Genomic DNA, 57,671 nt, shown 5'->3' with positions numbered 1-57,671 from the left:
CAGAAAAATGTTTTACTCTGGTTGAATGGCTTCCTTGCGGAAGTACCATTTTTAGTGCATCAACACTTGACTTTGGTGTTGGAGAACATGAGAACCAAGTATCATAACCTCCGTAGATATATAAAATTTTATCTCCTTTATTCTCAACATATTTGCGCACTTTTTTAATGTATTTTGGATTATATTTTATCACAACATCTTTAGGCGCAAATCGCGCATTAGAACTGCTTTTTACAATAGTCAACAAATCGGCAACCGGTTCAAGATCAAAACCATAATACCCCAATTCGCTTAAATGCTGGTAATAAGAAGGCAAATACACAAACGACATTTTATCATTGTAAGTTCCTACTCCAACAATTTTATTCAAATAATCGAAAAGCTCTTTTGCAGAGGCGTTTACTGGCGGAATTTCATCGCATTTTCCTCCCCATTGCCAAAACGAAAAAGGAAATTCTAAAACAGCATATTCCAATGCTTCCGCGAATGGAACTTCTGTAAATTGCATCTTTTTCTCAGCTGAATACTCTTTAAAAACCTCTAAGACAGCTTCTCTATTTTGCAGAACAGCTCTTTGGAAAGCTGTTATTTTTGCTCTGCATTCTTCCGTTCCAACTGTTCTGGTGTGAGTTATAGTTCTCGGATCTTCGCAAGTATTAATTAACGGAGCAACATACGGCATTGCCACATCAATATCGTTTGGATAGATTAATTTATAAATTAGGGATGTTTCTCCTCCTTTGCTGATTCCTGTTGAAATCCATTTTCCTGAATATATTTTTTTCAGTTTAGTAACAATGTTATGATAATCTTCAATCGCCTGATCATTGGTCAGATATTCCCATTGAATCGGGTTTGGTCTTGATTTTCCGTAAAAACGATATTCAACCGCAACCTGATTGGCCTGTAGCAAACTGCTGACTTCACTTTTTATATTTTCTGTATTGTAACCATGAGTCTCAATTACGGTTGGTCTGTCATAACCTAAATGCGACAGATAAATATAATGCTGAAAAGTTCCTTTTTCTGGGTGTTTGTGATCTAGAGGCTCGTCTAAAATTATTTGATACGATTCGGTATAGTTTTCTAAATTATCAATTCGCGTTATGATAGCTTTTGGGAATAATTCAGTCAATTTTTGCTGTAGATTTGCTGAAGATTCCTGTGCAGAAACTGCAAAAATGTTCAGGAAAAGAAAGAACAGCGTAATAATAAAGGATTTTCGATTCATTTTTAATCTTGTTATTTTAAAATTTTAAAAGTAAGTGCAATATCCAGCAAAAACTGATATTATATTACCCTTAAAATGTAATATTTTATCTAGTTTGCATCAACATAGGACAAAATAAAAATAATCCTTTAATTTTATTGAAAAATTGAACTTTGCGTCAATTTTATAATTTACACTATAATTAAATACTAACCTAAAAAATAAAAAATGGCAATTGGAGTTGGCGGATCAACTATAGATATCGAATTAGGAAAAATACAAAACATGACACTTGATGTCGTGCCAATAGCGCTTCTAGAATACAAACAGCGTATCAAAAAAGCAGTTTCTTTAATGAAAGAACAAAATTGCAAAGCGCTTTATGTAAATGCTGGAACAAATCTGTATTATTTTACAGGAACAAAATGGAATCCGTCTGAGCGTATGGTTGGCGCCATAATTCTTGAAGATGAAACGGTTGAATATATTGTTCCAAAATTTGAAGAAGGAACTTTTAAGACTTTCATGAAAATTGAAGGAAATTTAAACTTTTGGGAAGAACACGAGAGTCCTTCTGAATTATTTGGCAATATTCTAAAAAGTAAAAATATCACTGATGGTACTATTGCCTTGGATGAATCGGCTGCTTTTTTTCTAATTGACGCGATCTCAAAAGCGAATTCAAACTTTAGTTTTGTAAATGCTCAGCCAATAACAGCAGGGTGCAGAATGCATAAATCGGCGAATGAAATTGCTATTATTCAAAAAGCGAAAGATATTACTATGGTGGTTCAAAAAGCAGCTGCTAGTATATTATATCCAGGCATTCCAGTAAGTACAGTTGTAGATTTCATTCATAGAGCACATATTAAGGCTGGTATTCCATCTGGTTCTTATTTCTGTATTGTTCTTTTCGGAGAAGATTCTCAGTATCCGCATGGAGTTACTGCTCCTCAAAATTTAGTTAATAATGATGTTGTTTTGATTGATACAGGATGTCGCTTAGAAGGCTATTTATCTGATATTACCAGAACTTATGTATATGGAACTCCAAGTGACGAGCACAGAAAAATATGGAATCTTGAAAAAGCAACTCAAAAAGCAGCTTTTGATGCCGCTCAAATTGGAGCAACATGTGGTTCTGTAGATGATGCCGCTCGTAAAGTTTTGACAGAAGCTGGTTTAAGCGGAGATTATGAAATTCCAGGATTGCCACACCGAGTGGGTCATGGAACAGGTTTAGATATTCATGAATATCCTTATTTAGTAAGAGGCAATCAAACTATTTTAAAAGAAGGAATGGTAGTTAGTAATGAGCCTATGATCTGTATGCCGGGTCAATTTGGTATTCGCCATGAAGATCATTTTTATATGACGGCTGAAGGTCCAAAATGGTTTACAGAACCAATGCAGAGCATTGATAATCCGTTTGGTTTATAAGCTTTAAATAATTTTGATTTAATATTTTCAAAAGAGCCATCTATTAAGATGGCTCTTTTTTTATTAGATATATGTCGCTCCTCTGGAGCTTTTTGATCTTTAATGATGTTTTATTCTATAAATATTATGCTTCTCTGAAGCTTTTTAACATCTGGTGATTCTCTTTGTGTTCCAATGGTTGAAACCATTGGCTATGTTTAAATTTAAATTTGATTTTTATTAAATATCCACTCCACTAAAGTTTTTTCTAATATTTTAAATGCTTCGGAGAAGTAGAATATTTATAGAAAAAATACAATTTCCAAATATAAAAAAGCCTCAGTGGGGCTATATCTTTATAGAAATAAATTTTATGAATCCAGAGAAAGCTCCGTAGGAGTGAAATATTTCTACGTCAATAGAATTAAAAAAAATAAGGCTGCCCATTTTCGTAGACAGCCCTTTTTCATTTTTAACTAAATTAACTTATTACTCAACCAATAATTTTTTCTTTTCTACAAATTTTCCATCTGTAGCCACAACAATATAAACTCCTTTATTTAAATATTTAAGAGAATAAACGGTTGTATTATGTAACGTATCTACCAAGTGACCTGTGCTGTTATAAATTGACACTTTAACTTTATTGATATCAATGTTTTCAAAAGTAAAGTTTACAACATCTGAAGCTGGGTTTGGATACATTGTAAATGCTTTTGCAGTATTTGTATTTATGCCTGGCAAACCAGCACTTCCAGATTGTAGATCAATTGTATGAGAAGCGCTCCATTCGCTAAAAGCCGTTCCATTTATTGCTCTTACTCTAAATTCATATACGGTTTGAGTTCCTTGTTTCGGAATCCATAAATAATATGTTGTAGAAGTTCCTGCAGATGTCCATCCTGATGAAGTATTCAATTGCACTTCATAAGATGCAGCATCTGTAGATGTTGCCCAAGAAGCATAAAATCCTGATGAATACACTCCTGCATTTCCAAGATTAGCAGGAATTGTCAATGTTGCAGGATTTGGTGGAACAGAAGTTCCTGCTTGAACCGTATAATCTTCGATTTCACCATCTCCTAGATTTCCACAAGTTGAAGACGGATTGGCATTATACTTCATTACAACTCTCATTTTAGTAGTACCTGTAAATGATGCAGGTGTAAAACTTGTAATTACTGCAGCGTTTGATGAAACATTATTAATTACTCTTTCAGATGCTTCAAACTGATTGTTTTTATTGTAGTCAATCCAAACTCCCCAATATTCTGTGTAGGCAGAACCACTAAAACCTGGAGTTAAAGTAACGCTTGTATTTGCATTCGGATTTAAAGTAATCACTTTTGAAGTATAATCTGCATAACCGTTTGTTTCTTTTCCTGATGCATTTACAAAACTTCCTACTGCAACAGAACTTATAAATTCGTAACCGTTTGTTCCTTGCGCACTGCATAATGGAGCCGCAGGAATTGTCACAGTAGCCACATTTGAATAAGCAGAATAATCAGCCCCTGATTTTGCTCTAGCTCTATATTTATAAGTGCTGTCCGCAGTTAAACCTGTATTAGTATAAGTAGCTACATTGTTAGCTAGTGTCGCAATTTCAGCATAAACATCATCTGAACCTGCTCTTTCGATAATTACATTTGTAGCATTTGTAGCATTATTAGTCCAGTTAAGCACAGCTTGTAAATTAGTCACCGTTGCTGTTAAATTTGTTGGAGCCAATACTGTATTTGTTGTTTGTACACCTGCTAAAATTGGTTCATTTGGTTTGGTGTTATAAGCATAATCCAACACAGTATACCCTACTCCGCCACCTTCTACTTTTACATGCATCCATCCGTAGCAAACACGTCCTCTGCTTGTATATTCAAAACCAACATATCCTGTTTTATTATCCCAATTTGTATAAGTAGCTGTTCTCAAATCTAATTGATTTGGATATGCTCCAGGTGCGGCAAAATTACTAGAAGCTCCAATAGAAGTACCTTGTGATAAGAAAGATATATTTCTTGTTCCCGCTTCAGAAACCAGTCTTTTTCCGTAAGTTTCTATTTTTAAAGCTGCCGCCGCATATTGCCATGCTCCATACTCCGTATTGTCTCCAATACCCATATCAAAATACTGCCAAGTTGATGCTGCATTGGCCGTATAATCTGGATTGTTTACATAAAATACTCCATAAGGCGCATCGAATTTTAAATTGATTGTTTTAGTAGCGGTATCCAAAGTCGATATTCCGCCTGTAATGGCAGCATCTTTAAACGTAACTGTAATAACAGCATCGTTTGTTGTATTGTGTGCAGTTGCTTTTCCTGTAAAAGAAAGTACCGTTTTAGAATTGCTTTCAAGAGTTAAAACTGCAGTTAAACCAGCAGGTACGCCTGTAATTGTATAATCGGTTCCTGCTGTAAAAGTGCCACTGCTTTTTGTAAATGTGCCATTATTAGTGCTCAAAGCAATTATTGCCGTTGAAGTTACACTTCCATCATTTACTTCAGCTTCATACAATGTTTCTGGTGATAAAGTTGTTGCCGTTTTATCGGTCATTCCTGTATAAATTGGAGTGTTCGGTTTTGTATTATAAGCATACTCCAAAATTGTATATCCATCACCATCAGCGTTTACTTTTACTTTAAACCATCCATAACAGGTAAGACCATCCATTAAATAATCAAATCCTACATAACCAGTTTTTCCATCCCAAGCCGTGTAACTCGCTGTTCTTAAATCTAACTGATTTGGATAAGCACCTGGAGCAGTCATATTGCTTGTTGGACCAACTGCTGTGTTTGCATTCAATAATGAAATATTTCTAGTACCCGTTTCGCAAACTAGTTTCTTTGCATACGTTTCAATTTTTAAAGCATTCGCTGCATAACGCCAGCCTCCAAATGCACGATCATCTCCTTTTGCGATTTCAAAATATTTCCATGTCAATGCTGACGAAACCGTAACATCTGGCATGTCAACAAAGAAGATTCCGTATGGGTCTGAGAATTTAAAATTAAAGTATAAAGAAGTACAAGATAAATCAGCTGTTCCGCCTGCAAAAGCTGCTGGCAAAAAACTAATTCCACCCGATGCATTGTTGCTTAATGCATGATTTGTTGCTTTCCCAGTTAATGTAACTGTAATTTGATTGTTGGAGTTTACAGTAAGGACAGGTGTAATTCCTGCTGGAAAAGTATGTGTAAAATGAGTTCCTGCTGTCATTGTTCCAGAAGAAACCGCAAAAGTTTTAGTTCCGTTTAATTTGATTATGGATGAAGTATCAAAAGAACCGTCATTTACAATCGCTTCTTTAAAAGCTACAGCCGAAGCAGTAAGTGTACTTCCTGTAGAATTTACACCTGTATCAATTAAGTTTTGTGCTTGCCACAGCGATTTTCTCGCAGGGTGTTCCAGAGCCGCCAACATTCTATCAATCTGACCTTGTGTATACATTTTGTAGCACCCTTGTGCTCCATTGTATCCCATGTAATTTTCAAAATTTACTTTATCGCCACTGCAATTTGTTCCAGGAGTACATCCTAAAGTATGCTTTCCGTCTTCCGCAGGAGTATCAGCAACTTCATCAGTTCCTGTACAACCTCCTTCAAAAGTATGAATCAGATTAAGAAAGTGCCCGAATTCGTGAGTAAGCGTTGCTGAGAATTCTTTACTATAGGAGTTATCATATAAATAAGCTCCGTTAAAAACAACACGAGCTGTATTGTTTGCTGTCATGTCTGAACTTGGATACCAAGCCACACCTGAATTATTCGTAGCGCCATCATTATACAAATCATTCTGTATATAGACATTCATATATTTGGTGTTGTCCCAAGCATCAGCTGCAATCTGGTCATCGTAGCCTCCACCGTTTCCGTAACCGTTTTTAGTTGGATGAAAAACAACACCTGTCGTACAACCACCATTAGGATCTTTTTTCGCAAGCTTAAATTCAATATTCAGCGTTCCGCGGCGTGCTTGAAAAAATGATTCAACAGTTTGATAATCTGCATTACGTCCATTAAAATCATCATTAAGCTGAGCTAAGTGGTTTACAATCTTCTCGTATGTAACCGTTTTTCCGCCTTGCACATCACCATAAATATGAAATACTACTGGAATTGTGTAAGTAACTGCAGCCGCTTTTGCCGTTGAAGATTTACGCTGTGCTGCAAAATTTTTACTAAAAACATCAAAGTTCTTTTTCTCTTGAAGTGCGTGTGGATTATTCCGGTACACTTTTTCATTTTCTTCGCTTGTCCGACAAGGCAAACCTTGTGCGCTAACTTTCAATGAACTGAAAATCAGAAAGCAGATTAGTAATTTTAATTTCATTTGTTTAGGTTTTTTAATTAGTAACAATCAAAGTTACCGCACAAGCTTCTATCTTTTTGATAGTATTTTATTCAGAAATAATACATAATTATCATATTTTTAACCTTAAAAAAACATATAATAAAAAAATAATCATAATAAAATATTAAAAACAAACCTTACAAAATGAATCATAAATATCAGTCGACCCTTGCAAATACTGGAAAAATAAAAAACCAGCACTTAAAAGTGCTGGTCTCAAAAAACAAATTAAACTAACTCAAAATTAAAATTTGTCCCAAAAAATCTTTGTTGTCATTAAATCTCCTCCAATTGCTGTTGAAGCTGCTTCATAATTAGCGGCATTCAGTGTCTTATCAGATGTAGAATAAATGTTTCTAACTGGAACTTTACCATCAGCTTCTTGCACAGCTGTTGGAGGTGCCACAAGTATTGGATAATCTAGTCTTCTATACTCTGTCCACGCTTCAAAACCACGATTGTAGTATGCTATCCAAAGTTGGTATGCAATTTTCTGTTTGTCTGTTCCTGTTGCAGTTGCAAAAGCCACATCAGTGCGTGCTAAGTAAGTTTGAATATCAGCGCTTGCAACTCCCCAAAATTTCATGCTTGCTTCTATTCCTTTTGCATAATATGTTGCAGCATCAGCACCTACATTAAAGCCTCGGCTTGCCGCATCGGCCAATAAAAAACAAGTTTCAGTATAATCGAATATTACGCCAGGGTTTGTTTTTTCTCTTAATCTTTTACCTGTATTAGTATAATTGGCGTAAGTAACCTGTTGTGCATAAGGTGCACCTTTATATTCGCCATTTATTTTTGATTCTGGATTAAAGAAAAAATCACGTCTAGGATCTTCTTTTCCGTTTAACTCATTAACAAAAAACTCTGCAATATTGATCTGATTCTCACTTACTAAACTATCGTATAGCGGATTCATATCTACATTTGAAGAAAAATACTGAAACAATGCAGTATCAGTTTCTTTACTCATCACTCCTGAGTTAAAAGCACTCTCCACCATTGCTTTTGCTTTTGCAGCATCAACATCAGCTAGATGCAATCCCATTTTAAGCTTTACGCTGTTAGCCAATATTTTCCATTTTGCTACGTTTCCGTTAAAAATCAGATCAGCACCTCCAAAACTTTCATTTTCGTCATCTAAAGCTGCAATGGCAACATCCAAACGAGAAGCTAAATCAAAATAGATTGTTTTAGCATCATCATACTTAGGAAGTGGAAATTTTTTAATATCAAAAGCCTGTGAATAGGCAACGTTACCAAACAAATCTACCAGAGTTTGATAAGCCATTATGATCTGCACTTCTAAAATAGCAAGCTGGTTTTTCTTTACACCTTCTTCAATTGGCCCTAACACTTTCGTATTTTGAATCTGATTTTGTGCATTTATTAAATCTTGAAGCACGTCACGATATAATAGTACAGCATGTGAGCTTCCTAAATTTCTTTTTGCCTGATTATAATTAGCCTCATCTGTATAAGTTGCTGTTGACCAATGTTGCGCATAAGCTCTGAAATTATTTGAATTTACTGAAGCATTCGTTAGAAAGTAAGCATAATTCACTTGTGCACTAGTCATCAAGGCACTTGGAAGGGCCGTTTCATAAGCTTTTTCATTCTTATTCATGTCATCCAAGTTATCACATGAAGCTACTGCACATAAAACAGCTCCTGCAAAAAATATTGTTTTTATAATTTTCATGTCTTTATTTTTTTTAGAATTGAACTTTCATAGTAAAACTGTACTCTTTTGTTGTTGGCAACACTCCAGTTTGAAAGCCTTGCAAATTACCTGAAGACGCTCCTGCTTCTGGATCTGCATATGGTAAGTTTTTATGAATGATCCATAGATTACTTCCGTTTACAGCAAAAACCATATTGCTGATAAAAGTGTTTTCTATAAATCTTTTTGGCAGTTTATAACTCAATCCAACCTCACGCAGCTTTACATATGATGCATCATATACATACTCTTGTTGAGGCATAGAATTGTAAAAATAGTATCCGTCTGCTCCAGTTACACTTACCGTTACATTATTTGGCGTACCATCTTGTTTTACACCGTCTAGCAATATTCCACCACCATCAGCAACTGGTTCGCGCTGAGGAACTCCATTATGATTTTTACTCACTGTACTCTCGTAAATTCCTGTTGCATGTCCGTATTGCTGATCTAAAGAATACACATCTCCTCCTTTTTTAACATCAATTAAGAAATTGAAGGAAATGTTTTTGTACGTTAAAACGTTATTGAAACCGCCAATCCAATCTGGCGCAACATTTCCAATTACAGTTCCAGCAGTTTGCAAGTATCTTCCATTTGAACGAATTACTTTTTCTCCGTTTAAATATGTATATCCAGAACCCACTAGCTGTCCTATAGGTTTGCCAACTTCAGCCACATAATTTACTCCTTGGAACGATCCTAATGAAATCTGGCTAGCTCCTCCTAAAGAGATTACCTCATTTTTATTAGTTGACCAGTTCACTGTAGCCTGCCATGAAAAATCTTTAGTTTTTATTGGAGTTGCATTTAATGTTACCTCAAATCCTTTGTTTTGAACATCTCCAGCATTGATCCATGCTCTTGTATATCCTGTTTGTGTTGGAGTTTCAATAGAAAGAATCTGATTTGTTGTATTCGTTTTGTAGTAAGAGAAATCAATTCCTAATCTGTTTTTGAAAAACTTAAGTTCAAGACCAGCCTCTACCCCTTTTGTCAACTCACTTTTCAAGTCAGAATTACTTTTATCATTATCTGTAGAAAAACGTACTCTACCTCCAAAATTGAAATTTTTAGGATACAGCGTAGAAGTCACTCCAAATGGGGCATCGTTTCCTGTTTCAGCATAATTCAAACGCAACTTACCAAATGATAGCCAATCTGCTTTAATATGGTTACTAAAAATATAAGTTGCCGTAATCGATGGATAAGAATAGGTATTATTGTCTTTTGGCAAAGTAGACGATTGATCTACTCTATACGTTCCCTCAAGGAAATATGTGTCAAGGAAATTAAAACTCGCCATCCCATAAACACTATTAGTCCCTATAGTTTGCTGGATTTCTTCTGGATTTGTAATTCCATCAATTGAGTTATTCAATGCATAAATTCCAGGAACAACCAATCCTCCATTTGTTAATGCATAGATAGAATTGTTAACAGAACGTCTAGAGTTTCCTCCTAACATACCATTAAAACTGATTCCATCAGTAATAGCCGTTTTAAAATTAAGCACTAAATCTAAATTGATCTCGCGGAAATTTTTATCAAATCTAGAATATTGACCAAGACCATTTGGTGTTCTTTTAGAACCTACAGCAATACGTTCTTCCTGTAATTGATGATAAAAATCTACAGCACCACGCCCCATAATATCAAACCAGTTTGTAACTTCTGTTTTCACCACTACATTACCAAAGAAACGATCTCTTTTTAATGAGTTGTAATTATTGGCACGTTGAAAATATGGATTGTCATGAAACTGAACTCTTAAATCTGTTGGTCCATATACATTCCAAGTGGTATTTTTACGGGTTAATTCGTAAGCATCTTTTAGATCTTGAAAATCGGCGTTAGTTGTGTACCATTGTCTAACACTGCTTAAATAGTTATTTCCTCCATCTCCATATCCTGTTTCGTTCATTCCAATAGCATCAGATGTCAAATAATTTGCTGATGTCGAAATTCTCGTTTTTGGCGTAACTTTATAACTTCCAGAAAAATTAAAGTTGTCTTTTCTGTTGTTACTATTTGGAAGAATTGCCTGCTGCTGATTGTAATTGGTATATCCAAATCTAAAATCCCCCTGATCATTCGCACCAGAAAAAGAGATGCTATTAATGTACGTTAAACTGTTTTGATAAAAACTGTTTGGATCATTTTTAACAGCAGTATATGGAGTTGCTTTACCATAAGTTGGCAATTCTGGATAAAACGAATTCCAATTATAAACCAACAATGAAGGATCAAATTTTGGCCCCCAAGCAGCATCATCGGTTGCTGTATAAGGATGAACACCACTACCTAAATCAACTGTACCATAAAAATCACCATATCCTCCTCCGTATTGTTTTTGATACTCTGGCAAGGTCTTTTTATCCACTACTCCAATATTAACTCCTGAACTAAAATCAAATCCTAATCCGCCTTTAGTTTTGCTTCCTTTTTTTAGCGTCACGATGATAACCCCATTTGACGCTCTTGACCCATACAATGCTGTAGCCGCTGCGCCTTTTAAGACGTTCATGGTTTCAATATCATCTGGGTTTATATCTGAAGCGGCATTTCCGTAATCGTAACCTCCTTTGTTTCCTCCTGATTTTTGATCTGCTGTATTGGTGTTGTCATTGTTTAATACAATTCCATCAACAACCCATAAAGCTTGATTACTTCCTGTTAACGAACTAGTACCACGAATGACAACATTGGTAGAACCGCCAATATTATTATTTCTTCTAATTTCTACACCGGCAATTTTTCCAGAAATATTATTCGAAACGTTACCTGTATTTATTTTTGTAAGCTGATCTCCGTTTATTTCTTGTGTGGCATAACCTAGAGATTTTTTCTCTCTTTTAAGCCCTAATGCTGTAACTACGATTTCCTGCAATTGCGTAGAACCTGCAGACATTTTTACATTTACGCTATTACTACGAGCAGGAACTTCTTTTGTCTGCATTCCAATAAAGCTAAACACAAGAACCGCATTTGCATCAGCTTTTATTGAATATTTCCCATCAAAATCAGTCTGAGAACCTGTTTGAGTTCCTTTTACCAGTATACCCACACCTGGCAATGGAACTCCATTCTCATCTGAAACAATTCCTGACACCACCCGATCTTGGGCAAAAGTCAGTTTAGTCAACAGTACAAAAAAGAGTACTGCAATTTTTCTAACATTAATCTTGAATTTCATAAAATGGTTTTATAATTAATGTGGCAAATATTTTGCTTTTTAGATAATTTTTCTGATAATATATTACCGAAAAACCTGCTTATATTACCCTATAAATGCCAATTTCGCAATTACACATTTACTATATTACCATTTAGAAAAAATTTAGAAATCAAACACTTAACTTAAAACAGAAAGAAATAAATACATAAAAAAAGGAGAATTTCAATTTGATGAAATTCTCCTTTCTTTTATGATATGTAGTTTTTTTTATTTTGCTCCTGGCGGGCAATTTTTCTCAATAAATCTGATAAAAGTATCTGTCAGATGTTTTTCTGTCCCTTCTCCTTCATCAATACTATGAGAACGATTTGGATAAATCATTAAATCGAACATTTTATCGTATTTGATCAATTCATTAATTAAAACTTCTGCATTTTTATAATGCACATTATCATCGCCTGTTCCATGAATATACAATAAATTCCCTTTCAGATTTTTTGCGTGAGTTACAGGAGATGCCTGAATATAAGCTGCCTGATTTTCGTCTGGCAATCCCATATAACGTTCTGTATAAATATTATCATAAAAATGCTGATCTGTTACTGCTGCAATGGCAACCCCAGCTTTGTAGATTTCTGGATACTGAAACATCAGATTTAAAGTTACTGCTCCACCGCCGCTCCAGCCATGAATCGCCACACGATCAGAATCAATAAAGTTCCATTTTAAAACCTCTTTTGCCGCCATTGCCTGATCACGCGTATTGATAATCCCTATATTTTTGTAAATAGATTTTCTCCACTGTGTTCCTTTCATTACAGGAGTTCCTCTATTATCCATAGCAATTCCGATATATCCTTTTGGAATCAATTCAGCGATAAAACCATTAAAATACGGTTTGTCATTGGCTACTGAAGCCATTGGTTCTCCATAAACATAGAAGAAAACAGGATATTTTTTTGAAGGATCAAAATCCAATGGTTTTGCCATTACACCATCAATTTCAACTCCATCTTCAGTTTTTACTTTAAACTTCTCCATCGAATAATTTCGTCTTGGAGCTGCAAAAACGTCTGCTTCTTTTGGATAAATCTTTTGATGACCAGACAAAGCTATCAATCTCTGGTTGTAGTCTCTCGAAATGCTAGAATTGGTATGTCTTGCATAAGCTGCATCTGTAGAAAAAACATATCGGTTTGAACCGTCAAAAGTTTCTGGAGTTATTCTTTTTGTTTTTTTCGAACTTAAATTCGTTTCATACAAATAACGCTGAGTAGCATCTTCTGGACTAGCAATAAAATATATTGTTTTTGTTTTTTCGTTGTAGGCTTTAAAATAAGCATCAAAATTAGTTTTAGTGATTAACTCTTTTGATTTTCCGTCAAGGCTTATTTTGTAAATATGCATCCATCCGTCTGCATCAGAATTCCATAAAAAGGCTTTTCCGTTGTCTACAAACTGGCAAGGAAAAACATCATATTCACCAGCAGAAGTATCAAACACGTCAATCCATGCTTTTGATTCTTCTTTATAAATCACTCTCGCTGCACCCGATTTTGCATTGCAATCGTACATCGTAACCTGATTTTGGTTTCTATTTAACTGAACCACCATAATAGATTCATTGCTAAGCCATTTCATTCGAACCAAATAATTATTATCCGGTTCTCCAGGAATATTTAACCAATTCGTTTGAAGAGAATCAATATTTACAATTCCGATTTTTACAGAAGAAGGTTTATCTCCTGCTTTTGGATATTCTACAGGAATAATTGTCGGATACAACGAATCTGTATTATTAATCATGAAATGAAATCTAGTAGAAGTAGCATCTACTCTCCAAAAAGCAATGCTTTTTCCGTCTGGACTCCATCTAAAACCATCACGGGCAGCCAATTCTTCCTCATAAACCCAATCAAAAGTTCCGTTGATGATTTTATCTGTACCGTCTGTGGTTACTGGAATAATTTTTCCAGAATTCAGATTTTCAACATATATGTTGTGTTTTGAAACATAAGCAACATTTTCATTATCGCTAGAAAATTTGGCGAACATTAAGGATGACACATCCAAGTTTTTGCCTAATTGTTTTCCTTTTCCTGTAACCAAATCAAAATACCAATAATCACCTCTAGTATTGTCTCTCCATACTTTCTTAGAATTTGTATAGACTAATACTTTTGTTTTGGAGTCGTTCCAAACCAATTGTTCGATTTCGCCTGTAAATCCTGCTGATGCTAATTGTGCTTTCGATAAAATAGTGTTTTGTTTATCTAGCTTATCAACATCATAAACGACTACGTTACTGTCTTGATTCACCCAAAAAGAATGAGAATTTGGTAACCAATTTAGATTGTTAATATCAATCTTCTGTGCGAAAACAGATGTACATATAAACAGTACCAACAACAAATACTTTCTCATCTTATCCTTTTTTATTTTTAATTAAATTTTCAATTTCGCCGATTTCTATAGGCATGGCTTCACTTAAATTAATGTTTCCATTTTCCGTTATCAAATAATCATTTTCTAAACGGCATCCTATTCCTTCTTCTCTAATGTAAATTCCGGGTTCGCAAGTAAGCACCATTCCCTTTTCAAAAGGTCTTGAATACAAACCAACATCATGAACATCAAGTCCTAAATGATGCGCAGTTCCATGCATGAAATATTTCTTGTAAGCAGGTTTTTCTGGATCTTGAGATTTAATTTCTTCTTCTGTAATAAGTCCCAGTTTTACCAATTCAGCTTCAATTAATTTTGCCATTTGAAGTTCATAATCTTTCGACAAAACTCCAGGCTTCAATAATTTTGAGCCTTCTTTTAGACAATGCAAAACAGATTCGTAAACCTCTTTTTGTCTCGGACTGAAAGTTCCGTTAACCGGAATACATCTTGTGGTATCTGAGTTATAGTTGGCATAACAGCTTCCAAAATCAACAAGAACCATTTCATTCTCTCTACAAATATCATCATTGGTATTATAATGCAATGAGCAGGCATTTACGCCAGATGCAACAATTGATCTAAATGCTTGTCTCGTCCCTCCGTTTTTTACAGTGGCGTACAGCAATTCAGCTTCTAATTCGTATTCTTTTATATTCGGACGTATTGCGCCTAAAATTCTATGAAAACCTTCAACGCTAAGTGCTGTTGCTTTTTTAATTAAATCAACCTCTTCGTTTGATTTAATTGGACGCAATTCGCGCGTTATTTTTGCAGCACGATCGTATTGATGCAATGGATATTTTTCGTTGCACCATTTAATCATTCGGTCTTGTCTGGTTTCCATTTCAGAAGTTACCCTTTTGATATGCTCATTGTGACCTAAATAGATAATGTCAGCTTCAAAAGCAAAAAGCTGTAAAGTCTTTTCAAATTCGTGAAGCCATTTGATATTCTGGATTCCGGAAATAGCTGTTGCTTGTTCTTTAGTCAAAAAATTACCATCCCAAAGAAGTGTATGTTCATTTGCTTCTTTTACAAAAAGTATGATCTTGTTTTCTTCTTTAAAAGCATCTGGAAATAACACCAAAATGGTCTCATCTTGATCAATTCCTGACAAATAAAACAAATCATTGTTTTGCGAAAAGCCCATAACATCATCTGCGTTATTGGGCATTACGTCGTTTGAAGTCAGAATAGCCAAACTATTTGGCTTCATTTTTTGGGTAAATCTTTTTCGGTTTTCTATAAATAAAGAAACCGGAATCGCATTGTATCTCATATTTTATATTTGGAATCTGTCAATAGCTACAGAAGTCGGTTTGCCAGAAATAATTTCTGTTATAATTTTTCCTGTTGCCGGTGCGAGACTTAATCCCATCATGGCATGTCCTGTTGCTAAGGTCAAATTTACGATTTTTTTGTCTCTAGCAATAATTGGCATTCCCGATGGCGTACATGGTCTAAAGCCAAACCAAGTATCTTCGGTTTTTGGCATCTCCACTTTCATATCTGGATAGAAATCATTAATGCTATTTATAATTCCTTGAAGCCTGTTTGCGTTTATTTTATTGTCTTTGGTGTGAGTAATCTCCATAGTTCCTCCAAATCTAATATCATTTGCCATTGGAGTTACAGCTACTTTTCCTTCACATAAAATAGACGGAATACTAGGTTTTTGGGATTTATCTTTTAAAGTAAAACTGTATCCTTTTCCTGGTAAAATAGAAATTGAGATATTTAACTTTTTAGCCAAAAAAGGACTCCAAGATCCTGATGCCAAAACCACTTCGTCAGTTCTAAAAAGCCCTTTATCGGTAACAATTTTTTCAATTTTATTTCCTTCTAAAACAAAATCTTTAACGCTGGTTTGTGAGTGAATTTCGACTTTTAAACGAGACAATTCTTGTTTTATAAAAGCCATAAATTTTTGAGGATACAAATGTGCATCGCTTTTATAATGAACTCCTCCAATTACATTTGTATTGGTTCCTTTTTCTAAAAGTGCCACTTCAGATTTTGAGAGATAATCTACTTCAAGCCCTAGACGTTCTGCTTCTTTTCCTTCGTGATGCATTTCTTCTCCTACTTTATCACTTTTATAAAGCATTAAAAGCCCTTTTTCTTCATAAAAAAAAGAATTATTCTCTTTGGCAAAATCCTGATATAATTCTTTACTTAATAAAGAAAGATCTCTTAAAGCGGGCATTGCATTTTCTACATGGCGCAAATTGGCATGCTTGTAAAACTGCATTCCCCAGTTTATTAAATCTTTACTTAAACGTGGTTTTACATAAAATGGACTACGGCTGTCAAACATCCATTTTATTCCTTGAGCAATCATACCCGGCTGTGCCAGCGGAATAATGTGCGATGGTACAATCATACCTGCGTTTCCGTACGAACAGCCATTGTTCATATCAGATTCATCAAATACACTCACCTCGTAACCTTCCTTTGCAAGATAATAGGCAGAACATAAGCCAATAATTCCACCGCCGATAACAGCAACTTTTTTCATAAATTTTATTTCGTTAAGAGTTCTTTGAACTACTAATTATATTTTAAATCTGTTGGATTAGATTATATGTTTCATTAAGTTAAAAATTAATTGCCTTGGACTTTGCTTAGTATTTTTTTGCATCCATTTTTAAACATAGCCCGTGGTTTCAACCACGGGTATGTAATCAAAAAACAATCTATATAAACTCGTGGTTGAAAGCACGGGCTATGTCTAAATACTATTTATTCTATGCTCAAATCTGAAATTGAAAATCTCTTAACTTAAGACATTGATCTTTAGATTGTGGCAATTAAAATTGTAAAAGATGGTTTTAGCTTAAACAACAACCACGTTAATTTGGCTAAAGCCCATCCTATTTACAATTTCTAAAATCCCTTAGTTAAAACTAGAGACTATTCAAAAAACAATAATTTAATTTAACCAACAGCTTAATTATATTATAAACTGATTTTTAAATAACTTGAAATCCAAATGCATATGGATCGTCACTTTCATTAATTATAATATTATTATATCCGTATACTTTTGCCCATCCTTGAATGCTTGGAACAATAGCTGGAATATCTCCGATAGAAGTTTCTTCGACGACTTTTCCAATAAACTTACTTCCAATATAACTTTCGTGAATAAACTCTTCTCCTTTTTTCAATTTCCCTTTAGCATGCAATTGTGCTATTCGGGCTGATGTTCCTGTTCCACAAGGTGAACGGTCGATTGCTTTGTCGCCATAAAAAACCGCATTTCTACCAGATGATGTTGGATCTATAGGCGATCCTGTCCATAACATATGTGATACATCTCGAATTGTATCATTTTCTGGATGAATGAAATAATCTGGATATTTTTCGTTAATCTTTTTGCGCACTTCTTGGCTATACTGAACAATTTTACTTGCTGTAAAATCTTGAACACCAGAAAAATTCTTTTGCGGATCGACAATGGCATAGTAATTTCCTCCGTAAGCCACATCAAAAACAATTTCGCCCAATTCTGGACAATCAATAGTAAGTCCTTCTGCAGCTAGATAAGATTTTACGTTGGTCAGACGTACCCAATCTACCTTTTTGCCTGTTTGTTGATATTCGATATGCACTAAACCTGCAGGCGCTTCCATTTTGATAATTCCGGGAACTTTTGGAGTCACCAAACCTTCTTCGACAGCAATTGTAATAGTTCCAATTGTTCCGTGTCCGCACATTGGCAGACAGCCAGAAGTTTCAATAAACAAAATTCCAAAATCATTATCAGGATTATTTGGCGGATACAAAATGCTTCCGCTCATCATATCGTGCCCTCTTGGTTCAAACATTAATCCTTTACGAATCCAGTCATATTCTTTTAAGAAATGCTGCCGTTTTTCGCTCATCGAATTGCCTTGTAGATTTGGTCCGCCACCGGCAACAACCCTAACTGGATTCCCGCACGTATGAGCATCTACGCAAAAAAAAGTTTTCTTTACCATTTTATATTTGAGATAGTGTTAGTTTATTATTTACTGTACGAACAATTTGCAGCGGATTCTCGTTTTGTAATTCAGCTGGCAGCAAATGATCTGGCCAATTCTGAAAACTTACTGGTCGCACCCATCTATACACTGCATCTATACCAACTGCTGTGTAGCGTGAATCTGAAGATGCAGGATAAGGTCCGCCATGAAGCATTGAAGCACAAACTTCTACACCTGTTGGCACACCATTATAGATCAAACGACCTACGCGATTTTGTAAAGCTCCAATTATTCCTTTATGAGATTCAATTTCGTTCTCCTCACTTATGATTGTTCCTGTCAGCTGTCCTTCTAGCTTAGAAATTACCTCTATTAATTCGGCTTCATTTTCGCATTCAATTAAAATAGAAAATGGTCCAAAAACTTCATTGTGCAATACTGCATTTTTTAAAAATTCTTTCCCATCAACTTTTAAAACAGTTGAAGCACCGTGATTTGGTGTTGTCTCTCCTTTAAATTGCGCTATTCTTGAAACTCCATTCTGCTCTTCTATTTTTGCAATTCCGTTATTAAAATCAGCATAAATAGAAGGATGAAGCATACAGCCAGGTTGAATTGTTTCGATTGCCTGATCCAACTTTTCAGTAAAATCATTTAATTCTTCTCCTTTCAAAGCAAGCAATAACCCTGGATTCGTGCAAAATTGCCCTGCTCCCAAAGTAATAGAACCTGCATAAGCCGTTGCCCATTTTTGGCTATTTTTTTTCAAAGCATTAGGCAATAATACCACTGGATTTATACTTCCCATTTCGGCAAATACCGGAATTGGTTCTGGGCGCTGTGCAGCTAAATCACACAAAGCGCGGCCGCCTTTAATGCTTCCGGTAAAGCCTACTCCTTTTACCAATGGATGTTTTACCAAACTTGTTCCAAGCGTTCTTCCATCACCGATAAGGTTAGAAAAAACACCTTCTGGCATATTGGTTTTCTGAGCCGCTTTTATGATTGCAGAAGCGACCATTTCGCCTGTTCCTATATGCATAGAGTGGCTTTTTACAATAACTGGACAACCTGCAGCCAAAGCTGAAGCTGTATCTCCTCCGCTTGTAGAGAATGCAAAAGGAAAGTTACTTGATCCAAAAACCACAATTGGCCCTAGAGGTGTTAACATTTTGCGTAAGTCTTCTTTTGGCGCAGGCTGTCTGTCAATTATTGCTGTATCTATTGTAGCTTGCACCCAGCTTCCTTCTGTAAGCATATCGGCAAAAGCTTTCAATTGGCCAATTGTTCTTCCGCGTTCTCCTTCTGCTCTACCTCTCGGGTAACCCGATTCTGTACAATATTGAACTAAAAGATCATCTCCTAATGCTAAAATTTCATCAGCAATAGCGTTTAAAAATTTAGCTTTTTCAATACCAGAATAATTTTTATAACTCGCAAATGCTTGATTGGCTAGCGCAACCGCTTCTTCAATTTCATCTTGAGTTGCCTCTGTAAAAACCCATGGATTTTCTGTATTCAATAGCGGATTAAACGTTTTTAGTATTTTTGTACCGCCTGCTTTTAGCTGGCTTCCTATATAATTTTTTCCTGTAATCATGTTTTTTTCTTATAAATGAATTAAATGCCATTTTAGTTTTCAGCCACGGTTTTAGTCTCAAGTTTCAGTCGCAGCCCCAGTAAACACAGTAACCGAAAACCCTGACTGTAAATGGAAACTGAAAAACTGAGACTGCGACTGAAAGCTGAGAACCGAGACTGAAAACTAAAAAAGCAAAGCCAATCTTTTAAATATGCTATTATAAATTTTTATAATCTGGTAAAGTTGGTCTTGTGCGCAATCCTTCAGCGATAATCGCTAAAACTCTTTCTCTTTCTGCTCCTTGCAATGGTAATCTTGGCGCACGAACATATTCTGAACCAATTCCTGTTGCAACTTCTGCCAATTTGATATTCTGAACTAAAAATGCATTAATATCCAATTCTAATAAAGGTAAGAACCATCTGTAGATTTTCAACGCTTCATCAAATCTTCCTGCTTTTGCCAATTTGTAAATTGCCACTGTTTCTTCTGGGAAAGCGCAAACCAATCCAGAAACCCATCCATCAGAACCCATAAATAAGCTTTCTAATGCTAATGTATCTACTCCTGATAATATTTTTAAACGATCTCCAAAACGGTTGATCATTCTAGTTATGTTAGAGATATCTCTAGTTGATTCTTTTACTGCTTGAATGTTATCGTATTTTAATAATTCTTCAAACATATCTAGAGTAACTTCAATTTTATAGTCAACTGGATTGTTGTAAACCATAATAGGAAGAGAAGTGTTTTTTGCCACTTCACTATAAAAAGTAACCGTTTCAAAATCAGACGCTTTGTAACGCATTGGAGGAAGCATCATTAATCCTTTTGCTCCATCTTGTTCAGCTTTATTAGCGGCCAAAATTGCATTTTTTGTAGACTGCTCTGCAATATTCATAATTACAGGCACTTTATTTTCTGTTAGTGAAACAGTATGTTTTACTAATTCTCTTTTTTCTTCTTCTAAAAGTGTACTGGCTTCACCTAAAGTCCCTCCTAAAATAATTCCTGAAACTCCAGCATTTAATTGTGCCTTCATATTAACTTCAAACATATTGAAGTCTAATTTGTCATCTGCAGTAAATTTTGTAGTTACCGCTGGCATAACGCCATTCCATTGAATACTCATAATTTTATTTTTTTATTAAGGCCAAAATTATCTAGAAACAACAGAGCGCACCCTTTAAAAATTACCACAAAATGATACTATATTACCCTCTATAGTGGTAAATTTTAAAAAACTGAACATTATAGCATCATTTTTTTATTCAAATACAATATATTTGATCATAACTAACTAACCACTATATGAAAGTTTTCCCATTTAAAATTCCAAAATCTGGAGAAGATCCCCTTATATATCAAGAAGATATCGAAGTATCATTCTATGATAAACTGCATCAGCATGAAGAAATTCAAATTAGTTTTATAGAAAAAGGAGAAGGAGCCGTTTTTGCCGGTGATACTATTTCTCAATATCATGAAGGCGATATACTCGTAATTGGAAGCAATTTGCCACATGTTTTTAGAAGCGACATTCAAGAAAATGTAATTTCTGTAATGCGTACTTTATTCTTTACATTCAATTCGTTCGGAAGAGATTTTTTTGAGTTGCCTACTTTTAGAAATATCCATCCCATTCTAGAAAGCAGTAAAAACGGATTCATAATTCATAACGCGCCCAAAAAAGTAGTCAAGTATTTTAAGAAACTAAAAAAAGCTGACAGCTATACGCGTTTTATATTATTTCTGGATATTTTAAAATGGCTCTCTACATCAGAAACTACTCCGCTTTCTAATTATTTATATCAAAAGAAAATAACAGATAACGAAGGAAAAAGAATGCAGATTGTTTTTGAATATGTAATGACCAATTTCCACAAAAATATCACGCTTGATGAAATTGCTTCGATTGCCAGTATGACGAAAAATGCCTTTTGCCGGTATTTTAAAGTCCGGACCAACAAGTCTTTTTTTCAATTTCTAATTGAAGTACGTATTGAAAGAGCGGCAAAATTATTATCTAATAATGAAGAACTCTCTGTTTTGGAAATTGCCGAATTATGTGGTTTCAATAATATTTCCAATTTTAATCGAAAGTTTAAGGAATTAAAACAACTTTCGCCTTTACAATATAGAAAACTGAATTTGTAATTCATCATCACAAATGTTTCATGCTCCCGATAGCTATTGGGATTAAAATGATTAAAACGGATATAAAAAAATCTGCAAAATCTGCGAGAGAAAAATGCTTGCAAAGTCGCTAAACCGCAAAGTTTTTTTAGCCACAGATTATTAAGATTAAAAGGATTTTTATAATCTGTGCGCATAAAAATTTCATGTAGATTTTAAATGATTAAAGCAGATCAAAAAAATCTATAAAATCTGCTAAATCTGCGAAAGAAAAATGCTCGCAAAGTCGCTAAACCGCAAAGTTTTTTTAGCCACAGATTATTAAGATTAAAAGGATTTTAAAAGCTGTGAGAGAAAAAAAAACAAGGTAGAGACGCATTGCAGTGCGTCTAATGTATTGCAGATATACGTTGCGTAGACACTCTGCGGTATATCTCTACAGATTAAACCTTATATCATAATCAAAGACTTTGATTTCTGATGAAATCAAAGTCTTTTTTGTTATTTACGAAAAATAATCATTCTTACTTAACTTCACCTTTTTCAGGCTGTAAATCCTCTAGAATTGGAGTTTCAGTCGATTTTACACTTGTTTGAATTTTGTCATTTTTTTGCTCAAAAATTACAATTTCATTACTTCCCTCCTTCAGCCAACATCCTGGCACATATAAGGTTTGTTGTGGCCCAACGCTCCAGTAACGTCCAATATTGATTCCGTTGATAAATACAATTCCTTTTCCCCAATCACGCATATCAAGAAAAGTATCTCCTTTTTTAGCCAAATTAAAAGTCCCTTGGTAAAGAGCTGGCTGTCCCGCTTTTGCATTGTTTTTAGCTTCAGCAAGATTTGGCATTTTATCCATTGGCAAAGGATACATATTCCAGTCGCCAGTTATGGTTTGCCCGTTGATGATTACAGGCGAAATTATACCTTTTGTACTATTGATGATTTTTGCTCCGTAATTAATACGCCCCATGTTTTCGACGATAATGTCTAAAGTTGCATTAAAAGGAACATCAATCGTACATTCATAGTTTTTGTAATAACTATTCAATTCCGCTACTTTTTGTCCATTAACATAAACAATAGCATAATCGCGAAGTCCTTTTAGCTCTAATTTTCCGCTAATAGGCTGTTTGAATTTTTTGCTGTACCAAACATAACCGTGCCCTTGATTCAATTCTTCAAAAGTCATTGGTTTTTCATTGTTTACCGGCTTAATTTTATTTTTCAATGATTCTAAAGCTACTGCTTTAGTTAATTTGATTTCTGGTATTGCAATGACATTAATTTTTGCGGGAACATTAGGTGTATTTGCTGTTTTTAATAAATCTCGAAGAGCATTATACTTTTCGGTTGCCCAGCCCGCCTCACTAATTGGAGCGTCATAATCATATGAAGTTAAATCAGGTTGAATATCATGATTTCCGTCATAATTAGCACCGGAGGTAAATCCGAAATTTGTTCCTCCATGAACCATATAATAGTTAAAAGAAACGCCAGCATCAAGATACTTTTTAGTTTGTTTTGCCACTTCTTCTGCACTTACTTTTGGAAAAGGTTCTGCCCAGTGATCCAGCCAGCCTGGATAAAATTCGGCAACCATATAAGGCCCCTTTCCTCCATTAAATTTGTTTACTACTTCTTTTAACTTCGTAACATCGTCTTCTCCGTTAGCGGTTGGCAAAGCCCCTGGAAGTGCACCTTCAGCAAATAACCAGCTTCCGTCTGATGTAAAAAATGGCACATTAAAACCTACATCTTTTAGTTGTTGGAAAACCGCAGCGCTGTATTTTTTATGTTCTTCTATCGAAATATCTTTGCGTTGCGCAACATACGAACCAAATTCGTTTTCGCCCTGAACCATGATAATTGGTCCGCCATTGGTTACCAGTAAATTTTTCACCTGTCCATAAAGTGCTGTAAAATATGCTTTTGTCGCTGCCAAATACTGTTTGTTATTTCCTCTAATTACCATGTCTGGCACTTTTTGTAAAAACCAAGGATAGCCACCAAACTCCCATTCGGCACAAACATACGGACCAGGGCGTAATATTACATAAAGCCCTTCTTCTTGAGCTATTTTGATATATTCTGCTACGTTTCTATTTTCGGTTTTAAAGTCCCATACTCCGGGAGCGGTCTCATGATAATTCCAAAAAACATACGTTGCCACGGCATTTAACCCCATGGCTTTCATCATTTGCAAGCGATGACGCCAATATTCTTTTGGAATTCTGGCGTAATGCATCTCGCCACTATGAATTTGAATAGGCTTGCCGTCTAATACAAAATTGCTATCTTTAATAGCAAATGTATGTTTTGTTTGCGCATTTGCTTTTCCGACCAGCAAAAGGAAAACAGATAAAATAAAAAGACTTTTTTTCATTTGATGATATTTAGATTATTATATTTTTTTCTTAGAAATAACACTGTTGTATTTCAATTTTCTCTTATTATTCATAAGGTCTACTTTGGTTCATTTTCGTACTTATGGAACCTCTATAAAAATTTCTCATTTACATTGGAACACCGTATAATTCAATGTCTTTGATTGCTGTTTTACTATTCTCAGGCTGTACATCCAAAATAATTACTCTCACATATTTTATGTTTTCATACTTAAATAGTAAAGGTTTGTAATCCTGACCAGAAACTTTTATTTCCTTAAACACATTAGACCATTTTGCGCCATCCTCTGAGACTTCTAGAGAATAGGTATACCAATCGCTATCTTTTCCCCAAACGATTTTACTTCCTTGCAGCATCATTTTTTTTCCCAAATCTATTTGCATTACAACTGGCAAATCTTTTTTTAAAGACGACCACAATGTTGACGGATTTGCGTCTAAAATATTCTCCAATCCTTTGTTATCAATTTTAGTTGAAAAACTTACTTGATTTGCAACAAGTTTTATAACTGGAGGCAATGCTTCTGATTTTGTTTTATTTGAAAATGACTGCTCACTACTGGTTTCTTTCTCTTCGTCCCACTTTGCATGATCACCGTCTGGAACATATTCTCCCTGGTATTGGACCGTTTTAATAGTTGTTTTGGCTGATTTAAGCCCTTGACTAGAAGCTGTTATTACAATATCTCCAGCTTGATTCGTTGTCTGGATTATTCCATACCCGATTCCGCCCTCTGTTTGTTGTGCAGCTATTTTAACGCGTGGAATATTTGCGCCAATCAATCTTCCGTTTCCTAAAACTTCTACATTAACTTGATACGATTCTAATGCATTTTTATTACTGAGAACAGTTCCATTTTTATCACAAACTTTAATATAAAAAGGAACCATATCAGAGCCATCCGCGATTGGATTAATTCCACGATCTGCAACTTCTATTTCGAGATGATCTGCTTCACCCGGAGTTTTAATAGCATGAGAACAAACCACCTTTCCGTTGATTATCCCTTCTGCCTTTAATTCACCAGCTTGATAACCATTTGTCCTAAACTTAAAATACGGGCTTCCGCCTTTGGCTGCTACAAAAGGAGCTGTTTTAGCATTCTCCTTTCTTGTCATTTCACCGACAAATACATCATTACGATATAATCGAACCTTATCACAGTTAGAAAAAACAGTTATAACCGAATCCAGATCTGGGCGATTATTGTAACTGGCCACATATATCATTGGTCCGTAAACAGGGTTTCGAGCGTCCTGCATCGCTTTAAGCTGATAGTATCCAAATTTCTCATAACGGTCTATATCTACCACTCCGCTAAAAGCCGTGATGCTGTCGGTTCCTCTCGTGTAATCGTTGTAACTCCATAAAAAATATCCTCCAATTCTTTTATTGGCATCGAGTCTGGCATGATCCCAGTAGGCTCCTTCTTCTTCGAGCATACTTCCGTTAAGTGCATTTTGTCTTAAATAACATTGTGCTAAAAGTCCTTTTTCGGTATAAATTCGCGAAGCTCTAAGTCCATTTTCTTTTTCAGGATCTGCCATCCAAGTGTCCCCCCATTCACGGGTAAGCGAAGGCATTGTAATCATAGGATCTGTACCATCTTCGTTAATTACTTTGTAACTTACATCATAGAATTTTCTCCCTTTTGCAAAGAAATCATCAGAAGTAAACATTTGATCGTTTGGCATTTCCTGATGTGCAATCTTTACTATTTCTTTTGCCCAATAATCTGGCGTAGGTGATTCGTTAAGAGAAGTTTCCCATAAAAAAACTGAAGGCCTGTTACGGTCTCTTCTAATCATTTCTCTCACATTTTGATGCGTGCGTGCTATAAAAACAGAATCTTTATTAAAAAACTGCCAGCTCGGCTCACATTCAATAACCAGCAAACCAATCTCGTCACAAGCATCTAAAAAAGCTGGAGATTGAGGATAATGAGACGCTCTTACAGCATTAAACCCTCCTTTTTTGATTTGTAAAGCATCACGATACTGCATCGAATTTGATGCTGCATCTCCAATATTCTGATAACTTTGATGGCGGTTTGCTCCACGCAGATAGAGCTTTTTACCATTGATATAAAAACCGTCTGCTTCTCCTGTCGGTGATTTAAAAGAAATCGAGCGGACTCCTATTTTTGTTGTCTTCACATCTATAAGCTCTTTACCCTCATAAATTTCAGAAACGACTTGATATAAATAAGGATGATCCGGATGCCATAATTTCGGTTTTAAAACAGTAAAATTTTGCAAAAAGTCTTTTTCTCCAAAAAAAGATGCTGTAGTGCTCATCTTTGCAACTTCTACTCCCTCTTTATTCCTGATAGTTGTTTTTAAAAGAACTGGTTTATTTTCTTTGGTCTGATTGACAACATGCGTTTTTATGGTTACTTCTGCTTTATCATTACTCACTTTTGGATACGTAATAAAAAGTCCTCCTCCTGCAATTTTATTTGCTTCGAGCGCATCTGAGATATACAGTTTATTTGTTACAATAAGATCTACATTACGATAAATTCCGCCATAATAATAAAAATCCAAGCCAGATTGCGGTTTTCCTGGTGGCGTTAATGGATCATTTTCACTAGAAACTCTAACGGCCAAAACGTTGTTATTATCATACTTAACCCTATTGGTTATGTCGATCACAAAACCAAGGTAGCCACCATAATGCGTAGTTAGTTTTTCTCCATTCAAAAACACTTCACAATTCATCTGAACCCCTTCAAAGTTTAAGGTGATTCTTTTGTTTTGATTCTGTTTATCCAATTTAAAATAACGGCGATACCAGCCAATTCCCTGATAAATGGCATTGCCTCCATTGTGTTTTTTTTCAAGACGCATGGTATGCGGAATACTGATCGAAGCCCAGTCTTTGTCCTGATAATTTACTGTTTCTGCTCCCTTGGCATCACCTCTAAAAAAAGCCCAGTTGGTATTTAAATTTAAAGCATTCCTAGGATTCTTAGCAGATACCGTTATTCTTTTTGATGCTGACTTCTGAGCAAATGCTCCTAAATTACTCTGCAAAAAAAAGAAGCATAACAGAACCAAATATTGATTGATTTTGAACATAATCATTTTAATTTTTTAGGACTAAACAATCTTCAGCTTATAAACCCTTAAATTGTTCTTTGCTGATATAAATGTTATACTCTTTTATTTGTCCGTTTGGAGAATTTTGACGTGGAAGAAACTTCATTCCACCAACGCTTTTAATGTTTCCTAAATCAATTACAATCTGATGAGGGAAGCTGTCTTCTGTTTCTGAATATTGAGTATGCCAATACGTGGTACTTTGCAAATCAAACACATTATCTGCCTTTCCGTCTTCGCTTTCTATTTCTTCGCTGTCAGCATAAACCACTTTCCATTTGGCACGCGGAATTTCTTTTCCATTTTCGTCAAAAAGATATAACTCGGCTAAACAAGCGTAAGGGGCATCTTCCTGATATCCGTTTAAAGCTTCAAAACATACATAACGTCCATTTACACTTTTAAACTTTGCTTCCTGCCATTCAATCGAAGGTTTAGCTTTACCAGTAAATGCAGGCGCCTGATTTTGCAACTGCAATTTTTGATTCTCTTTTTTGTGCTTTGTTCTTACTAAAGAAGGCGCTAAAGCATCAAGTATAGGAAGTTCCATTCCTGACAGTATATTTTTTGAAGGCCCCATATAGTCTAAAACAACCACCTCGTTATTTCCTTTTTTAAGCCAAGGTCCTGGAACATACATCGATTGTGTAGGTCCAATATTCCAAAATCTGCCTAAACAATGCCCGTTTATCCAAACCAAACCTTTACCCCAAGTAGATACATTTAGAAATGTGTCGCCTGTTTCGTCTAGTACGAAGTTTCCTTTATGAAAGGCAGGCATTGTTGTATTTCCTGCTTCGAATTTTAAATGATCAGGAGTTTTGTTATTGTTTAAGGCAATTGGAAAAACTTTCCAGTTATATAAATCAATACTTTTTGAATCAATATCGGTTAGAAATACCTTTTCGGTAATACCTTTTCTATCATGTAATGCCCCGCCATAATTTACTCTGCCCGTTGCTTCAACCAAAATATCCAAAACGGCTCCTTTTCTTGTGGCAGGTATTTGACAACTGTTTTCTTCTTTTCTTCGGTCAAGACTTGCTATTTTTTTTCCATCAATAAAAATCCATGCATAATCGTGTATTTCTTTTATGTTTAAAGTAGCTGCTTTTCCTCCCTTCAAAGTTGTTCGGTACAAAATACTTCCGAATCCCTGATTGTATTCTTCCATGTTCTGCGGATTTCTATCTTCAATAAAATCGGGAAGATTAGAAAATAAAGGAGCCACTTTTGTAGTAGCAAATTCTGGTATTTTGATGACTTTATTTCTCGCAGGAACTTCTGGCAATGTTTGTCCTACCTGTAAATAACCTGCAAATAGTTTACGCAAGGCATAAAACTTCTCTGTATCCCACCCTGCTTCACTAATTGGAGCGTCATAATCATAGCTTGAAGTCTGAGGCAAATAAGGTGGACTGTTAGCGCCTGTCCACATTCCAAATGTAGTACCGCCATGAGCCATATATATACTGAAAGACGCTTTATGGTCTAACATATATTTTATTTCTTTTGCTACATTGTCAACAGAACCCGTATGATGCTTAGTTCCCCAAGAGTCAAACCAACCGGGATAATATTCTCCGCACATTAAAGGACCTTTAGGACGAATTTCTCTTAATGATTTAAAAGCTGATTCAGGATTTCCTCCAAAGTTTACTACACTAAAAATATCCTCTCTCACATCATTTTTTAACTGTGAAGGCCCATCACAAGTAAAAAGCGGAACAGTAAAGCCTGCCTCTTTCAAATAATCTCTTATTTTACCCAAATATTCTTTATCTGTTCCATAAGAACCATATTCGTTCTCTACCTGAGTCATTATAATATTGCCTCCATTATTGATTTGATATGGAGCCAAAACGCGTCCGACCTCTTTTAAATATATGCGACAGCGCTCCAAATAATAAGGATCTTGCGTACGAAGTTTAATGTCTTTCTTTTTAAGAAGCCACCACGGAAAACCTCCAAAATCCCATTCTGCACAAGCATAAGGCCCCGGACGCAAAATAACGTACAATCCCTCTTGTTGTGCCAGTTTGCAAAATTCAGCAGCATCAGCCATTCCTGTCCAGTTAAATTTTCCTGGTTCTGGCTCATGCATATTCCAAAACAAATAGGCACAAACCGTATTTAATCCCATCGCTTTTGCCATTTTTAAACGATGCACCCAATATTCTTTAGGAATTCTTGCAAAATGCATTTCACCACATCTTACAACATATGGCTTTCCGTTAAGCATGAAATCATTTTCTCCTATTTCGAAATTGGCTGTCTGATTTACTGATAATTGACTTGCTGTTTTATTTTGTGATGAAGCTGTTCCTACAATAAACAGCAAGGTTAAAAGTGCAATTGTGTTTTTCATTATTACATTTTTTAGACAGATCAATAATTGATTTTACCTTTTTTATGATTAAAGAACTGGTTATAATACTAAACCACTTTCTACTAATCAATATTCTCTTACTTCCATTCCTTTTATCTCCGCACCATTTATGGTTTGGCGAAGCTGAATGCTAATGACATTTTTTTCGTTCTTTCCAAAACGAAGCCAGCATTCCGGCAAATAGAATTCGCGTTGCGGCCCCACCTCCCAATGTCTGCCAATATTATGTCCGTTCAAATACATATAGCCATTACCTGAAGCATTAATTAAAAGTTTCCATGTTTTTTCAGCATCAGCATTTTCGTTGAGTTCAAATTCTGCACGATACCACGTAACTAAATTGGTTGGATCTGCTTTAACTGGAGCTCCGTTTCCTTTCTTCAAGAGTTCTGTTGTGGTATCAAGATTAATTTTTTTCCATTTAGAAGTTTTCAATTCTGGTTTGGTAAATCCTGCTGTAATACCCCCTAAATCTTTAGCAATTTCCCATTTCAGTTCGAAGTTTATTTTAGCCGTAGAATCCGATAAACCTGCACGTCTTATACCTGCCAATTCTTCCATTGGCATATAACCATGTGCATGTCCTAAGTTTTCATAAACTACTATAATTTCGTTGTTTCCTTCTTTCAATAATCCAGACACGTCAAACTGATTATCAAACACCTCTGATCCAATACGGATAAAACAATCACGGGTTGGCCAAGATTGCGCATCGGCTTTATCCGGAGCTATTCTTTTGGCCATTTGCCCATTTACCTCTGCATTAACAATGTCACGGGTAAACATATTGAACAATAGCTTATTTTGACTAATCGCTTGTTCTCTTGTAAGTGTAATGCTTGTTTTATAATAGCTGTATCTAAAATCATTTACTCCGTTTTCTGAAAGCGAAGTTGCTGCTTTCAAAGGCTGCCATACCGCACTTTCTTTCGGATCATCTTTCATTAATACTTTTGAAATACGAATGCTTTTCTGAGCTGAATTCTTTTTTTCAATAGTATTATTCTTTGGCCACCACTCGCCTTCCGAAGGATTCTTTCCGGGTGGAATTACCAATACTTTTGCATCAAGATCAGCTAGTTTGAAATCGACATTAAAAGCAGGAATATTTATAATTTCTTTTGAATTTGCTCCTGTCGTTTCAATTAAGACTTTCTCGCCATTCTGATTAATGTTATAAATTGGTTCGCTGATTCTATTGATTTTTCCTGGAATAAGAGTTACTTTTCCTGATATCAGATTTTTATCATCTGTATTATGCAGGAAGACAAATTTTGTTCCATCGGCAGCCATACGAACTCCACCAAAAAGGTTTTTCGGAGCTGGTTTCCCATCTATACTCAAATCACATGGTCCGCCTTCAGATTGCATTAATTTTGTACCATATATTTTTAAGAAATCTCCAATTTCTTTTGCAACATAATATTTCGCACTTAAATCTCCATTTTCTCTAATGGGTGCATTATAATCGTATGAAGTTGTCATGCCGCGGGCTCCCCATCCTTCAAAATGGGTTCCTCCAAAAAACATATAAGCATTTATTCCAGAAGCTCCACCTAATAAACTCATTAGATTGATTGCTTTGTAATGACGCGCATCTGAATAATTATCTTCGCTCAATCTTCCATTAACCAAAGAAAACCATCCACCCTGAAGTTCAGTTACAAATCCTGGTGCATTAGGTTGTTTATTTCTCAGATCTGCCATTCTGATAGCACAACCCGGAGCTTCATTAAGACCTACATAATAATTATCGCAATCAAAAACCTGAGATAATTCAGCATCTTTACTGTTACGGCATTCATTGGTCAGACAAGTGAACATCGGTACATCAATTCCGTTTTCTTTAACTGATTTGTAAAGTCCTTTTAAAAGAACTTCTTTGTTGGCAGATTCATCGGCATCGTATTCGTTTTCGATCTGCAACAGAATAATGCCTTTTTCTCCTTTTGCTTTACGCGAAATTTGTTCGTTTTCTAATGCTTTGCATACGGCACTATACCAATGCTGTGACCATTTTATATGTTCGGGATCGGCACTGCGAAGCCAAAAAGTTTCTTTTTCGGGACTGTATTTTGCCAGCCATTGCGGATAACCGCCTCCTGACCACTCAGCACAAATAAAAGGCCCCGGACGAACAATGGTATAGAAACCAAACTCTTCGTGCGCCATTTTTAACCAAGCCAGTAAATCTGTAAAATCAAGTTTAGAATAATCGTTAATATTGTCTGGCATTTCACGTTCATGCCAGTTCCAGGGCACATAAGTCTCGACAGTATTAAAACCAGCTTCTTTGATTTTTTTAAACCGATCTCTCCAAAGTTCTTTTGGGCAACGGAAATAATGGAATGCGGCACTATAGGTAAAAAATTCTTTTCCTTCAATATACATTCCTTTTCCGTCATAACGAACACGATCAGGATGTGCAAATTTCTTTGGAATCACTGACGCTTCTTCTTTTTTGAATGCATTTTCATTATTGAAATGAAACCAGTTAAAATCGGCAAATCCATCCACGCCTGCAGTTGTGGTACTAAAATTAAACAAAGCAAAACGATTGGCTGTCCAGTCTAAACCAAGTCCCATTTTTAAAGTATTCCCGATAGGCTGAAATTTTTTGCCATCAGTACTGTATTCAAAAGTTGCGATATAGTTCTCGTGCGTTACATTGGCTTTAAGCCAAACGGTATTTCCAGTAAATTTTATTGATGTTATGATAGTATCATTATTCACCATCACCAGATTTTTTTCTTTTCCTTTTTGTTGTACAGCTACATACGCATAAGGAATCTGAAAAATACCAAAACCAGCGGTGTTCCCATCCTTTAAACCGTTCACATTCATTTCTACAGTTCCTGTTGAATATGGTCCTTGAACTCTTTGGGTTAAAGTATTTTGGGCTTCGTAAAGTCTACTGGCTTTCAACGCCTTTAATCGCATATAACCTTTATGCTCTTTAAGTGACCATTTTTTATCATTGGGATTGTGATTCCACTGCCATTGTAATCCAAGATTTGAATTGTTGAATTCATCAGATGCAGCAGGAACTTTGATCGTAGATGTTTCATTGACAATAGGCTTTTTATGCGTTTCCACTCCTTTGCCGTTAACACCTAACATTGGCCATCCATCAACCCAGGTCACAGGTTCTAAATTTGGCGTACGGCCAATTGGTCCACGATCCTGCATAATGATAAACCACCATGATCCGTCTTTTAACTGCACCATTCCGCCCTGATGCAAACCATTTCCGGGATAAGTATGATCATCATTAATAACTACTTTAGATTCATAAGGCCCATAAATATTATCAGATCTCAAACAGACTTGTCGCCCTTTTGTACCTCCTGTAGAACCCAAAATGTAATATTTTCCATTTACTTTATACATATGCGATCCTTCGAGATAAGGATACTCTCGATTATCGTAAATTTCTTTTTGAGGAGTTTTAACAGATAAAGCATCGGCATTTAGTTCTGTTATATACAATTTTTGCTGTCCATGCGCCACATATACTTTTCCGTTATCATCAAAAAACAAACCTGGGTCATATAAGTATTCTGGAAAAATAGTTCTAGTCCAGGGACCATTGATGTTTTTTGCTGTACATATCGAAAAATTCCCTTTTTCTTTATCCCAGTTTGGCGTACAAAACCCGACATAAAACAATCCGTTATGATGACGAATTGTCGCTGCCCAAGAACCTCTCAGGTATCGGTCTCCTCCTTGTAGATTGTAGCGTTGATCTTCATTGTATTTATCTACTGCATAACCTGCCATTTCCCAATTGACCAAATCTTTCGACTTCAGAATTGGACATCCGGGCACATAATGCATACTGGTAGAAACAAAATAAAATTCATCCCCAACACGAATCAAATCAGGATCGGGCCAATCACCCCACAGCAATGGGTTTTTAAAAGTCCCGTCGCCATTATCGGGTGTCCATATTGGCAATGTTGTTTGTGCTGTAAGTATTGTTGTTTTTGCAGAAAAAACGAAAAGCAACAACAGAAATACTTTTTTCATAAATGCATTTTATTAAAATTATCTATCTGATAGTTCGCCATAGCATCAACAATTCTACAATAGAACTTTTCTGCTTTTTATTTTTTAGTTTCTCTACTTTTAGCAATTAAAATGTACTAGGCACAACTGCTCCGAGAAACCATAACGGCAAACTATAAAAATTAAAAAGAGGAGCCGGAGCTCCTCTCTCTCTATTTAATTCAAAACTAAAAACAAAAAAACAAAAACCTACAAAACACTAGTATCCAGTATTTTGCTTCAAATTTTTATTGATATCTATTTCATTCTGCTTAATTGGCAGCACATAATGTTTAGGATTGGTAAAAACACGTGTTGTAACCTCTTTAACGGTATTAGGTATTAATGTTAAATTACCATTTGAATGATCTACAGATCCTTCTAAAATTCCTTTTACTACACCTGGCATCACATCTTGTGCAATTTTCCAGCGTCTTGTGTCAATAAATCTTAATCCTTCAAAAGCTAATTCTACTCTTCGCTCTCTACGGATTAGCTCACGCATTTTTGACTGGTTATTATACACCGTTTTGTCAACATTAGGCATTCCGGCTCTGGTTCTAACTTTATTGATGGCATCATATACAGACTCATCAAGCTGATTCAACTCGATTTTGGCCTCTGCATAAGTCAGTAAAACCTCTGCGTATCTAATTACCATTATAGCTCCACCAACATTGTCAATATCAGTACCGTAATCTGTTCCTCTATAATCGTCCAGATTAGAAATGTATTTTTTAAGATTATATCCTGTTTGCGATGTATTATCCATTACTAAATTATAATCATCATCACCCTGATACGGATCAAAGTAAGATCCCATATAGAAAGATCCCGGTCTAATGATACTCATGTCTAAACGTGGATCTCTTTTTTTGTAAGGTTGCAATGGGTCATAGGTTGCATCTTCTTCTATTGTTTTTCCATTAATCGTTTCATAGGTATCAACAAGTGATTGCGTTGGTGCATAAGAACTCCATCCTCCTTGTGATTTAGGCGCATATACTATTGGATACCATTCAGAATTAAGATCTTTTAAAGACTGGCAATTAAGCAATGTTTCCTGATTATCATGATTCATTGGTCTAAAAAGCTCCTCGAAATTTGGAAATAAACTATATGTAAAAGGAGCTGACATTAATAATGCAGAAGTTGTTGCCGCTCCAGCATAATCACCTTGAATAAGCTGAATTCTTGCCTTTAATCCCAGTGTAGCTCCTTTGGTAATACGTCCTATATCTGCACCTGAATAATTAACTGGAAGAAAAGGTGCAATTGCATCCAGTTCTGACATAATAAATGCCACAACCTCTGCTTTTGGAGTTCTAGCAATTGTGTTTGACTCAGCTGGAGTTAATGCCGTTGTAACCAAAGGCACATCTCCATAATAATTTGTCATTTTATAATATTGATAAGCTCTCAAAAAACGAACTTCAGATTTCATTCTGTTTTTTAATTCTTCATTCAAAGAAGATGAAGGCGTCTTATCAACATTGCTAAGAAACCAGTTGCATCGCTGAATGGTTTTATAGCTCCAATAATTAGGAAACCACTCATCGCCTGGAGTTACTAATCCAGAGGCCATTGGTTCATATCCGTCCCAGCCAAATTGATCAAAACCATTATCTGTAAAACAGTCGTCACCAATAATAGCAGATCCAGTTTCCCAGCCAGCATAGCATCCGTTTAAGGCTGCTGTAGCATCTGCTTTTGAAGACCATAATGAAGCATCACTATAAGCATCTTTTGGAGTTCTTTCCAAAAAATCATCCTGACAACCACCTAAACTTAAGATAGCAGCAAAAAATATAAAAAGAAGTATTTTCTTCATAACGTATTGTTTAAAAAGTCTTTAATTAAAAATTGACACTAAGTCCAATCGAATTTGTTACTACTTGTGGATAGCTATAAATACTAGCGTTCGAACCTACCTCTGGATCTATCCAAGAATAAAAATCGGTAAACGTTAGAATATTCTGTCCACTGTAATAAATCTTAGCATTTGCAATTCCAAGCTTTTTATTCAGACTTTCTGGAAAATTAAAAGCAACCATTAAAGATTTCAAACGTAGATAAGAAGCGTCTTTTACCCAAAAAGATGATGGCGTGCTTTCTGGATCATTTTGCTTGTACGAAGTCCAAAGTCTAGGGAAAGAAGCATCTGGATTATCAACCGTCCAGTTGTCTAAAAATGCTGTTGTCGGTTTAGAACTTGATCCTCCTATTTGTCCAATCATAGTTGATACGTTTGCTTTTACGCCAGCTGCTCCTTGAAAAAATGCAGAGACCTCAAACGCTTTGTAAGTTGCGCCAATATTAAAACCGTATGTAGTTTTAGGGAAATAAGTTCCAAGATAGGTTCTGTCTGAGGCATCAATTTTACCATCATGATTAATATCTTCGTACTTTAAGTCTCCAGGAGCTGTATTTGCATTTTGTTTTGCATGATTAGCAACTTCTTCGCTTGTTCTAAAGATTCCCTCACATTTATATCCATATAAAGAATTGATTGGGTATCCAACTTGTTGAAATGTTATACTTCCAGAACCAATTATTGGCCCTACTCCTTTTAAATCGGTAATTTCGTTGTTGATGTATGTAAGGTTTGCCCCCACATCAAGTTTAACATCATTGATTTTTGTACTGTATCTTCCTGAAAATTCCCATCCTTTATTAGATACTGAACCAGCATTTACAATCGGAGCCTTTAAACCATATACTTCTCCAACTGGTAAAGTCATTAAGATATCATCTGTATCCTTAGTAAAATAATCAACTGTAAATGACAAACTGTTGTTTAGTACCGAAATATCAAGTCCAAAATCTGTAGCTGTAGTAGTTTCCCATTTAGCGTCGTTATTTGCACCGCTATTAGGAGCAATACCTGGAGCCAAAGACTGATTGAAAGAGTAATCCTCTCCAGATTCAATAGTTGCATAAGTAGGGTAAGTCGTAGCTACTCCGTTAACCGTTGTTTGCTGATTTCCTAGTTTACCCCATGATGCTCTAAATTTTAATGAATTAATTACATCTTTAACAGGCTCAAAAAACTGTTCGTTAGAAATATTCCAACCTGCGGAGAACGAAGGGAATGACGCCCATCTATTGTCTCCTTTAAAACGAGAAGAACCATCATACCTGAAATTTGCTTCAAACAAATAACGATCATTATAATTGTAATTAAATCTTCCAAAATAGCCTTGTAGAGCCCAATCATTAGAATAACCTTCTGATTTTTGTCCAGTTGAAGGACCTGCATTTATTTCTGTAAGTTCGTTATTTAAGAAATCTTGTCTGTAGGCAGAAACATATTCATAAAGACTATATTCTTTAGTAGCTCCACCTAGAAATGTCAAATGATGATTTTCTCCCAAATCTAATTTATAGTCTAGTAAAGCCTGTAAATTGTAATAGGTATTTTTATCCCAAACTTGGTATAATTGGTTTGGTCCTTGAGTTTTTGTTGCTGCACCAGTTGTCTGACTAAAATACTCGATTTTTTCCATGAACTGTTTTCTTTGGCTTGATGTGCCGCGATATTGTACTGCTGGTCTGAAATGCAAGTTTTTTACAAGTTCCCAATCGGCACCAATATTTGCTGTAAGGGTATTGGCAATAGTTTTATTTTCAGAACCTGAATCTAGCCAAGCCATAGGGTTTCCATCTCCAACATAACCATACTGACCATTTGGATATTGATTAACCACTGTATTTGAAATACGATTAAGAAGCTTTAACATAGAACTAAAGCTAGGCGAATAAGAACTTATTGGCTCCTGCGTAGGCATATATTGGTAGGCAATATTACCATTGACACTTAACTTTTCGCTCACTTTTGAATTGATGTTGAATCTGCTTGAATATTTTTGGTTTCGTAAACCATCAACATTACCATTCTGATCAAAATACCCTAGAGAAAAAGAATATTGTGAGTTGCCATCACCTCCGCTTACTCTAAGATAATGATTGGTCTGTAAGGCCGCACGTTTATAAAACGCCCCCAACCAATCTGTATCAGGGTAATTATAGGGATCGCTTCCGTCTTTTAATTTCTGAATTTTATCTGCACTCCATGGCAAATTGTCTGCAGAAGTTCCTTCATTCAGCTTTGCCTGATTAAACATTGATGCTTGCTGCCAAGCAGGTAAATAACTTGGCAATGGCCCAAGATTTTGAATTCCTGTATTAGATTCAAAATGCACCTGAACTCCTCCTTTTTTTCCTTTTTTAGTAGTAACCAGAATCACTCCGTTTGCTGCTCTTGAACCGTAAATAGCCGAAGAAGCCGCATCTTTTAAAACAGTTACATTCTCAACATCAGAAGGATTCACCTCACTCATTGACGCTATTACCCCATCAACTACAACTAAAGGATTGCTATTGTTTAAAGTACCAATACCACGAATTTTTATAGACGCGCCATCTTTTCCCGGCTGCCCATTGGTCGTAGTAACGGTTACCCCAGACATTGTTCCCTGAAGACCTGTTGTCAAACTTGTAATAGGACGATCTTCAAGTGCTTTTTGGGTTACAGAAGCCTGTGCTCCAGTAAGTGTCTTTTTCTTTTGCGTTCCGTAAGCAACTTGCACCAGAACCTCTTCTAATTTTTGCTTTTGCGGAGTCAAAGTAACAGATAGAAACTCGCTAGATGCTTTTACCTCTTTGGTTTCCATGCCGACATAAGAAATAACCAAAATACTATTTGATGACTGTACTGTAATAGAAAAGCTTCCATCTACATCCGTTTGCACAGAAGCTGTTCCATTTTTTTCCTTAACATTAGCTCCTGGAATAGGCATCCCTGCATCATCAAGCACTTTACCTTTAATCTGCTTTTGCATTATTACTGTACTAGGGCTCTTCGTTTTCTCTGCGTTAAGTGCAAACGAGATTGTCTTTCCTTCAATAATCCAAGTAATAGACTGGTCAGCAAAAGTCTGCTGCAACACTTTATCTATTGGAGCATTGACAACGTTTAAAGAAATTGGTTTAAGATTTTTCAGAATCTCAACATCATAGAAAAAAACATAATTTGTTTGATTTTTTATGACGGATAATACTTTTTTAACCGCGACATTCTTTCCAGAAAAAGTAACAGTCTGAGATGATACTGATGCCGATACTTGTAAAGTCATGGCAATAACCAGTATGGAGGTTAATTTCATAACTTTCCGGGTTTTTGATGAAAGCCAATAATTCTTTGGCTTTGGTTTTGGTAATAATTTCATACTTTCGTAATGGTTTTGGTTAATATTAAATTCTCCTTGCTTGGTTTGTTTATTTATTCTTCCATAACCGTTCCTTACATTCAGGAACAAGCCAGCAAATGCTACCAACATTAGCTGGCTTTTTTTATGAATCGTAAATAAATATTTTTAAAAAGGATTTAATCCTTTTGTTTAATCTGGCATCACTCTCAAAATCTTACCTTCAATTTTGAAATGAACTCTATTTTTTTCTAAAATTCGCAGTACTTGCGACAAATTAAGATCTCTTTGAATTTCTCCTTCAAATGATCTTGAAGGCACACCTTTTTCGTACACTACTTCTACATCATACCAACGGCTCAATTGGCGCAAAACCTTCTGAAGATTTGCATTTTCAAAATAGAACAAACCGTTTTTCCATCCTATTACTTCATCTGTGTTTACATTATCGTTTACAACAATTGCCCCCGATTTAAGCTTTTGCGCCTGCTGTCCCGGTTTTAAAAGTATTTTTTTACTTTTCTCAGTAATTAATACACTTCCTTCCAAAAGCGTAGTATTTACGGCTGCCTCATCATCATAAGCGTTTACATTAAAATGTGTTCCCAATACATTTACTTGCATATCATTAACCAAAACCCTAAATGGTCTACTCTTGTCTTTGGCTACTTCAAAATAGACTTCTCCAGTTATCTTTACTTTTCGCTCATTTACTGCAAATGAAGTTGGAAAAGTGATTGATGACGATGCATTAAGCCATACTTTTGTTCCATCTGATAATTGTAGATGATATTGATGAGCTCTTGGTGTAGTCATCGTATTGTAAACCACTTGTGCATTGTCATCTGCATTATATACAAGTCCTCCATTCTTTTTTGAAACTGTTGTATGGCTTTGATTCGCCAACAATCCGTTGCCAACACTGTCCAGTACTATTTTAGAACCATTGGAAAGCGTAAGTATTGCACCTGTTTTTCCTGGCGCCTTATCTTCGATCTTTTTTGATGCCAATTGCAAAGACTGTCTATCCTTATTTTGAATAAAAAGATGCATTCCGTACCCCATGACAACCAAAATACTAGCCGCAACCACAATTTTTCGCCAATTGAATAAACTGAAAACAGACGATTGTGAATCATCTTCTTCTGAAGAAACATCCATTTTCTTTCTAAGCTCACTTATAAATTTATCAGTCGCTTCAGGACTTACTGGCGGAATTTCAATAGAATCATAATTTTCCCGAAGAATGGCATCAAATCCCTCTGAATATTCAGGATTGTCAAGCATTGCAAGTAAAGTTGCTTTTCCTTCAGATGAAATCTCACCTGAAACAAACTGCTCCATCAGTACTTTAAATTGTTCTTTTTGATACATACATACGGGGTTTTTGAATAGCCAAAACATGCCTTCAATTATAAAGACGAGGATTGGTTGTTAAAGTGGCAATGAAAAATGAAAAAATTATGAAAAAAAATACATGGTGAATAAAACTAACATCAATAAATCGATATTATATTCTTTATGAAGATGGTTTCTAAGGAAGTTTAATGACTGTAATAAGTGCCAGCGCACCGTTCTGGTTGCAATACCAAGTTCTTTACTAATATAATCTGTATCTCTACCTTCCATTCGGCTTAACAAGAAAACAGAACGTCTTGGTTCCTGCAAAAGTGCGGCACCTTCGTTTATAATTTCAACCAATTCTTTAAACTCATACTGTTCATCGGGCTTAAAAAATAATTCTTGCAATTTTTCTCCCTTAAGCGAATCTGTTTCAACTAATTTTTTGCGAATGTGAGTAATAATCAAATTACGGCTCATGATAAAAAGATAATTATCAAAGCTGTTTACTTCAGCTAACTTTTCGCGTTTATTCCAAATTTGAAGAAAGACGTCTTGAGTTAATTCCTCAGCAATTGGATATGATTTTACAAAACTGAGCGCATGCTGCAATACTTTTTGCCAATATTTTTCGACAAGTTCTGTATACATCAATTCGTCACCAGCCGCTACTTTTGATAAAATAGCAGATTCATTTAGTAAAATCAATTGTGAGTGAATTTTAGCCACTGGGTAGTTACTTTTTATAAAATAAACAAATCTTAAATCAATATTCTCTAAGCTCAAATCCAGAAAGTGAGCAACTATTTTTTTTCAACTTTTTAACCTTGTAGTAGTAATTGCACTTTTTGTCTTAAAATAACATATTGGCAATCCACTAAATTCAATTATTAATAATCATTTTACACATCATCAATTATAATTCAATAATCTATATGTAAAATTTTATAATTAATAAATATTATCATCATTTAGCACCAAATGTATATATTATGTTTTAATAAAAAAAAGAAAAACACAAAAAATGTGCTCGAACACATTTTTTTTATCGCTACCAAAAAAGTAAACTGTTTTAGAAAATTGACGAATTGTCCTAATCATTTTTAAATCTGCCTGAAAAATCTTAACGTAAAAATATTTCACGCAGATTGAGCCGATTAAATTAGATTTTTAATATAATAAGATTTCGTTCCAATTTTCCGTAGAGACGCACTCCAGCGCTTCTAACGTATTGTGGATATACGTTGCGTAGACGCACTGCGATTCGTCTCTGCAGATTAAAAATAAATCTGTCTACATCTGCCAAAATCATTTTAATCCCGATAGCTATCGGGAGCGTGAAAAATCTAGACGTAAAAATATTTCACGCAGATTAAGCAGATTAACTTAGATTTTCCTTAAATGAACCTGTCTAAAAATAAATCAGCTGCTTAATCTCATTATCTTAAACGAGATCAAACAGCTGATTTTATTTTAGAAAAAAAATCTTAATTTGCAGATACTGCTGTGATTTCAAGTACTACACTTGATTCTACTTTCGAAGAGGAAACTTTTAAACCTACATTCATCAAATAATCTCCTGTAAAAGATTCTCCCGATTCTTGCAAGGTTTTCTTTGCCTCAGGCATTAAATTAATTTCTTCTACTTTATAGGTTTTATTGGCATCTAAACCTTGAAAACGAACCAAATTATATTGCGGATCATAAAGCGGATGAAGCGTATATGAAAATAAAACGGCTTTGTCTTTTGATTCGTCAACATACATAAGTACGGCGCGGCTGTCTTCGTAAGGAGAAACCATTCGGTAAATATCTCCATGCCAGATTACAGAACTTAATCTTTTATAATTTGCAACTGCATCTTGAGTATATTTTAATTCTTTTTCTTTCAGCTCTTTGATATTAATATCAAAACCTAATTTACCCATCATGGCAACATCTGTTTTGAATTTAATAGACTGATTTCCCCATGATGTTACGTGATTACAAATCGAAAAAGCTGGAAAAAACTGCGAGAAGCCCCACTGAATAAATACTCTGTTGTAAGGATCGGTATTGTCACTTGCCCAAAACTCTGTAAAATATTTTAAGAAAGCATAATCTGTTCTTCCACCTCCACCTGCGCAAAGCATCATTGGCAAATGCGGATATTTGGTTTTAATTCTTTCTAAAACTTTATACAAACCTCTGGTGTACTCAATAAATAAGTGCGATTGCTGATTTTTTAAATACGTAGAATATGCATTGGTCATCATACGGTTACAGTCCCATTTAAAAAATGCTACACCGCCATTTGTCTGCATAATATCGTCTACCGTTTTAAACACAAAATCCTGCACTTTAGGATTTGATAAATCTAAAACCAATTGCGTACGATAGTAGCTTTCTGCTCTATTTGGCAATTTTAAAACCCAATCTGGATGTTTTTCATACAATTCACTTTTCGGATTTACCATTTCTGGTTCAATCCAGATTCCGAATTTAACTCCTGTTTTTTCTGCTTGTTGCATTAGAAACCCTAAACCATTTGGCAATTTTGTTTTAGTTGCCTCCCAATCTCCTAAACCAGATTTATCTCCGCTTCTTGGGTACTTATTTCCAAACCACCCATCGTCTAATAAAAACATATCAACGCCCAATGTTTTAGAGTCTTCAAACATATCAGTCAATTTCTTTTCATCAAAATTAAAAAAAGTAGTTTCCCAATTGTTCAATAAAGTCAAACGAGATTTATCACCATCTTTTACGCCATAGTTTTTTGCCCATGAATGCAAATTTCTACTTGCTTGTCCTTTTCCTTTGTTCGAAAAAGTATAAATAAACGACGGTGTTGTAAATACTTCACCCGGCTGAAGACTATATTCTGAAGCAAACGGGTTTATTCCAGAGCTTATTCTCAGTGATTTTTTGTTATCCAGTTCAAAAGTAAATTTAAAATTTCCCGACCAGGCAATAGTTCCTGCAACAAGCTCTCCAGTATTTTCTTTAGCCTTATCATTCAATGCTAAAAAGAAAACTGGCGTTTGGTACATATTGGTTCTCACACCTAATTTAGAATCAATTACTTTGGCTCCACTCGTTAATTCGCTTTCCTCCATTCTAACCTCTTTTGCCCAATCACCATGAAACTGAGTCAACCAATATTTATCTGCATCAAAATGCAGCATAGACGAGGCATAGTTGTACAACGTTACTGGTTTCTTTTCACGATGTACAATCTCTGTCCATTGTTCAATAACATTTTCTTTGTAAAAAGACTTATAGTGAAGCGTAACTTCTACAGGATAAACTGGATCTTTCATTTTTATGCTAGTTTCACTCGTATTACCATCAATCTTAGTGGTCTGATGACTTACATAAATCAGCTCCAAAGCAGGATTCCCATCATTATGCGTCATTCTTATAGCCGATTCGAATAAATTATCGGTTCCGTAAGTTGGATACGCCTGATGCCTTAGATTCAGCAATGGATTTCCGTCGTTTATAACAAACGTTCTTTCGGTTTCTTTAGAAAGCACATTATATGCTGAAGCTTCAAGTTTTGTCCCTAAATAAGACTGGTAAAGCAATCCGTTTTTTGCTACTTTTAAGATTAATGCCGTATTCTGGGTTTCTATAGCAATAGGATCATTTTGTGCATTAGTCTTCCAAAATAAAGTAGTCAGAACTAATAGGAATAGTACTTTTTTCATAAAATTTTAATTAACAATAGTGAATGTTCTTTTATGGAAGATTCTAAAAGAGGCCAATAACAATCTTTTCAGATTAGAATTGTATTCCTTTTGAAACTCCGTGCTTCACATTTATCAATAAAACCCACGAGAAAAAATTCATTTTCTTATACCAATAGAGGAACATATATGGCACAATTCATAAGAAAAATGGTTTTGAGCTCTAATACCATTTTTAAATTATGAAGAAATGAAATTCAAAAGTAGCATAAATATAATTAAATCCAATATTTCTCTTTACTCTTTTCTTTTTTTAAGATTTTATCCGAAACATTTTAAAAAGAGACTTTTATCATTTTTTTATCACTTTTTATAGATAATGATATTTTATTACCTGAAAAACGTCTTTAATACCAAAACACCAACAAACATAAGCAGGTTTACTCTTACATATTAGCCAAAAAACGTCGACTGGTATGGTTAGAAATACAAAAGCCAGAAAAAAAAACAAAATTAAACTGTTAAAAAATTTCTGATACTATATTACCCACTTTAAAAACAAAATCGACTGTTTTTACGACAAAAATTTGCACTCCGTTTTCAAAAAAAGGAATTTAAAAATAAAATTTGCTGCAAAAAATAAGAAAAAATCTACGTATTTACAAAGACTTTGGTTGGTTGAGTTTTATGCATATATTATCCACTTTATTTTTCATATTACCTTAAATACATCTTGTTTTTTGCATATATCGCAAAAAAACTGGTAGGTACTGGTATGTGTTGATTTAGAAACATTTATACTTTTGGATTTCACATTTATCTCTTTTCCCATAAACAATCTGCAGGAGCTCAAGGCATTTTGTTTCTTCAAAAAATGAAAAAAGATAAAAAACGGACCACGAGAGAATAAATTACTAACTAACAAAAACCAACAACAAAACATGATTTTATTAACCAAACAAAAACCAACAAAAGATTGGCTTTCTTCTGAGAGATGGAAGATTACCAAACTAACATCGGGAGCCTTATTGGCACTTACTTTACAAACTTCTTTTGCGGCAGAGTTAAAAGAGAATAAATTCTCTAACAAACTGACTACTAATTCAGCTCTGACGAATAACAAAAGTGTATCATTTGCCTTCGAAAAGCTAATAAAAGGAAAAGTAACTGGCTCACAAGGAGAACCGCTTCCGGGGGTAAACATTTTGGTAAAAGGAACAAAAATTACAGCTGTAACAGACTTTGATGGTAATTTTACTATCGAAGTTCCCGATTCCAGCAGTATTCTTGTGTTTTCTTATACTGGATTTTTAACTAAAGAAATTCCTGCCGATCAAGCGATAAGTGTTCAGCTTGAAGAGCAGAACCAAACGCTGAACGAAGTTGTTGTCGTTGGGTACGGAACACAGAAAAAAGCTTCTACAACAGGAGCAATTGCATCGATTAAAGGAGGTGTTTTAACTCAGAATGCATCTGCAAACGTATCAAACGGAATCGCTGGACGTATGTCTGGAGTAATTGCCAATAACCGTTCTGGAAGACCTGGTGATGACAGTTCAAGTCTTTTAATTAGAGGTTTCAACTCATTTGGTGGAGGTACAAGTCCGCTTGTAGTTGTTGATGGTATTCCTGACCGTGATTTGAACAGGATTAACCCTGATGATATTGAATCTGTGACGGTTCTAAAAGATGCATCGGCAGCTATTTATGGAGTACGTTCTGCAAATGGAGTAATTCTAGTTACCACAAAAAGAGGTAAAATTGGCGCTCCAACAATCAAAGTTGACGGATCTTATGGCGTTCAGCAATTAACGAGAATGAGCGAAAGAGTTAATTCGTGGGAATACATGACGTATTACAACGAACTTAATGCTCATAAAGGGAGTACGCTTCCTTATACTCAGGCAGAAATTGACAAGTACAAAGCTGGAAACGATCCAAACTATACCAGTACAGACTGGATGAAACAAGTTTATAGAAAAGATGCTCCACAGGCCAACCTTTCTCTTTCTGTAAATGGAGGTAATGAACAGGTAAAATACTTCTTTTCTGGACAATATTTAAATCAGGAAAGTAACCTTAGATATAGTGACGAGAGATACAGACAGTTCAATTTAAGATCAAATATTGATGTCAACATCACTTCAAACTTTAAGGTAAACTTAGATATCGCTACTCGTAAAGAAGACAGAAACTATCCAGCAGTAAGTATTGGAAGCATCATGCACGAAACGGTTAGTATGTATCCTTTTATTCCTGCATATTGGAAAAACGGACTTCCGTCATCAGGTATTACAAATGGTAGAAACCCAATTTTAATGTCTTCTTCGTCAGCAGGTTATGACAAAGTGATTAACTTAATTGTAAATCCTAAAATCGGTTTTGAGTTAAAATTGCCTAGAATCACTGAAGGATTATCGCTTAGCGGATATGCAGCATTTGACTATAATGTACGCAGTGAAAAGAAATTCACAAAACCTTGGGACGCTTACTCGTATGACAAAACCAATGATAGCTATAATAACGTAAAAAATAGCACCAGCATAATAAGTGTAATGCAGGATGAGCAGATAGCAAATCAAAATACATATTTCGCAAAATTAGCGTACGATCGTAAATTCGACAAACACTCTGTAAATGCTTTTGTAGGATATGAGCAAACTACGACAGACAAAACGGAAACGTATGCTTATAGAAGAGATTTATTGAGTGATCAATTGGATCAGATTTTTACCGGAAGCACTAAAGGACAAAATGCTACTGGCGGCGCTTATCAAGACGGACGTGAGAGTTTCCTTGGAAGAGTAGCTTACAATTTTGATGATAAATATTTTGCAGAAGTTACTGCGCGTTACAACGGATCATTCAACTTCCCTTCTTCAACTCGTTGGGGTATGTTCCCATCTATAAGTGCGGGTTGGAAAATCTCTGAAGAATCTTTCTTCAAAAACAATATTAAAGGATTTGATTTACTAAAAATAAGAGCTTCTTGGGGAAAAATGGGTAATGATGATATGAGAGAAACTAACGGTGCATTAAACCAATATCTTTTCTTAACAAGATACCAGCTAACAACAGATCAGCAGTTGTACAGCTATTTTGGATCAGATTATACCTTAAACAACAGCATTTATCTTTCTTCTACTCCAAACCCAAATATTACTTGGGAAATACAAGATTCTAAAAACATTGGTTTTGATTTTGGATTCTTTGGAAATAAGTTAACAGCGACTTTTGACTATTTCAGCAATAAAAGATCTGACATCTTAGCGGCAAGAAACGCTTCTGTGCCTTTGTACACAGGGTTATCTCTTCCAAAAGAAAATATTGGAAAAACCGTAAACAGAGGAACTGACTGGTCTGTTAATTATGCAGATAATATCAATAGTTTTAAATATAGTGTTGGTTTTAATTTTACTTATGCTCAAAGTGAAGTATTGTTTCGTGATGAAGCATCGAACATTCCAGCTTGGCAAAAATCAACTGGAAGAGCAATCGATTCTTGGTTAGTTTATCAAACAAACGGAATTTACCGCACTCAAGCCGAAGTTGACAATTCTCCACACTTTGAAGGAGCAAAACCAGGTGATCTTTGGGTAAAAGATACGGACGGTGACGGAAACATCACTTCTAATGATAAAGTGAGAATTCCAGAATCTGCAACTCCAAAAATTGCTTACGGTATTCCAATTAGAGCTGAATACAAAGGTTTTTCTGTAGACATGCTTTGGACAGGTCAGGCAAAAGCTAGACAAATGATTCTTCCGCAAGCTCAAGGAGCTATCGTAGCGCCACCAAGATGGTTATACGAAGACAGATATACTGCTGATAATCCAAATTCTAAATATCCTGTTGCCTTCAATGATTCTGATCCAAGAAACAATATTGATGCCGATTTTTGGTTAAAAGATGCTTCTTTCTTCAGATTAAAATCTTTAGAAGTTTCTTATACATTACCTGAAAAACTTCTATCACGATTCGGAATATTAAATACAAGATTTTATGCAGGAGGAACTAATTTGTTCTCTATTGACCATATGAAACAATACAATTTAGATCCTGAAACAAACAATAAAACAGGTGTAATTTATCCACAAACACGTATTTACAGAATCGGTGTAAGCATTGAATTATAACAAGGTAAAAGAACAAGACATGAAAAATTATAAAATCAATAAACTAATAAATATAAAAAAGAAAGCAGTAATGGCTGCTGCTCTTTTTATCGCTGTTGCTGCTGTAACATCCTGTAGTGAAGATCCTTTAGATAAAGCGCCTTTGGATTCTTATACAGATGAAAATGTGTGGAATGACTTAAAACTTACAGAAGCTTTCGCTAATAATCTATATACAGTTTTACCAAGTACGCAGCACAATTGGAATGATAGAACAAACCGAAGCTGGATTTTATCTACTGCCTGTGATGAAGCCTTTAATAATTTTAACGATTATGATGTGTGGAATCTTAATTCTGGAGCACTAACTCCAGACAACGCAGGAGATTTTAATACATGGAAACCTACCTATGCTACCATTCAAAATTGCAATATCTTTTTGTCCCGAATTGATAACGTGCCTGGAGACGAAGCTTGGAGAAATAGATTAAAAGGTGAAGTGCTTTTCTTAAGAGCTTACGCTTATTTCAAATTAATTAGTGATTACGGAGGAGTTCCTCTTGTTACTGTGCCTTTTGACTTAAACAGTAATTTTAAAGTAGACCGCAGTTCTTATGATCAATGTGCTGATTTTGTGGTTGGAGAATTAGACAAAGCTGCTGAATTGCTTCCATTAACAGCTAAAGATCTTGGAAGAGTGACAAAAGGCGCCGCTCTTGCTATAAAATCAAGAATGTTACTTTATGCAGCAAGTCCGCAATGGAATCCTTCTAATGATCTGACAAAATGGAAAAAAGCATCAGATGCTGCAAAAGCAGTTATGGATTTAAATATGTATTCGCTATACGACAAAAAGTACGAAGATCTTTTTACTACCAACAATTCAGAAGTGATCTTCTCTCGTTTGTCTAGTAAAGACCCTCAATGGAGTGCTTTTAATGGTGTAGAAATGTTTAATTCGCCAAGCGGTTTCCACGGATGGGCAAATTTTGCTCCAAGCCAAAGCCATATTGATGCTTACGGAACAGCTGACGGAAAAGACATTACAGATCCAACGTCTGGTTATGATCCTCAGAAACCTTATGTAAACAGAGATCCACGTTTTTACAAAAATATCGTTTACGACGGACGTGCTTATGGAAAACCTGAGTTCTTTCAAGATCGTTATGATGCAGGAAGCTCAAATAAAGCTGAGTTCTACGAAGGAGGTTTAGATTCTCCTCAAGGATGGGATACTTGGAATGCTAGTAAAACGCGTTATACTTTCCGTAAATATTGTGATACAACATACAATTACAATAATGAAACGCAGACTAATAAAGCTTGGATTATTTCTCGTTTAGGAGAAATCTATTTGAACTATGCTGAATCAGAATTTAAATTGGGGCATGAAGGAACTGCCATTCAATATTTAAACTTATTAAGACAACGCGCAGGAATTACAAATCCTTTGACTGGCTTAACTGGAACAGCTTTAGAGAATAAAATTCGCAACGAAAGACAAGTTGAATTATGTCTTGAAGGTTTCCGTTACTACGATGTGCGTCGTTGGAAAATAGCCGAAGAAACTGAAAATAAACCTTTAATGGGCGTAATTATTACCAAAAACAGTGATGGTTCTAAAACTTACACCTATTCTAAAGTTCAGGAAAGGATTTTCAAACCACAACATTATCTGCTCCCTATTCCGAGAGACGAGACTAATAGAACAGGTTTACCCCAGAACCCAGGTTATAATTAAAAACTATAATCAATTAAGCAAACCCATCTAAGGGCGATGGGTTTGCTTTAAAATGTATTTACATCAATCCAAATCGAAAATAGCTTTATGAAAAATCATTTTTTAGTTCTACTGGCCAATTGCTGTTTCTTTTTGCACGCATATAGTCAAGAAACCGTTACTTTTAAATCTTCAGATCCAGCACTTCAGCTGGCTTTTGAGCGTGCCAAAAGTATGGCGTTGAGCTATAAAGGAGATTCGAATGATCCTGTTGGGCCTTGGTATGAAGCGGCTCTGCCTTCTCGATCTGCATTTTGCATGCGCGATGTATCTCATCAGAGCATTGGCGCAGAAATCCTTGGACTTAGTAAGGAAAACAAAAATATGCTTTCGCTATTTGCTAAAAACATTTCAGAAAGTAAGGATTGGTGTTCTTACTGGGAAATTAATAAATATGGAAAACCAGCTCCTGAAGATTACAGAAGCGATAAAGAATTCTGGTACAATCTCAACAGCAATTTTGATGTCATATTTGCCTGCTGGAGATTGTATTTATGGACAGGCGACGAAGATTATATCAAAAATCCTGAGTTTGAAAATTTCTTCGAAAAATCTTCAACAGCATATATAGAACGTTGGGTTTTACAAGCCGATTCTCTACTAACAAGACCAGAATTTGTAAACTCTCCTGCTCCATTCAATATAAAAGACGATTTTCATAAATGTCGAGGTTTGGCTTCTTATTCTGAAGGCATTCCAGGCTTAAAAATGGGGGTAGATTTGGTTGCAGCCATTTATAGAGGATTGCTTACCTATTCTTCTATTTTAAAAGAAAAAGGGCAATTTGAAAAAGCAGCTTTCTTTGAGAAAAAAGCAATACAATACCAAGAACAGATAGAACAAATCTGGTGGGATCAAAACGCTTCGGCTTATAATGTAATTTATACCACCGACGGTAAATTCAGCAAAGATTTTGGAGAACTATTTTTATTATGGTTTGATGCTTTAACAAATAAAGACAGAACTGAAAAAACAATTAAGAACATTCTTTCTTCCAAAAGCAATGTAGAAAACGCCTCTTATCTCCCTTTTTTATTATATAAATATGGTTACGAAGACAAAGCATACGAATACATTTTACACTTAACAGCCCTTGAAACCAAAAGAAGAGAATATCCAGAAGTTTCATACGGCGTAATTGAAGGCATCATACATGGTTATATGGGAATAGAGCCAGATGCATCAAAAAAAACAATAACAACAGTAAATCGAGGAAAAAAAGATAGCATTTCTGAGGTCGACAATTTACCCGTGTTACAGACAACATTAGCTGTAAAACACAAAAACCAAACAACAACACTACACAACAAAGGCGAAAAATTTATAGAATGGAAAGCTATGTTTACTGGAAATTACAATTCCATTTTTATAAATGATAAAAAAGCTGCCGTAATTCATGAAAAGGACAACAAGGGAAATCCCTACACTGCTATTACAATTCGTGTGAATCCTGGCCAGAAAATAACGGCAGCCTCTCGCTAAAACAACTCGTTCAATGTACTACTAATACAATGGACACAATTTAAAATTAAAACGCTATGAAGATATCTTCTAGAAAAAAACTTAAACCAATTTTGTTTGTCCTTATTGCTTTATGCTTTATGGCAAATACAGCATTTTCGCAGGAAGACCAACGTTGGCAAATTAATACCGACGGTTCTATTTCTTGGCAAATAAACAGTACAATTCCGCATGATGATCATATCGAAATGAGCGGTAAAAGAATCTCTTGCGTTCTGAGATATGGCGTCGCGGCTGATGGTTCATTTCATGCTACACGCAGTTTAGTCTGGCCAATGCTGAGAACCATTCCGAATAATACGCATGCGAGTTTAACGCGTCAGTTTGCGCAGGATGCTTTTGATCTTGTTACAGTAAATTACAAACCAATTCCAGCAGAAAAAACAGTTTCTTTAACCTTAAACGGAACATTATTGGTGAAAAGCAAGACAGACAAACTTGAACTTACAAGACAGTTTTTTCCTTCTACAGCTTTATCCGTTTATAATGAAATCTATACCATTAAAAACAGCTCTGATAAAAACTGTATTGTAGAAATTCCAAAATCGAATGCGGTTTATGCCACAGATCCAGCAAAGGGAACTGAAGGTAGTTACAGTATTCATGCAGATCTTATTAATAACGGAAGTTTTAATCTGAAACCAAATGAAACGGTTAGTTTTTCTGTTATCTATTCAGGTGTGAAAGCAAACGAAACAGTTCCTGCTGTAAATGCCGAAGAAGAAAAAAACAAACGTTTAGAATTGATCAGTGAAATATGGAGTAAATTGATTTTGGAAACGCCAGATCAGGTTTTGAATACCGAATTTGCTTTCGCGAAAATAAGAGCAGCAGAAAGTATTTTTGAAACCAAAGGCGGTCCAATGCATGGGCCTGGCGGAGAATCGTATTACGCTGCTATTTGGGCAAATGATCAGGCGGAATATATTGGTCCGTTTTTTCCATATTTAGGTTACGAATATGGAAATGAAGCTTCGTTAAATGCCTATCTACAATTCGCAAAATTCATGAACAAAGATTACAAACCTATTCCGAGTTCTATAGTTGCTGAAGGAACAGATATTTGGGCAGGCGCAGGAGATCGCGGAGATGGTGCTATGATTGCTTATGGAGCTGCACGTTATGCGCTTTCGAGAGGAAATGTAGATGAAGCAAAACAATTATGGCCATTAATTGAATGGTGCTTAGAATATTGCCGCAGAAAAATAAATGCTGACGGCGTAGTGGCTTCAGATTCTGATGAGCTAGAAGGACGTCTTCCTGCAGGAAAAGCCAATCTTAATACTTCTTCTTTATATTATGACGCCTTAAATTCTGCTGTTTACCTAGGTAAAGTTTTAGAAAAAAACGAAACACAGCTTAAAGCATATAAAGCCGAAGCTGAAAAGCTAAGAACGGCTATCGAAAAGTATTTTGGAGCTAAAGTGGAAGGTTTTGAAACTTATAAATATTACAAAGAAAATGATGTTTTAAGAGCTTGGATTTGTACCCCGCTTACCATGGGCATTTATGACCGAAAAGATGGAACAATAGACGCATTATTTTCTTCGAGATTATGGACTAAAGATGGTCTTGCAAGTGTTGCCGGCGATAAAATATTCTGGGATCGTTCTACTTTGTATGCTTTAAGAGGAGTTCTTGCAGCTGGCGAAACAGATAAAGCACTCGATTTCTTGCATTATTATTCTAACCGACGTCTACTGGGTGATCACGTTCCTTATCCTGTAGAAGCCTATCCAGAAGGCGACCAGCGTCATCTTTCGGCTGAAAGCGGTTTGTATTGCCGAATTTTTACAGAAGGTTTGTTTGGTATTCGTCCGACAGGCTTGCACAGTTTCGATTTTACGCCAAGACTTCCTAAATCTTGGTCTACTATGAAATTAAAGCGTATTCATGCTTTTGAACGTGATTTTGATATTACAGTTGAAAGAGCCGGCAAAAATCTAAAGTTAAAAATAACTGATGGAAAAAAGCTAACAATCAACAAGGTTATTAAAGATGGTAATACCATAAATATTAAGTTATAATTTTTTTTTTTGAATTATTGTTTTTTGATGCAAACCTCCAAAATATACTTGGAGGTTTGTTTTTTTAAATAGTTCTTTATGCAGATACAAATCTGCTAAATCTGCTAAATCTGCGAGAGCCATTTTTACTTTTTTTTCTCTCGCAGATTTAAACAGATCTACACAGATTAATTTATCCGCAAAGCATATCTGTAGAGACGCACCGCAGTGCGTCTACGCCCAGTATATCAAGGAGATTTGTTTGTTATTATCAATAGATTTAAACAAAAAAATCTGCTAAATCTGCTAAATCTGCGAGAGATAATTTTACCTATAGAATTTTTCTCTCGCAGATTTAAACAGATCTACATAGATTAATTTATACATAAAGCATATCTGCAGAGACGCACCGCTGTGCGTCTACGCCCAGTATATCTAGGAGATTTGTTTGTTACTATCAATAGATTTAAACAAAAAAAATCTGCTAAATCTGCGAGATCTGCGGGAGATAATTTTACCTATAGAATTTTTCTCTCGCAGAATTAAACAGATCTACACAGATTAATTTATCCACAAAGCATATCTGTAGAGACGCACCGCAGTGCGTCTACGCCCAATATCAAGGAGATTTGTTTGTTATTATCAATAGATTTAAACAAAAAAATCTGCTAAATCTGCGAGATCTGCGAGAGATAATTTTACCTATAGAATTTTTCTCTCGCAGAATTAAACAGATCCACACAGATTAATTTATACACAAAGCATATCTGTAGAGACGCACCGCAGTGCGTCTACACCCAGTATATCAAGGAGATTTGTTTGTTATTATCAATAGATCTAAACAAAAAAATCTGCTAAATCTGCGAGATCTGCGAGAGATAATTTTACCTATAGAATTTTTCTTTCGCAGATTCTACGTATAAAATATATCCGTAGAAATACATAAATTTTGATAGACTATTTTTAACCGGTCTACCCAAAATATAAAAAGTGGTACATTTTGATGATACAGTAAAATAATACATTTGATCCAAAATCATTAAAGCATATCAAAATAAATGAACACTCAAATTAGACACGACTGGAAAAAAGAAGAAATTCAAGCTATCTACGATCAGCCTCTTTTAGAATTGGTTTATCAGGCAGCAACTGTACATAGAGAATGGCACAAACCTTCAGAAATACAGGTTTGCACATTGCTTTCTGTAAAAACAGGCGGTTGTCCAGAAGACTGTTCATATTGCGGACAAGCAGCGCGTTATCATACCGATATCAAAGTGCAGGCGCTACTTCCGACAGAAAAAGTATTAGAACATGCGCAAAAAGCGAAAGATGGCGGTTCTTCTCGTTTTTGTATGGCTGCCGCTTGGCGCGAAGTTCGTGATAACAAAGATTTTGACCGTGTTATTGAAATGGTAAAAGGTGTAAACGATCTTGGTTTAGAAGTTTGTTGCACACTAGGAATGCTTACCGAAGAACAAGCGGTGCGTCTTCAAGAAGCAGGTTTGTATGCTTACAACCATAATTTGGATACATCTGAAAGTTATTATGATGAAATAATAAGCACGCGTAAGTTTGACCAACGTCTTGACACTATCAACAACGTCAGAAAAGCAGGAATCACGGTTTGTTCGGGCGGAATCATTGGTCTTGGAGAATCTAATGGCGATAGAGTTTCTATGCTATTAACCTTAGCAACCATGCCTGTACACCCTGAATCTGTTCCAGTAAATGCCTTGGCAAGAGTAAAAGGAACGCCTTTAGAAAACAATCCGAAAGTGCCTATTTGGGATATGGTTCGAATGATAGCTACAGCGCGTATTGTTATGCCTGCTTCTATTGTTCGTTTAAGCGCCGGACGGATCGAAATGACCGAAGAAGAACAAGCCTGGTGTTTTATGGCAGGCGCCAATTCTATCTTTACAGGAGAGCGCGAAACTTTATTGGTAACACCAAATCCAGGACTTTCAGAAGACATGCAAATGTTTCAAAATCTTGGACTTAAGCCTTTGGTAAAAGAAAATAAAAGCGCTTGTTCGATAGTCTAAAACAAATTTTTATCACCCTTTATAGCCCGTAAAACTGCACAATTTTGAAAGCTTTCAGAATCGTGCAGTTTTTTTTTTGTAAAAAACTTTTCTTTTGCTGCGCAAATGTGATTTTCGCAGCTTTTCAGTTGAACTCTTCGGAGAGCGGGGGTTTAATTTTTATGCGATATTAATATAAACATCTGATTTTCTGTAAATGTTAGAGGCAATAATTAACCACCAACACATCTGATACATTACCCTGATACATTACCCTGATACATTACCATAACTATTTAGGTAAAATTTTGTAAAAGAAAGTAAAGTCTAACTTCCTATTTACTACCTTATTGTTATCATTCTTATTTTCAAATTCATAATTACCCCCTTTGAAAATAGAATCAATTCTTCTTGAATATTCTTCTTTTACTTTCCTCTGAAATTTATTTAGCTTACTTTTTTTAGAATAAAGATAAGAAAAATTAGTAGAACAGCCCGAGGAAGCCTTAGGAGTAATAAATTTTAAAACAATAATCTCCGTTTTCAAAGGCACAAGAGTTATTGAATCTTTAAAATAAACCCTAATAACTCCTTTTACTTCAACTACTTCTTTGATTTTTTTGTCATATAGGATTTTCTCATGATTATTAAACTTAACATTTGAATTTGATTGCCCTATGCAACTTATGTTACACAATAACATAAGTATCGTAATTATTAAGATTGATTTCCTTATTTTCATATACTAGATTATTCTATTAGTGGATAAAATCCCCCGCTCCGCAAAGTGTTCTTCACTAGCGCTGCGCAAATGTCTCCGACTTTGCGCCTTTCAAACAAATGTACTTAAAAACATACACGTTCTTAAAGTCTCTGACTTTAAAACAAAAAATTCCTAATGAAAAAATTCTAACAAGGTATGAACGGAAAAAGTCGGAGACTTTTGTGAGGTATCAAAATTCTAATAACTACAAAAAAAATTACGCAAAGTCAGAGACATTTGTGCAGCTTTTCATAAGGAACTCTTCGGAAAGCAGGGCGATAATACTCATCCTTTACCAAATTATTTTCAACAATTATTCTTTTTCAATACGCTAGAAATACAAAAATCTCATATCACTAGCCCTTAAATACCATCCTATTTTTCCTTTTAATAGTCTTCTACAAATTGTTTTGCTTGATTACGTTCAGGATTATCAGGAAGATATATTATATCAATACTATCAGATATTTTTAAATTATCATTATCATAAAATCCTTCATAAAGATTATTATTTACTTTAAATCTATAAAAGCCTCTAATAGTTCCTTTAGACCCAACTCTTTTAACTTCGTATAAATAAGCTTTGGTTAGTTTACCGTTTTCTTTTAATTCAGAAACTCTAATTTCAGGTCTAATTCCTAAAAACCAAAACATCAATAAAATAATCACAATCCATATTAAACTATTTTTGTATCTATTTATAAGTTTCAATTTATTTTCCATTTGCTTTATCTTCTTTTCGTTTAACAGCTTCCGCAGTGCCACCAGCTACAGTTACCCCCCACGCTCCGCAAAGTGTTCTTCACTCTTCACTAGCGCTGCACAATCCCGAAAGCTTTCAGGACCGACTTTGTGCCAACTCAGTTTCTTTTAAGCGTAAATATCTAAAAGTTTTTTCTTTTAAAACTAAATCCAATACCAATTAAATACATTTATTCATTTTGATTTTTATGTCTTCTGCTCATTTAAAATCCCCTGCTCCGCAAAGTGTTCTTCACTAGCGCTGCGCAAATGTCTCCGACTTTGCGCTTTTTTATGCAACAGTCCATTAAACCGTTCACTTCTAAAAGTCTCCGACTTTATTCAAAATTACTAATAAAGATTATCACGAAAAACAGATTTTAAATTCAAAACATCTACAATTGGATTATCTGCTATTTCTATATTTAACAATCCTTGATCATTAATATAATTGCTTGCACTTGAATAAATATATTCTGATGCTCGATTCACATAGCCTGCCCTTACAGGATTTAAATGTATATAATCC

The 57,671-nt window shown here is 35.3% G+C and carries 28 protein-coding genes (1 of these 28 running past the window's edge); 7 read left to right on the top strand and 21 right to left on the bottom strand.

Going from position 1 to position 57,671, the window contains the following annotated elements:
• Positions 1–1,231: the 5' portion of a S28 family serine protease gene (locus DM397_RS05530; RefSeq protein ID WP_111376578.1), read on the bottom strand. Its footprint begins 50 nt before the window's first position; the window shows 1,231 of its 1,281 coding nt (coding positions 1–1,231); it begins with the start codon at positions 1,229–1,231; its stop codon lies off the left edge, out of view.
• A 207-nt stretch (positions 1,232–1,438) separates the two neighbouring features.
• On the opposite strand from DM397_RS05530, the gene DM397_RS05525 reads away from it, so the two are divergent.
• Positions 1,439–2,650, top strand: a complete 1,212-nt coding sequence (locus tag DM397_RS05525; RefSeq protein WP_111376577.1) for a M24 family metallopeptidase — start codon at positions 1,439–1,441, stop codon at positions 2,648–2,650.
• A 468-nt stretch (positions 2,651–3,118) separates the two neighbouring features.
• Here the strand turns inward: DM397_RS05525 and DM397_RS05520 are convergent, their stop codons facing one another.
• The 9 genes from DM397_RS05520 to DM397_RS05480 form a co-directional block, all read right to left on the bottom strand.
• On the bottom strand, positions 3,119–6,964 hold the full coding sequence (locus tag DM397_RS05520) for a M43 family zinc metalloprotease (RefSeq protein WP_111376576.1): 3,846 nt from the start codon (positions 6,962–6,964) through the stop codon (positions 3,119–3,121).
• 265 nt (positions 6,965–7,229) lie between these two features.
• Positions 7,230–8,687 (bottom strand): SusD/RagB family nutrient-binding outer membrane lipoprotein, encoded by a 1,458-nt coding sequence (locus tag DM397_RS05515; protein ID WP_111376575.1) that lies wholly within the window; start codon positions 8,685–8,687, stop codon positions 7,230–7,232.
• Between the two features lie 13 nt (positions 8,688–8,700).
• Entirely contained in the window at positions 8,701–11,904 is a 3,204-nt protein-coding gene (locus tag DM397_RS05510) for a SusC/RagA family TonB-linked outer membrane protein (RefSeq protein WP_111376574.1), read from the bottom strand.
• Positions 11,905–12,153: 249 nt separating this feature from the next.
• Entirely contained in the window at positions 12,154–14,310 is a 2,157-nt protein-coding gene (locus tag DM397_RS05505) for a S9 family peptidase (RefSeq protein WP_111376573.1), read from the bottom strand.
• 1 nt (position 14,311) lies between these two features.
• Entirely contained in the window at positions 14,312–15,613 is a 1,302-nt protein-coding gene (locus tag DM397_RS05500) for an aminopeptidase P family protein (RefSeq protein ID WP_111376572.1), read from the bottom strand.
• Positions 15,614–15,616: 3 nt separating this feature from the next.
• The gene (locus DM397_RS05495) at positions 15,617–16,852 is read right to left on the bottom strand and encodes an NAD(P)/FAD-dependent oxidoreductase (protein ID WP_111376571.1); all 1,236 of its coding nucleotides are present in this window, start codon (positions 16,850–16,852) and stop codon (positions 15,617–15,619) included.
• A 454-nt stretch (positions 16,853–17,306) separates the two neighbouring features.
• Positions 17,307–18,317, bottom strand: a complete 1,011-nt coding sequence (locus DM397_RS05490) for a 4-hydroxyproline epimerase (RefSeq protein ID WP_111376570.1) — start codon at positions 18,315–18,317, stop codon at positions 17,307–17,309.
• Position 18,318: 1 nt separating this feature from the next.
• Positions 18,319–19,902 carry an aldehyde dehydrogenase (NADP(+)) gene (locus DM397_RS05485; RefSeq protein ID WP_111376569.1) on the bottom strand — a complete coding sequence of 528 codons (1,584 nt, stop codon included), beginning with the start codon at positions 19,900–19,902 and terminating at the stop codon, positions 18,319–18,321.
• 199 nt (positions 19,903–20,101) lie between these two features.
• A complete protein-coding gene (locus DM397_RS05480) occupies positions 20,102–21,016 on the bottom strand; it encodes a dihydrodipicolinate synthase family protein (protein ID WP_111376568.1) in 915 nt (304 codons plus the stop codon).
• 179 nt (positions 21,017–21,195) lie between these two features.
• Here DM397_RS05480 and DM397_RS05475 point away from each other — a divergent pair, with 179 nt between their 5' ends.
• The gene (locus tag DM397_RS05475; RefSeq protein ID WP_111376567.1) at positions 21,196–22,041 is read left to right on the top strand and encodes an AraC family transcriptional regulator; all 846 of its coding nucleotides are present in this window, start codon (positions 21,196–21,198) and stop codon (positions 22,039–22,041) included.
• A 503-nt stretch (positions 22,042–22,544) separates the two neighbouring features.
• On the opposite strand, the gene DM397_RS05470 is transcribed toward DM397_RS05475, so the two are convergent.
• The 9 genes from DM397_RS05470 to DM397_RS05430 all read right to left on the bottom strand — a co-directional run bounded on the left by DM397_RS05470 (position 22,545) and on the right by DM397_RS05430 (position 44,210).
• Complete coding sequence (locus DM397_RS05470) at positions 22,545–24,410, bottom strand: glycoside hydrolase family 35 protein (RefSeq protein ID WP_111376566.1); 1,866 nt, start codon at positions 24,408–24,410, stop codon at positions 22,545–22,547.
• 130 nt (positions 24,411–24,540) lie between these two features.
• Positions 24,541–27,519: a glycoside hydrolase family 2 TIM barrel-domain containing protein gene (locus tag DM397_RS05465; protein ID WP_111376565.1), complete on the bottom strand. Its 2,979-nt coding sequence runs from the start codon at positions 27,517–27,519 to the stop codon at positions 24,541–24,543.
• Between the two features lie 31 nt (positions 27,520–27,550).
• A complete protein-coding gene (locus DM397_RS05460) occupies positions 27,551–29,902 on the bottom strand; it encodes a beta-galactosidase (RefSeq protein WP_111376564.1) in 2,352 nt (783 codons plus the stop codon).
• Between the two features lie 87 nt (positions 29,903–29,989).
• Positions 29,990–33,952, bottom strand: a complete 3,963-nt coding sequence (locus DM397_RS23895) for a beta-galactosidase (protein WP_204251874.1) — start codon at positions 33,950–33,952, stop codon at positions 29,990–29,992.
• Positions 33,953–34,190: 238 nt separating this feature from the next.
• Positions 34,191–35,801: a RagB/SusD family nutrient uptake outer membrane protein gene (locus DM397_RS05450; protein WP_111376563.1), complete on the bottom strand. Its 1,611-nt coding sequence runs from the start codon at positions 35,799–35,801 to the stop codon at positions 34,191–34,193.
• A 25-nt stretch (positions 35,802–35,826) separates the two neighbouring features.
• Positions 35,827–39,135: a TonB-dependent receptor gene (locus tag DM397_RS05445; protein WP_162615463.1), complete on the bottom strand. Its 3,309-nt coding sequence runs from the start codon at positions 39,133–39,135 to the stop codon at positions 35,827–35,829.
• A gap of 234 nt (positions 39,136–39,369) precedes the next feature.
• Positions 39,370–40,551, bottom strand: coding sequence for a FecR family protein (locus tag DM397_RS05440; RefSeq protein ID WP_162615462.1), 1,182 nt, complete (start codon positions 40,549–40,551; stop codon positions 39,370–39,372).
• A gap of 87 nt (positions 40,552–40,638) precedes the next feature.
• On the bottom strand, positions 40,639–41,247 hold the full coding sequence (locus DM397_RS05435; RefSeq protein WP_111376560.1) for an RNA polymerase sigma factor: 609 nt from the start codon (positions 41,245–41,247) through the stop codon (positions 40,639–40,641).
• Positions 41,248–42,005: 758 nt separating this feature from the next.
• Entirely contained in the window at positions 42,006–44,210 is a 2,205-nt protein-coding gene (locus DM397_RS05430) for an alpha-galactosidase (protein ID WP_111376559.1), read from the bottom strand.
• Between the two features lie 920 nt (positions 44,211–45,130).
• On the opposite strand from DM397_RS05430, the gene DM397_RS05425 reads away from it, so the two are divergent.
• From DM397_RS05425 to bioB, 5 genes are all read left to right on the top strand, one after another.
• Positions 45,131–48,325 carry a SusC/RagA family TonB-linked outer membrane protein gene (locus DM397_RS05425; RefSeq protein WP_111376558.1) on the top strand — a complete coding sequence of 1,065 codons (3,195 nt, stop codon included), beginning with the start codon at positions 45,131–45,133 and terminating at the stop codon, positions 48,323–48,325.
• Positions 48,326–48,344: 19 nt separating this feature from the next.
• Positions 48,345–50,045, top strand: coding sequence for a RagB/SusD family nutrient uptake outer membrane protein (locus tag DM397_RS05420; protein ID WP_142479117.1), 1,701 nt, complete (start codon positions 48,345–48,347; stop codon positions 50,043–50,045).
• 87 nt (positions 50,046–50,132) lie between these two features.
• Positions 50,133–51,566, top strand: coding sequence for a hypothetical protein (locus tag DM397_RS05415; RefSeq protein ID WP_111376556.1), 1,434 nt, complete (start codon positions 50,133–50,135; stop codon positions 51,564–51,566).
• 56 nt (positions 51,567–51,622) lie between these two features.
• Complete coding sequence (locus DM397_RS05410; RefSeq protein WP_185957097.1) at positions 51,623–53,632, top strand: hypothetical protein; 2,010 nt, start codon at positions 51,623–51,625, stop codon at positions 53,630–53,632.
• 1,037 nt (positions 53,633–54,669) lie between these two features.
• On the top strand, positions 54,670–55,659 hold the full coding sequence (gene bioB / locus DM397_RS05405; RefSeq protein ID WP_111376554.1) for a biotin synthase BioB: 990 nt from the start codon (positions 54,670–54,672) through the stop codon (positions 55,657–55,659).
• A 271-nt stretch (positions 55,660–55,930) separates the two neighbouring features.
• On the opposite strand, the gene DM397_RS05400 is transcribed toward bioB, so the two are convergent.
• Entirely contained in the window at positions 55,931–56,380 is a 450-nt protein-coding gene (locus DM397_RS05400; RefSeq protein ID WP_111376553.1) for a hypothetical protein, read from the bottom strand.
• Between the two features lie 408 nt (positions 56,381–56,788).
• Entirely contained in the window at positions 56,789–57,124 is a 336-nt protein-coding gene (locus DM397_RS05395; protein ID WP_142479118.1) for a hypothetical protein, read from the bottom strand.
• Positions 57,125–57,671 lie beyond the last annotated feature (547 nt).

Source organism: Flavobacterium nitrogenifigens (genome assembly GCF_003254565.1).
GTDB classification, from domain to species: Bacteria; Bacteroidota; Bacteroidia; order Flavobacteriales; family Flavobacteriaceae; genus Flavobacterium; species Flavobacterium nitrogenifigens.
Note: the sequence above shows the minus strand (reverse complement) of the source record. Positions and strands in the feature narration are given on the sequence as shown.

Bases quoted from the DNA above. Each gene is read 5' to 3' on its own strand.
- DM397_RS05525 (WP_111376577.1), top strand. From the start codon at position 1,439: ATGGCAATTGGAGTTGGCGGATCAACTATAGATATCGAATTAGGAAAA.
- DM397_RS05520 (WP_111376576.1), bottom strand. From the start codon at position 6,964: ATGAAATTAAAATTACTAATCTGCTTTCTGATTTTCAGTTCATTGAAA.
- DM397_RS05515 (WP_111376575.1), bottom strand. From the start codon at position 8,687: ATGAAAATTATAAAAACAATATTTTTTGCAGGAGCTGTTTTATGTGCA.
- DM397_RS05510 (WP_111376574.1), bottom strand. From the start codon at position 11,904: ATGAAATTCAAGATTAATGTTAGAAAAATTGCAGTACTCTTTTTTGTA.
- DM397_RS05505 (WP_111376573.1), bottom strand. From the start codon at position 14,310: ATGAGAAAGTATTTGTTGTTGGTACTGTTTATATGTACATCTGTTTTC.
- DM397_RS05500 (WP_111376572.1), bottom strand. From the start codon at position 15,613: ATGAGATACAATGCGATTCCGGTTTCTTTATTTATAGAAAACCGAAAA.
- DM397_RS05495 (WP_111376571.1), bottom strand. From the start codon at position 16,852: ATGAAAAAAGTTGCTGTTATCGGCGGTGGAATTATTGGCTTATGTTCT.
- DM397_RS05490 (WP_111376570.1), bottom strand. From the start codon at position 18,317: ATGGTAAAGAAAACTTTTTTTTGCGTAGATGCTCATACGTGCGGGAAT.
- DM397_RS05485 (WP_111376569.1), bottom strand. From the start codon at position 19,902: ATGATTACAGGAAAAAATTATATAGGAAGCCAGCTAAAAGCAGGCGGT.
- DM397_RS05480 (WP_111376568.1), bottom strand. From the start codon at position 21,016: ATGAGTATTCAATGGAATGGCGTTATGCCAGCGGTAACTACAAAATTT.
- DM397_RS05475 (WP_111376567.1), top strand. From the start codon at position 21,196: ATGAAAGTTTTCCCATTTAAAATTCCAAAATCTGGAGAAGATCCCCTT.
- DM397_RS05470 (WP_111376566.1), bottom strand. From the start codon at position 24,410: ATGAAAAAAAGTCTTTTTATTTTATCTGTTTTCCTTTTGCTGGTCGGA.
- DM397_RS05465 (WP_111376565.1), bottom strand. From the start codon at position 27,519: ATGATTATGTTCAAAATCAATCAATATTTGGTTCTGTTATGCTTCTTT.
- DM397_RS05460 (WP_111376564.1), bottom strand. From the start codon at position 29,902: ATGAAAAACACAATTGCACTTTTAACCTTGCTGTTTATTGTAGGAACA.
- DM397_RS23895 (WP_204251874.1), bottom strand. From the start codon at position 33,952: ATGAAAAAAGTATTTCTGTTGTTGCTTTTCGTTTTTTCTGCAAAAACA.
- DM397_RS05450 (WP_111376563.1), bottom strand. From the start codon at position 35,801: ATGAAGAAAATACTTCTTTTTATATTTTTTGCTGCTATCTTAAGTTTA.
- DM397_RS05445 (WP_162615463.1), bottom strand. From the start codon at position 39,135: ATGAAATTAACCTCCATACTGGTTATTGCCATGACTTTACAAGTATCG.
- DM397_RS05440 (WP_162615462.1), bottom strand. From the start codon at position 40,551: ATGTATCAAAAAGAACAATTTAAAGTACTGATGGAGCAGTTTGTTTCA.
- DM397_RS05430 (WP_111376559.1), bottom strand. From the start codon at position 44,210: ATGAAAAAAGTACTATTCCTATTAGTTCTGACTACTTTATTTTGGAAG.
- DM397_RS05425 (WP_111376558.1), top strand. From the start codon at position 45,131: ATGATTTTATTAACCAAACAAAAACCAACAAAAGATTGGCTTTCTTCT.
- DM397_RS05420 (WP_142479117.1), top strand. From the start codon at position 48,345: ATGAAAAATTATAAAATCAATAAACTAATAAATATAAAAAAGAAAGCA.
- DM397_RS05415 (WP_111376556.1), top strand. From the start codon at position 50,133: ATGAAAAATCATTTTTTAGTTCTACTGGCCAATTGCTGTTTCTTTTTG.
- DM397_RS05410 (WP_185957097.1), top strand. From the start codon at position 51,623: ATGAAGATATCTTCTAGAAAAAAACTTAAACCAATTTTGTTTGTCCTT.
- bioB (WP_111376554.1), top strand. From the start codon at position 54,670: ATGAACACTCAAATTAGACACGACTGGAAAAAAGAAGAAATTCAAGCT.
- DM397_RS05400 (WP_111376553.1), bottom strand. From the start codon at position 56,380: ATGAAAATAAGGAAATCAATCTTAATAATTACGATACTTATGTTATTG.
- DM397_RS05395 (WP_142479118.1), bottom strand. From the start codon at position 57,124: ATGGAAAATAAATTGAAACTTATAAATAGATACAAAAATAGTTTAATA.